The organism is Desulfosporosinus metallidurans (assembly GCF_001936615.1).
Lineage (GTDB): Bacteria > Bacillota > Desulfitobacteriia > Desulfitobacteriales > Desulfitobacteriaceae > Desulfosporosinus > Desulfosporosinus metallidurans.
Map to the genome: position 1 here is coordinate 1 of NZ_MLBF01000023.1, position 57671 is coordinate 57671.

Below are 57671 nucleotides of genomic sequence, written 5' to 3' on the forward strand. Positions count from 1 at the left end.
TGATAAATAAATATTTGTTTTACTTTAACTATATATCAAATACCGAAATTCAGAAATTACTCCTCATCTCCATCATTCTGATTAATATCCGCCAAACTTTTAAAGCTTTTGGCATTCAAAGGTGTTACTGCTTTTTTCCCTGTCTGTTTTTCATACTGCACACGCTACCTTTGCAACTGAGCCGCCGCGCTGTGCGACTTTTTTATGCTGTTCCATTGTTTCCGGCTCGTCCTGACGGGAAATATCGGTAGTTGTAACCTCAGCGAGCATATTCAGCACTAATTCAACATTAGTCATATTGTCCCGAAGATTTTCTTTTTTAAGTCCTTTAATTTTTTTGTATTGCCTTGTTGTTTTACCTGACCATGTCTGCGTTATCTCATCGGTCAAAATAGCAAAATCACGTTTATCAGTGACGCCGCGTTTTTCCCATTCATCGGTCAATTCTTTGCGGACTTCAATTGTTTTTAGACGCTGGTTGATCCAATTGCGCGAATATCCTTTTTTAAGATAGGTTTCCAAGGCGCGGTCAATAGCAAGTTCAGGATCCGCTGTTTCATCAATTCTTTCGCTGCCAACACGCGCCAGCCATGACTTAAATGGTTCAGCTTTTGGTGATGGAATCGACTGAATTAGCCGCAAAAGTTGTTCTGTATCGGCTATATCGGTCATGCGTTTTTTTCCATCCTCAGAAACCATTTTCAACTGTTGACAATTTGTCAACAGTTCAGACCCTTCCTCTTTTAGCCGCTGTTTTAACTTACTCCAATAAAAAGTTGCGCCGCGCTTCGTGGATTGATCAGTTAAGACACCAATTACGTCTACAATTGAAAAATACCATTTCTCGTGTTTTTCATCCCATAAAACACGAACTCTATTATCTTCGAATAGTTTGATTGTGTTTTCTTTATCCATTGCAAATCTCCACCGCCCTTGTATTTAACCCTATCGAATTCGATAGGGTTAAATTAATCATGCACTATTATTCCAAACATATGTTCTTGTTTCAATATAATCTGCGTATTATACTTACAAAAAAGACGGTTCATAGCATAAAACAAGCCTCTCAGCTTGTTTCTTCTGCGTTGGGTTTTGCCCCAATCAACCTTGCCGGAGGTCTCACCCTCCATTCCTATTGGCAATTATTAGTATATCACAGCTTCAGTCGTTCTGGAATGGCCTTTTATCCTGTGCCCCATCTGTGCGGAAAATCAAAATAAAGGCATCAAAAACTTGGATTTTATCAACTTCATTCCTGATTATAACATCATCATAGTCACTATTCTGGCAAATCGCTTGACCCAGAACATCCTGTAGCCATCCTTCATCCAGAGTGGGGGAGTGATGGCATGCCTCCTTGCCTTTTTCAATCCGTGTCGCACAGCGCCAAACAACCTTACCACGTTCAGTTCTTCTCCGATAAGATGCGCCGCAGTCGCCACATACAAGTAAATTCCCTAAAATGTATTTGCTGTTATATTTGCTTCCGCTGATCTCTACAGAGCCATCCTTTTTACTGACAAACCTTGAACGCTTGACCATTTCTTCCTGAACCTTGTCGAACACTTCTGAGGAGATAATTGCCGGGTGGCTGTTTTTCACATAATACTTGTTTCGCTGCCCGATATTCTTGCTTTTCTTACCGGTCATAAAATCCTCGGTTAAGGTCTTTTGCAGTATTGTATCGCCTTTATATTTCTCATTGCTCAGCATCTTATCGATGACGCCGGGACACCACTTTGTCAGACCTGTGACGGTGGTGATCCCTTCTGATTCTAAAATCTTAGTGATCTGTATGATACTGCTCCCTTCAAGGTAAAGGCGGAAAATGCGTCTGACCAGCTCCGCTTCCTCCGGTACGATGACCAACTCACCGTTTTTATCCTTGGTGTAGCCTAAAAACTTATTGTGGTTGACCGAGACGATGCCGTTCTCAAACCGTCTGACCAATCCCCACCGGGTGTTCTCACTTAAGTTCCGGCTTTCCTCCTGCGCCTGGCTGCTCAGGATGGTTATTAAAAGCTCGCCGGTTCCCTCCAGCGTATTCACGCCTTCTTTTTCGAAGAACACAGCGACGTTCTTTTCCTTGAGCTTACGGATGTTCTGCAGGCTGTCCACCGTATTTCTGGCGAACCGGCTGACCGACTTGGTGATGACCATGTCGATTTTTCCTGCCATGCAGTCCTCAATCATGGCGTTGAAGTCATCGCGCTTTTTGGTGTTTGTGGCGCTTTTACCGTCATCTGCGTAGATACCAGCGAGTTTCCAGTTGGGATTGCTCTTTATTTTTTCGGTATAATAGGAAACCTGGGCTTCGTAGCTGGTTTCCTGCTGTTCCAGCGTGGTGCTGACGCGGCAGTATGCCGCAACCCGCAGGGCTTTAAACTGAGGCTTTATACTCCTGTCATACTCCGGCTTGGAGGGTATAAGAGATATGCTTTTCTTTTTTGCTGTCGCTGTCTGCATCATGATTTCTCCTTCCTTGGTTTAGTATCCGGCTTCCATGGTTAATCCGTTTATAAATTCAAACACCAGCCGATGGTCAGCGTATACAGTGATTTGCTTTATCACTGCCAGAAACAGTTCCTCATCGAATTCTGTGAGAAGCTGTCTGCCTGAAAACGCCTGCTTCATCTTTTCGGTGTTATATTCGGCGTCATCTATTTTTGCCGTTTTGTAAAGGGCTTGTGCCCGCTTAAAAATAAGAGCCGGAAGTTCATTGGACGAATACCGCCCTTCTGCTTCCAGCTCCTTAATGCGCTGATCCAACATATTAAATTCAGGGTTATTGGGAATTGGCTCTTTCTTAGACTTCCGGTCGAGAATTTCTATCCGTGCCAGAATCCTATTGACTGCCTCGAGGAAGGCTTTTTCAATCTGTTCATCCGTGAGGAAACCGCATCGGCAGTACACTCGGTTCTTGTAAATATACCTCTTGCACTTCCAGAAGGATTTCTCAGACGTTCTGCCGCAGTGCTCGATGTATTTTCGGTAAACCTCGCCGCATTCTCCGCATCGGAGCTTTCCGGTGAATAGATACTGGCTGCTTGCACTGTTTGGCTGGATGCTTCGCCCCAGATGATCACAGCGTTCTTTGCGGCGTTTCTGCACCTGCTCAAACATCTCGGCGTCAATCATCGGCGGATAGAATTCATCCCCAAGGTATTTGACATTCTCCAGTATCTTGCCGATTGAGCCGTGATTCCAGGAGACTTTATTGTTGGCATTCGGAAATCCCATTTCGGTCAGCCGCTTGGCAAGAGCAGAGGTGGAGGTACCGGATAGATAATCTGCAAATATCTTTTTCACAACAGCGGTTTTGGGTTCATCAAGCTGTATTTTTCCTTCTGCCAGCTTATATCCGATGGGCATGTGCCTTTGCATCATCCTCTATCGCCTCCTTCCTGCAGGGTTCGGACAGCTCCAGCCTGTTGATGAGTCGGAAGGTAATTTGTCCGTTTTCCTGTACGATTACCTTGTCTATAGACTGTAAAAATAAATCCTCACGGTATTCTTCAATAACGTGAGGATTGTTTCTGATAAGCTCCAGCATTTGTTCTGTTCCCGCAATCTCTATATCGAAGCCGTTATTGTCCAGAAGCTGGCTCCTTTTCTTTTTCACAGCGGCAAGCTCTATAGTCAGGGCATTTTGCCGCTCTATAAATACCGCAGGGTCGATATACCCTTTCGATACAACTCTGCTGAGTATATGACCCTGCTCTGTCAGCTCCATGATTCTATTGCTGCATTCCCCGATTTCCTGCTCCTGATGTTCATCCATTCGGAGCTTTTTAAGCGTATCCAGCAGGGGAGTGAGGATTTCGTCATAATTGCTTACGAGCTTATTCCACATCACGGTGAAAGCCCATTGAACGTCATCCTCCCGGATTGCCTTCTGGCTGCATTTGCTGTTGTCCAAAATATGCTGGCGACAGCACCATTGGACCTTCTCATAGGGCTTGCCGATGTAGATTTTCTGCCTCCGCAGAATACCCCTGCATTCGCCGCAGAGGATTCTGCTGCTGAAGGCATATCGGCTTTGGTATTTCTGCAAATCGTCCATCCCCATCTGCATTCTACGGTATACAAAGATTTCCTTTACTGCCTCCGCCTGTTCATGTGAGATAATGGGTTCATGGTTGTCCTCAACCAGATACTGAGGAAGCTGACCTTTGTTCCTCTTTTTCTTAAAGGGCAGCACCTCTGTGGTCATGGTTTTCTGATATAGTAGATTTCCTATGTATATGGGGTTTAAAAGCATTTCCTTTATCACGCCATCGTTCCACTTTTCAGCCGAGCGTATTGTGGGGATTCCTTCCTCGGACAAATCCTTGGCGATTGCATAAGTGCCCTTTCCATTTAAGTACTCACGGAAAATGCGTCGGACTATAGCAGCTTCTTCCTCCTGAATTATCAGCTCGCCCTTATCATCCTTGGTATAGCCGTAGGCTGGAGTGCCGAGGATGAATGTGCCGTCTTGAAAACGTTTAACTGCTGCCCATTTATTGTTGGTGGAAATGCTTTCGGATTCGCCCTGCGCCAAAGAGCTTAAAATGGTCAGCATCAGCTCGCTTTTCTCTGACAGACTGTTGATATGCTCCTTTTCAAAATAGACGGCGACGCCAAGTCCCTTCAAACGGCGAATCGCCTCAATGCTGTCCACCGTGTTTCTGGCAAAGCGAGTTAAGGATTTCGTGATGATCATATCAATTTTGCCGTCCTCGCAGTCCTTCAGCATCCTCAAGAAGTCATCTCTTTTTGCAAGCTTTGTTCCGCTTCTTGCTTCATCAGCGTAAATTCCGGCAAACTGCCAGTTCTCTTGATTTTCAATCAAGGCGGTGTAGTATTCAAGCTGTGCGGTAAAGGAATTCTGCTGCTCACGGGAGTCAGTGCTTACCCGGCAATAGGCGCAAACCCGCTTTTTCGGCTGTAATTGCCGGGCGACCTGCTGCTTGACAGGGTCAATTTTTGTTATCTTTTTTGCCATGGCTTTCTCTCCTTTCTCTCGTTTTTGGCCTCCTGTCAGCAACACACAATACCACACAAGCTTTGAGATATCCAGGTGTTTTTACGCATATACCTTGGAAAGCTCCGGCGTGAAGGTTTGACGGTTCAATTCATCGATTTTTTTGTACTCGGCAGGGGAGATAAGGCCATTTCGGAGCATGATATCCAACAGCTTTATCGCTACCTTATACTTCACTTCGTTGGCTGCCTGATTTTTTGACATATTGCTCGCCCTCCTTTCACTGCAGAGAAAGGAAAGGGCTTTGACAATCCAACTGGATTTGACCCTCCAACGGCGAATAAAGCTCCACGCCCAGCTGTTCCAGCCCTCGTAAAAACTCCAGCAATTTTGCCGTATCCCGCCCCAGGCGGTCAACCTTCTTTACCAGCAATACATCCATTCTGCCATCACCGGCAGCCTTCATGATCTCTGCAAGGCCGTGGCGGTCAGAATCCAGACCGCTTCCTATATCCTCAGATTCGCCAACGATCACAAATCCTATCTGCTCGGCGTAATCCATGAGCTCCCTTTTCTGCCCTTTCAATACACCGTGGGTATCCTCCGGTGCATCGATTCTGCAGTAAATCCATGCTCTTTTCTGGCTTTCCCGGCTCAAAAAATCAAGAGCTTCATCAATACTCACAATCGGAATACTGAGAGGTTCCTTTTCGCCCAGCTGCATGGGTACCAGCTCTTTCGTGATCTCCTGCAGAAGCTTCTGATCCGGGCAGCGGTTAATGAATTCGCCGAAGGTATCCAGAACTAGCCTATCCATCGTATCTGTTAAAACCATCTTGTCAGCATGCTCTTTTTTCAGCATGATAAAGCTTGCAATGCTGGACGGGGATTTCTCAAAATAGAATTCCTGATATTCTCCGTCAAGCCCATACACATATCCGATAATTAGATCCTTCTTCAGTAATTGAGACAATGCTTCCTTTTCCATTTCGTTTTCCTCCCTGATATTTTGAATTTAATCTCAGAAGGATACGGCAGGACGAAAAAAAGACCGCCCTGCCGCATAGTTTCCGAGATCAAAAATGATCTGCTTGTTCTTCATTACGAATTGCCGCTTCTATTCGACACTACTTCCCGAAGCGAAAAAGCCTTACGGCTTTTAGGGCGACAGCATAGACGGTTTGCCGGTTGAGCAAACACCATAGGATTCTCACCTCTCCCAGGATCTCTGGAAGCCGCCCCCATTGCTTTAGTCTGTGGCTGGACGGAAGTAGCATTATCACTGTCCATTTCATTGCGAAACAGTCCACCACGGACTGTTTTATGACCGGGCGTTCCCGCTCGTCACCTTCGATGCCATCGGTTCGACGGATAAAATTCATCCGCAGGCAGTCTTGGCGCGCCCGTCAACGTCGCTGCCGCTTTTCACACGGCTGGACAGCTCATGTATTTATGCTGCCGGATATGATATTCTCAAAGAGCAACAAGGGAATAAAAAAATCCCCTCACTTCTTTAGGGAAAAAAGTGAGGGGTTGCACGGAAAAACTTTTTACTTTTCCATCATTTTTTTTAACTTTTTAAGTATCTTGGTTTTGCGGTCGTGTATTGTCATCGATGGAATACCGGTTTCCTTGGACAGCTGACGCTCGCTTTTACCCTGAAGATAAAGCTCTGCAATGACCATTCTTTCAGACTCATCTAGCATTTTGATGCATTGGCGCAGTTTTACGATCAACATCTCGGTTATGATCCTCTCCTCCATAGAATCCGTTGCGGCAAAGATTATGTATTCTACAGAGATGCCTTTCTCGTTGCATCCTTCAAGCGAGATATTGTTTTCCTCCGCAAGCTTGTCCAGGTACTTTTCCCTATCCCGGCATTGGTAATAGGCTTTATAGACCTCTTTGGTTACTGGGATGTGCTTGCCCCTAACGAGCAAGCAATAATTTTCAACATGGTTTTCCATATAGCTTGTCCTCCATTTCGTGAATTTGAAAATCCGGAAATGAAGAACAAGCGGAGGAGATCGGCAGCAAGCTGCTGTTTTGTTATTGCATAAAATAAAAGCCACTGGTTTTGCTCCTTTCTGGGGAGCCAAACGAGCAGCTTCTTCTGAATGCAGAACCGGCCGGGCCTGACGCATAGCAATAAAGCTACTCGTCAGGCTCGGCCGGCAGATTTATAATCACTCCGCTTTTATAAGGGGAGGATAGCGTCAAGCGCTGGAATCGAATATCGAATGTTCATCTATTTGGTTGTGGAGTTTAGCCTATATCAAAGAGTCGGAGATCTGCTTGCTCATATAAACTTCGCTATTGTCCAACATAATTGAAACCTGAGACTTGCACAGGTGACATTTTACTTTTACAACATCACTTTCAGCCTCACTCGTTTCAGCTAACATCGCCAGCGCTTCAGAATTTCCGCTGTAATCAGCAATTCGACGACCGCAATTCGGACATTTCAGTTTTATCTTTTTCACCATCTCGTACCCTCCTGCATCTTTTTCACCATCTCGTACCCTCCTGCATCTTTTTCTCTATCAACACGAACGCCTGCTCTTGAAAAGGGCAGGCGTTCGCAATGATCGGCAACCAGGCTGTCATAGCGTGACATACGCCTTAGACCCTCGGCTTTGCGTCCCTGCCTTTTGGCAGGTTTGCCCTGAACTTCGTTATATTTAGACGTCATAGTAAGTAAAGCCGTCTTACTTCTTTGCAGACGGTCGTTTTAGGCAATTCTGTTGATTTCAAGTCAGGCTTAACGTTAGTAAAAAAATACCTCTTGACACTATGTGCAACATGGATTATTATGAATGTGCAAGTTATCTGCATATTTGAATTATAGGAAATTAACTTGCACTTGTCAATAGGTAATATGCAAATTATCTGCTTAAACATAGGAGGGCGGTCTGCATGAAATTCGGAGAAAAAATAAAAAATGCCCGCGTCGCTAAGGACATGACGCAGGCGGAACTGGCACAGGCGGTTGGAGTATCCCTCCGCACGATGGTCAGCTATGAAAACGGAGATTGCTATCCTAAGAAACGCGGGGTTTACGGGGAGCTGGCGACGGCCTTAAGCCTGGATGTGAATTATCTGCTGACCGAAAACGAGGAGTTTATTAGCGAGGCCGGTGAAAAATACGGCAGCAGAGGTAAGAAATACGCCCAACAGCTCGTTACGGAGGTCAGTGGCTTATTTGCCGGTGGTGATATGGACGACGAGGATTTGGACGCCGTTATGAGAGCAATCACCGACGCTTACTGGATAGCCAAGGAGAAAAACAAAAAGTTTACACCGAAAAAGTACCGCAAGGCAGACAAGGTATAGTCCGTTATTTTAGACTGCTGCTGTGATAGAATTAGCATGGGGGTGAATTCATTGAACAAGGCGCATATTTATGAATCAGCTGAAAAATATGTCCGGCGCTTCGGAACGCGTGATCCTTTTGCCATAGCAGACGGGCTGGGCATCGAGGTTCTGTTCCGCAATGACTTCGCCAAGCTGAAAGGGCTTTACCGCGTGATTCAGCGCAACCGCTTCATTTTTTTGAATAATAATCTGCCGGAGCAGGTGCAGACCCTGGTTTGCGCCCATGAGCTCGGACATGACGCTCATCATCGGGATCTTGCCGATGATAGTCCGTTCCGTGAATATGTTCTTTATTCCATGAATACACGTCCTGAGTATGAAGCCAATCTGTTTGCGGCTTCACTGCTTCTTCCCGATAATGAGGTTCATGAATATGCCCGTGAGGGCTATGATGTTGTCCAGATCTCAGCCATGATGAACACGGATATTAATCTCATGCTGATAAAGATGGGAGATATGAACTCCAGAGGCTATTCGTTCAATACAGCTTATACCCCACTGTCAGATTTCTTAGGCCGATAACCGTTCTTTTTGAGGAGGATTACAAACATGGCTGATACCAAGGTTTATGTGCCTGTCATAGCCGCCTTTGGCAAGGACGGTTTATTATTACCGCTCGAACTGACCTGGGAGGACGGCTGTACATATATCATTGACCGGATTTTTGACATCCGGCCTGCGTCGGCAATGAAAGCCGGAGGACAGGGTGATCGGTATACAATCAGCGTCAATGGACAACAAAGCTTTCTGTTTTTTTGAGAGAAACGCCTCGATTACCGGAAATAATATCGGACGCTGGTTAGTTGAACGGCGATAAAGATAATATTTACGAAAGCCCTTCTTACACTATGTGAGAGGGGCTTTTATTTGAACGGTATTGTTATGTGCTTTCATTCGGATATCTCAACGATAGTATATCTGAACGCACATGCATTTAGATTTATTCATTTAATGAAATAATCTTTTTTTGTGTATATTTCCCCTTATTTTGGCTTAAAGTACTAGCAATATCTTAGCCTATAAGGGGGATGGATTCTATTGTCTAACGCGCGTGATCAACTTACTTTAGACGGTCTGAACTGTGCTAGCTGTGCCATCAAAATAGAAGATAGCATTAAAAGCATTACAGGAGTACGCGAAGCATCCCTAAACTTCGTGACCAAAACTCTCAAAATTGAAGCCGCGGATTCAGACCAGTTAGATCATGTTTTAACTGAAGCCCAAAAAGTGATTCGAAAACTCGAACCCAAAGTCATCATTAAAAACAAGGAAATCGAAAAAGCCACCCAAACCTTGATTTTGGTTGGGCTCACCTGCGCTAACTGTGTCTCCAAAATAGAAAAGGAAATTAAAAACATTGCAGGAGTCAAAAATTCAACACTGGATTTTGCTACTCAACGACTTACGATCGAAGCAGATAAACATGAACTCAACCGAATAACCGCCGAAGCAGCCCAAGTGGTTCAACGGATTGAGCCCGGGGTAAGAATTAAAGAGAGTCAAGACGCTGTAAAAGTCTCAAGTTTCAAAAATAAAGAGGATGAAGAAAAATCTGATCATCGCAATGAGTTAATCCGGCTGACTCTCGGTGCCGCCATTTTTGCCATTGGTTTAATCTTCCGGTTTACATACTGGGTGGAATTCGCTCTTTATTTTATAAGCTATTTACTGGTCGGATCTGAGGTCTTAACGAATGCTATCCGCAACATTCGTCGAGGTCAAGTTTTTGATGAAAACTTCTTAATGAGTCTAGCCACAGTGGGGGCCTTTGCCATCGGTGAATTCCCAGAAGGTGTAGCCGTGATGCTCTTTTATCAGGTTGGAGAATACTTTCAAGATTTGGCGGTAAACCGTTCAAGAAAATCGATCACTGCCCTCATGGATATCCGACCAGATTATGCCAACCTCAAGGTCAATGAGGAAATTACGAAAGTTTCACCAGAGCAAGTCACTAAGGGACAGACCATCATCGTCAAACCCGGTGAACGTGTTCCCTTGGACGGTAAAGTGATTGATGGAATGTCTATGATCGATACCTCCGCACTTACCGGGGAATCCGTTCCCCGGGAGATTGAGCCCGGTATGGATGTATTAAGCGGCTTCATCAATAAAAACGGATTATTAACAATCGAGGTAACCAAAGAATTTGCAGAATCAACTGTCGCAAAAATCCTGGATTTGGTCGAAAACGCCAGTAGCCGTAAAGCCCCAACGGAAAACTTTATTACCAAATTTGCTCGGTATTATACTCCGGTTGTCGTTATCATCGCTTTACTTATAGCAATTATTCCTCCCCTCGTCTTCCCGGGTGCGACTTTTTACCAATGGCTCTACCGGGCCTTAGTATTTCTAGTTATCTCTTGCCCATGTGCTTTAGTTATTTCGATTCCTTTAGGTTTCTTTGGTGGGATAGGCGGATCATCCAAACAAGGAGTCTTGGTTAAAGGAAGCAATTATCTAGAAGCCCTCAAAAACGCGGAAATTGTAGTTTTTGATAAGACGGGGACTTTAACTAAAGGAGTCTTCAAAGTCACTCAAATAAAACCTTCCCAAGATTTCACTGAAGAAAAGCTCTTAGAATTAGCGGCCAAAGCTGAGATTTATTCAAATCATCCGATAGCTGAGTCAATTTTAAAAGCCTATAGTAAACCAGTAAATAAAGAAGACGTACAAAGCTATAACGAAATACCCGGTCATGGTCTAAAAATTCAGAGTAAAGGTGAAGAAATACTTGCTGGCAATGCTAAATTAATGATCAAGGAGAATATCCCCTATGATGATCCGATCAACGTGCCAGGTACTATCGTCCATGTAGCAACAAACAAGAACTATGCCGGTTATCTAGTAATCTCAGATGAGATTAAAGAGGATTCCCCTACCGCGATCCGATCTCTTAAAGAACTCGGGATTAAAAAAACGGTTATGCTCACTGGCGATGCCCGTTCAGTAGCAGAAAATGTTGGTCAAGAGCTTAATCTTGATGAAGTTCATGCAGAGCTACTTCCTGATCAAAAGATAGAGCGGGTGGAAAGCCTAGAAAAACAAAAATCTCCTCAGGGAAAACTCGTATTTGTAGGGGATGGAGTAAATGATGCACCTGTTCTGGCCCGGGCTGATGTAGGTATTGCGATGGGTGGATTAGGATCTGATGCAGCCATCGAAGCGGCTGATGTGGTAATTATGACCGACGAACCTTCCAAAATAGCTACAGCCGTAAGAATTTCCAGAAAGACCTATAGGATTGTTTGGCAAAATATTATTTTTGCCTTTGGTGTTAAAGTTGTCGTCTTAATTTTAGGAGCGGGTGGACTTGCCACAATGTGGGAGGCCGTTTTCGCCGATGTAGGGGTCTCTCTAATCGCGGTCTTAAATGCCATGCGAGTGATGAAATAGACACTGCTTCTGCTCTACTGCTAATCCCATCAGGGTTGAAAATAGTTGACTACAAACAAACGTTAAGCCAGTCTAAGATTTAAATTGGGATAAACCTTGTGCTTTTGTCATCTCTAAATGTCTTTTCGTGAATTAACCGATTTAGCAAATAAGACAAAATAGGCAAGGAATATAGAGCCTGATACGACGAAAATATCTGCCGTATTGAAAATTGGATAGTTAACCAAAGTAAAATCCAAAAAGTCAACTACATAATTTAGTCGCACCCTGTCAGTAAGGTTCCCCAAAGCCCCGGATATAAAAAGGGTGAGGGATATAAGCAATAAATGGTTTTGTGTTTTATAATTCTTAATTAAGTAAACTACTAGAGCTATAGTAACAATAGACGTAATAATGATGAGGAATGCTTGCTTACCTTGTAAAATACTAAATGCCGCTCCAGTATTTTGCCCATAGGTTAAGTGAAATACATTCTTAACGATTGGCAATGTACCTACGGGTTTGAGAAAAGTTTGTGCCAAGTACTTGAACACCTGGTCTACAGTTACTAGCACAGCTATAATAATAAAATAATTCATTTCATACCTCCGATACTACTTGGATAATCGATATCACAAAGGCATAAACCACGAGTCCCAGTAAGGTATTCGTGGTTCATATTTTTATACGTTAACTGAAATAACCGATGCAATGGACCGATCCACAGCAACTTGTGTATATCCAACTTGAAAAACGTACGATAGGAATTTTTGAATGTCCCGGTAGAATTCCCATCGACATATGTCAAAGGAATTATTCTTTTTACAAGATCTTTGCAGTTATCATGATAAAAACTGAATTTTTAAGTCAGATCAATAACTTGGCCGGATAAGAATCGAATGGACCAGAACAATAGCAGCAGGAACAAGGCTACAAACACCGGGAGTAGTCCCATTATCGCTCGCTTTTTACTAGGAGCCCGATGTAACAAGATCGATGTTCCAAGTACCAAGCTCCAGATGAAGCCAATTCCTAGAAGGATAGCTGAGGCCGGCACAACGATATTAAAGAATTCCAGAGAATCGTCTCCCATAGTAATAATAGCCGTGGCCCATTCCATAGGTAGAAAACTATAACCAATGGTAGTGACGACTTCTCTCCAAGAGATACGTGCCAACGCTGAAACCAAATAACTCAAACCGGCATAAACTACCGCCGATAAACCCATAAACAAGGCGAGTGTCAGGAGAAACGGGTTCTGTGGCCATACAATTCCTTGCATTGTCACTGCCATATACATTCCTAACAACGCGGAGATATAAACCGCTTCTCCGAGATCCGGAGCGTAGGGTTTAAAGAGTTCGGCACCGGGAAAACGCAGGCCAACCCGCATCCCGCTCCGTTCCTTAGGGCAGTTCTTTACGCAGTTCCAGCACTGGAGACAGTGTTGACTAGATTCTAAACGGTTTGGCGCTAAGAAGACAGGGCATCTCTCTGCGCGTACCACTGGTGCAAGTGGAATTCCCCCCATAGCAGTGGCCGCTACTTCTTGGCTCACATCGCTTGGGACAGTTAGCGCCCTTCCTTGTAAGCAAGTTCGTTCAACGCAAGTCTCACAAGCGGATGTACGAGGGCGAACACCGAGAACACTTAAACGGGCAATACGAGCCAACCATCCTCCAATCGGACAAACGTATCTGCACCATGTACCCTTCCGGAAAAAGAGACCGATGATCAAAGCGGCAAATACGATTCCCAGGAAGAGATAGGCACCGTAGCGAGCTTCACTCTGAAAATCAAAAACACGCACAAGGATCGTAATCAAAACAAAGGTGCTTGGCAATATCCAGCCCGCCCGCAAATACGGAGTACTGGATGAAGGCCGCCCCCTGAGCCACTCGCCTATTTTACTTGCTCCTTCAGTGAGCAGACGGAGCGGACAAAGATTGCCACACCAGAAGCGCCCAAGAATAACGGCTGAAATCGAGATTAGAGGTAACCAAATTACCCATACTAAGAAGATAAACAGGTTGTTTTCTGCCTTAGCTCTGAACCACCCCCACTGAAGGTCCCCCTGTCCGGAAAAAGGCCCTACCGGTATCTTCCATAGTGCGATTACGAGCAGCGCTACAAAAACAAATGTTAAAAGGAGCATTGGCAGCTTAGGTATCCACCGGCTGCGTAAGAGACGGTACACCGGGTGATTGTAATCAGCGCCGATTGCCCGGAAAGGGTGGCCGTATTCCGAAATTGTGCTGGTCTCTTGTTGCCCTGATGCCCGAAAAAGATACAGGGCAGTAATTAAGTACCCCAGGTAAACGAAGACTTGTAAGAGAGTAGGACTGGAACTGTACCCTAGAACTCCGCTAAGAAGCGCCCCAATAGGTGATGATTCACTTACAATTCGACTGGTATCCCAAGCAGAAATTGTGCCGGGCAACCATCCTGCAGCCTGTAAGTCTGCCGTTGCCTTGCCCAGTATTCCGGACCCAAATGCAATCAACAAATAGGCTGTCCAAGTAAAGAATTTATGGAGATTCACTCTTAAAAGGCCCCGGAAAAGCAGTGCAGCTAAAAGCAAGGCCATCAAGATACCCAAAGCCGCGCCTGTAATGACTTGGGCCAACGGTGTTGTGTCAGCCGTTGAGACTAAGAACAAAACCGTTTCAATGCCCTCCCGTAATACGGAAAGAAAAGCCAATATGCCAAGACTCCATGACTGTCCGCTCGAAAGTGCGCTTCCAGCCTTTTCACGCAGTTGATGCTGTAAATCTTTGGCCTGTTCCCCCATCCAAAACACCATGTAAGTTAATAAGGCTACCGCCAGTAAGCCAGATATGCCTTCCACCGAAGTTCCGAAAGTTTTATACGCCTCCCCGAAAATCTGGGCGACTGCCACACTGACTAAGACGGCAACTATTGCGCCACCATAAACCATACTTGCTCCATACTTAGGTCGCGTCTTGTTTACCAATGAGATCAAAATGCCAATAATTAGGACGGCCTCAACTGCTTCGCGCAGTGTCAAGACTAACGCTGTAATCACCACTATTCTCCTCTCTTACTTTGATATTGATAATCATTATCATCATTCTACAATAAAAATACTTCCGTTGCCATCGATTGTCAAGGAAGGATTTATTTTTTTGTCTTGAATTAGCTAGCTACCCCATAACACACAAAAAAAAGTAGGACAGGCACCCACATTGTAAGCTGCCGGTCCTACTTCAGGCTCATTTTATTACCAGCCCATGTTACTAGACCAGTTACCGGACATCCGGTTCCCACCCCAGCTATTTCCATTATATCCACTGTTGTTGACACTTCCAGATTTTTGTACATTTTGGCGTTGTTGCATGGCGTTTTGCCATTGTTGCTGCATTGCCGCTTGATTCTGTGGATTCACTCCATATTGCTGCATCATTTGTTGATCCCACTGGATACAGTTGTTGACCATTTGGTTATAAAGAGCGTTTTGGTTTGGAGCAGGGGTTTGGGGAACGGGTTGCTGACTAGCGGGTTGTTGAGGTAGCGGCTGTTGGGGAGCGGGTTGACTTGGTGCTGGTTGCTGAGGAGCAGTTTGTTGTGTACTGCTCTGCGGCGTTTGATTTTGGTTGCCGCTATTTTGGGCCGCGTTTGTGTCAGCAGCCGTTGCAACTGGTGTACTGACTGTCGATGCAGAAGTGGCAGTTGCAGTAGTGTTCGTACTGGTGGTAGCTCCCGTATTAGATCCGGTATTCATGTTCATGACCATCGGATTAGGGTCATTTGTGACCCAGTTAGCGATTTTTTGCTGATAGTCCGTGGAAGTGGCAGCACTGACAACCCCCACTGCCCCGACCACTAAACCAAGTGATAAGGCACTTACCAAGAGCGTGTTTTTAATGTTTTTCAATGTAAAATCATCCTTCCCTTTTTAAACCTGTGATTACGACAATGTTTTAGATCAGTACCATCGCTTAACTTGCAAGCTTGTGTTAACCACTCTCTTCTTTCTTTTGACCACCCCCCGTTTTCATCCAGTTATTCGTTAAGGGTGAATCTTTTTTGAGGGGTAGGTGATATTTTTTTACATTTCCGGCTTTACAAGCATACCGTTATTAAAATGATTCATGGCACCAACAAAATCAACGACCGCCAAGATTTCAATCATCTGTTGTTCCGTAAATCCTGCATCGCGAAGTTGTTTAGCATACATACTGATGCAAAAGGCACAGTTATTAAGTGTTGAAACCGTAAAAGCAATGGCTAACTTTGTTCTCAAATCCAGAACATCGGAGCCCATCACAGCTTCCATCTTACTCAAAACAAGCTTCAGGTACTTAGGATGGTGAGCCATTGCTCGATATGGTGCAGGTATTTCACCAAACTTTTCCCTCAACTGGCGGAAAATTTCCTGAACTTCCGGGTTAACATTTTCTTCCGATAACAATTCTACATTTGGCATTTAAATATTCCCTCCTTAACCTATTTGAATTAAAATCATCTAAGCCTATGAAGCCTATTTTAACCTGAAATAATCACAAGAAGATTACGGGTTTTTAACAATTTTGTTAAATAGTAAAAAACAATCCCCCTGTGCTTAACCTTTAATTAATAAAAACGGCTATCCATTATCGGACAGCCGCCCTATTTGAATAAAATATAGTTACCGTAGCAATTCTTTCTTACGCTTTTGATATTCTTCCAAATCAATCTCACCACGGGCATAACGTTCATGTAAAATATCCAAGGCCTCATCTTGTCCGATGAACCCACGTATCGGAATCCGAGAACCTATCCGCCGAAATAAATATACCAAAAATCCAATTAATACTATCCAAAAAAGCAATTGGATTCCCATCCCAAGTATCCCCATCCCCCAAAATCCGCTGCCAAAAAATGGGCCACAGCCCCAACCGCCAAACATAAATCACTCCTCCTTTCCGTGAACTTTCCATTAAAAAACAATAATAAAGCAAGCTGGAGACATCGACATTCTGCACAAAAGTCTAGCGAACAGGTGTTGAAAAGGATTACGATGAAAATAAGACTCCATTTTAGGGAGTCTTATTGAGGCAAGTAAGTTTTACCAGCACCCCCAGCCGGACTGCCACATGTTCCCACCGTTCCAGCGGTTATTTCCCGGATAGTTGTACCAATCGTAATCCCGCCAATAATTGGGGTTCGTCGGTCCATACCAGTATCCATAACCGGGGGCATAAGAAGGACCTTGCTGCCCAGGTTGCTGTGTGTTCGGCCCAGGCTGCTGTGTATTCGGCACAGGTTGATTTGGGTCTGCTTGTTGTGTCGTCCAGTATATTTGCGGAGAAACTGGCGATGCCAAGACTTTGGCAATAGGTACCCCTACGGTAAGTAATGCAACAACTCCCAGAAGTACTAGGACTATTTTGGATAACTTCACTCTGTTCCCTCCTTTCAACATTGTTAAGCAAAGAATAAACTTGTCATTTTACGCCCACGTCACAGATTCTTAACATTTTTGTTAAAGTAGGCTGCAGGGCCGTACGTCTGGGAGAAAATCCTACTTTAAGTTGATAATTGCTGGTTATTGACTAGCCCCAATGACCATGATTTGAGTTCACTAGCTAGAATTTCCTCTATCTCGTCATCAACATCCATGAGCATGGTCAACAATTTTACTCGATTCTTGTTCTCTTTCCCTAATGTCTTAATGATTCTTTCTCTTTCCACACGTAAAATCTCTAACCTGTTCATGGTTAGATACCTCCTTGACTGTAACGAATGTTTGATTCATCCTTTTATTTTCTTTGTAACTGGTCGCAAAGAGAGCGTGCGCGGCAAAATCGACCCACACCATGATTACCACATAATGGACACTGCTTCATGAGAATCGTACCTCAGCGTTTATCGAATCTTTTGTGAGGCTTCTTTTCCAACGGTTAAAAATCTTCTGTCAAGTTGCTTAAGCCCGCTCAAAAAAGAGTGGGCATAAGAATAGTAAAATCCTTTGCTCAAGTCGACTGAACGAACTTTTCCATCCTCACGTTTACGAAATAGGACTACTCCACCTGCACACATTTTTACAACCTCCTATTATCAGAAAATAAAAACTGAAGCGTCTGAATCCGAGACCACAGAACAACAGTTATTCCTGACTCATTGAATAGATTCTATTCACTAAGCCATTCGTTTAAGTTTGATTATTTTTAGGGGTATGCCACCTTGCTCAAGCTAAAACTTTTTTCTTCCGTAAGGAAATAGTTCTTAAAATTACTTTGTCGTCCAATAGCGTCGTGTCCCTGCGCGGCAGCGGCACACACACCAACGATTGATTTAAATCCATCAGCATCTTAATTGCTTCATTGACCTCTTGCCCATTATCCATACTTGTTTGCGCATAGCGCTGGGCTTCCAAAACTATAACTTGATGGATTGCCGAGCGCACTGCCGTCAGTTGCAATAAAATCTCTTTAAAGGGTTGTTCTTCCTCAATCATTCTTTCTACTGCAGCAAAGTGCCCGCGTATGATCTTTACCCGTTTTAGAATTTGTTCTTGGTCTGTTGATTTAACTTTTTCCATAGGCTCTATCCTCCCATCTTATAATTAAAAACTCAAGGTACTGTTCAAAACCTACACCGCGATCGGCGGTTGAGTTATGCCTTATGCTTATACTATTTGCTATTTTAAAGAAAGAGTTTCACGGCAAAGTTACAGGTTTTTAAATTATTTGTTATAAATCTCTTAGTTTAAAGTTATTGTGATCATTCTAATCATTAATAGAAACCTGCGTAACTTCTGTACTTGCTGATCTTTTTGCTTATGTAACACAAAAGAAACAATAATGTGACAATGTTGTAACATTCTATACCTATAATGGGTATCGAATGTTTTTTTCTACCCCTCAAATATGCTTCAGTGTTACGAATGACTATTAAGCGGAGTGATTAAGGTGCAGGAACAGGTTTTGAGAGATACCTTAATATCAGCCAAGAGCGGGGATGCTCTCGCACGAGAGGAACTTATAAAATCTCATAAAATATTTATAATTAGGGTAAGCTCCAAGGTCTGCAACCGCTATTTAACCTGGAATAACGATGATGAGCTAAGTATTGCCCTTATAGCCTTTAATGAAGCGATCGACAACTTCGACCTGCATGGAGGAGCTTCTTTTTACAGTTTTGTTCAAATGGTGATCCGAAGAAGATTAGTGGATTACTTCCGCAAAGAAGGCAAACATCAGCATCTTGCCCTCTCGCCCATGAATCCCGAGGATGAAGAATTGAGTCGCTATGATATGAATATCTCCCAAGAGCAATATCAAGAGGAACAAAATAATACTCAATTTGCTGAAGTTATCGAGAATTATGTCCGGGTTCTCAGTGAATATGGGGTAAACTTAGATGACTTGGTTAAGGTTTCTCCCAAGCATCGGGACAGTAAACAAACTCTCATTCGTGTGTCTCTGACTCTGGTTCACTACCCTCACTTACTGTCCCATCTAAAAAAACAAAAGCTCCTCCCGATTAAGGAGCTTGAACTCTTGACAGGGATCAAACGCAAGGTCTTAGAAAAGGGAAGAAAATATATCATCGCTCTCGTTTTAATCCTTTCGGAACCTGAATTTTATGCCCTCAAAACCTTCTTACAAATCAGTTCAGAACTTACGGAATAAGGTGGTCGCGAGATGAAAAAGAGTCAAGGAATCGTTATGAGGACATCCAAAAAAACGACGGTTATCTTAACGGAAAAAGGAGACTTTCTGGAAGTTCCTACACCCAAAGCTCTCCCGAAGGTAGGGGATACGATTCAAGTCGATCTCAAACCTAAACAAACCCCGCTTCACTATCGATCTTGGTCCAAGTACACTGCATCAGCAGCCGCCTTGTTGCTTGTCATCAGTCTCACGGCGTTCTATGTTTTTGCCCTTCCCAACATGGCCGTCGCATCGGTTGCACTTGATATGGATCAAAGTAATGTGGATAAGAGCATAGAACTTCTTGTGAATAAAGACGGAAAAGTCATCGAAGTACGCGATATGAACGGTAGGACTTACACGCTTGATAAACGAACTCTCACAGGTCAAGATGCTTACCAAGCTATCGATCTCATCATTGAAAGTGCTGCAAAAGAGGGCAACTTAAAGGAATCTGACAACCTTGTTTTCGCTCGAATTATTCCATTGTCTAAATGGATGGATAGTAATCTCGATCGCGAAACCTTAAAGAATTCGATCCAAAATGAAATGTCGCGACTCAATCTCCACGGGAACTTGGTTGTTGGGGAATCTGATGAAAAAGTTCGTCAAGAAGCCCTCAATCATGGTATGTCTGTGAATAACCATTTGATTTATGAGCGTTGCCAAGAAAAAGGTATTGATCTTCCTCCTGAAGCGATCCAGGGCGGTAACCTTCAAAAAGCGCTCTCTAATGCCCAAACCAATGTAATGAGTCTTTTTCCAGAAGAGAGTATTGAAATCAAGTCACCTCAAAAACCGGGAGGAAATGAAACCCATGATCAAGAACACTCCGAACCTTGGAAGCCGGATTCGAATTCACCTGAGGAGAATCATATAAATCCATCGATGATGGGGCCAAGCAAACAAAACACTTCACCCATGAATGTGAACGGACAATCGAGTAATACAAACAATTCAGTAAATCCTCCCTCTATGAACATGAACGCACCCCCATCCATGCCTGAAAATCCCTCTCAACAAGAGAACCCAATGACTAATTCGCATTCTACAGACGATAACCAAAGCAGAGACTGGAATTCCGAGACAGGACATGATCGTGAGTATCAATCTTCCAAGCCTATGAACTCCTGGCAAGATTCTCCCTCCACTCAGGAATCGAATCAGGGCAGCTATCGTTCCTGGTAAACACGTAAAGGAGAAGGCGAGCATCATCTCGACCTTCTCCTTTACTTTGAATTAGCTATTTCCACCTAAACCAGCTATTCCGCTAACGGTAAATAGACGCTAAACATTGCCCCCTTTCCTAATTCACTTTCTGCTACAACCTTCCCATGATGCATTTCAATTATCTTCTTCACAATCGAAAGTCCTAAGCCGGTCCCGGTTCCTCGCCTAGATCTGGACTTGTCGACTTTGTAAAATCTTTCCCAGATATTTTCGAGCTCTTCGTGAGGGATCCCCGGACCCGAGTCCTTTACCGCGATGAAGGCCCCGTCTTTTTCTAGCCCAAGTTGAATTCTCACCTTCCCGCCGGATTCAGAGTGCTTTATCGCATTATCCACTAAATTCGTAAGAACTTGTTTCAGTCGATCACTATTGCCCCAAATCGTAACCTGTTGCTCCGGTATAATAACCTCTAATTGAATCTCTCTCGATTCAGCCAATTGCTTTAATCGCTCGATTGAAATCTGAACGAGCTTATTCAAAACAACATAATCCATCTCATCAAAGGTTTCGACAGCTTCTAATCCTTTGAGATCGAGCAAATCATCAACGAGGCGTCTAAGCCTTTCCGTTTCATCGATGATCAGTTTTAAGTAGTGCTGCTCTTGTTCTTTAGACTTCACTAATCCGTCTAAAACTGCCTCTGAAAACCCTTGGATCACGGTTAATGGAGTACGCAATTCATGAGAAACATCCGATAGGAGTTCCTGACGCAAGCGGTCATAACGCTCAATCTCTTCAATTTTTTCCTTAAGTTCGGCGGACATGACGTTAAAGGAATGTGCTAGACGTCCGACCTCATCTTCCGAGGTGACTTCAATTTGTCGGCCAAAATCCCCTTCCGCGATATGTTTCGCTGTATCCTCCATTTTAATGAGAGGCCGAATGAGCTTTCTGGAAATGAACATACTGAGTATGGTTGCTAATATAATTCCAATCAGTGCTCCAATGAATGCAATCCATAATAAGCTTTGAACATGTTGCCTAATCGATGATAACGGGCTACTGATAATTACTGTTCCTATAACTTGGTTTTGGCCTTTTAATGGAACGCCAACGAGAAAGGTTTCATCCGTTACTCCCGGAAGCTTTCCGGAGTAAACCACATTATTTCCGCTTAGGATTTTTCCTTTAAAAGCTGGCTCCAGAAGAATCCGTTTTAGGGGTACGCTTATTGGCTGACCCAATAACTGCCCTCCGTCAAGATTCACTATGGCGATATCCGCATTTAAGAATTTTCCAAGAATCTGAAACCTTTCATTGATAAGCGTACTCTCATCCGCTTTATAAGTATTGTATATTGTAACAACTTCTTCAGCCTCATAGATATAAAACTTGGCCTGCTGATTATAAATTAAGGTCCTAATCTGTTGAGCTTGAATTAGAATTGAAAATAAAAAGACACCCAAAACTAAACCAACAATCGTCAGCCAAAGTTTAAGGATAAGGCTTTTTTTTAATGACCATTGAATTCGAATCTGTACCCCACTCCTCTAACGGTTTGAATAAAATCACTGAAACCCACTTGACTTTCAAATTTCGAGCGTAAACGGTTGATATGTGTATCGACTGTCCTCGAATCTCCGCAATAGTCGTACTCCCAGACCGTGTTAAGTAACTGGTCCCGGGTAAATATCCGATTTGGATTCTTGGCTAAAACTAAGAGTAAATCAAACTCTTTCGTTGTCAGTTTCGCCTCTGTTCCCTCCACGATCACCTCGCGGGTGATCTGATTGATCGTAAAACCAGGGTATGTAATAAGATGTTCTTTCGTCTGTTCTCCTTCTAGTCTTCGTAGAACTGCTTTTACTCGTGCACTGAGTTCCCTTGGACTGAACGGTTTTACTACATAGTCATCGGCTCCTAAATCAAACCCGAGTACCCGATCATTTTCTTCTCCTTTAGCAGTTAACATGATAATTGGAATTTGAGTCTCTTTCCTCAAGATTTTGCATACGGTCCACCCATCTAAACCCGGCATCATCAAATCTAAGATAACAAGGTCGAATGCGCCATTGCGAACCTTCTCTAAAGCACGATTTCCATTTTCAGACTCTTCAATTTCATAACCCTCGGCTTCAAGGTATAGGCGAACAATCTCTCGTATCCGTTCATCATCATCTGCCACCAAAATTCTCATATCCAACCACTTCCTCCTCAGAAAAATAATCGAGTGTTAACTAAATATTGGGTTCAAACCTCTTCAATCTTCTGCTTCAAGTTGCAACGTCACGTGGTTAATTACGAAACGTTCCTGAAGGTTAATGCATTAAAAAAGCGGCTTTAGGCACAGTATTTATCATCAAATCCGAGATTATACCATTTAACTAGCTTCTACCAACACCAATCATCGTTTCTGTCATTCTCACATTGATCCTTAGGGAGAGTATACCAATCAAATTGAGGATTGTAATTCGGTTTCATTGGACTATACCACATCCCCCCTCCCCCAGCTCCATTTTCCACATTGGAGGATGGTTGAGAATTATTTTTAGTGACGGGTTCACTGGGCTGGGCAGCGGGTAGACTTTGAGTCCAAACCGAGGGGCGTAGCATCGCTATGGCCTTAGGGATGAACATCCCACTCAAAAAGGCCATGACTACGACTAAGATGACAATGATTTTACTTTTCATCCGGCTCCCCTCCGACTAACCCAGTTCTCTTTTCCTATACATTTTCCCATAACTCTCTTTACTGCTCCATCTGGGAAAATCGTGAATATTTGTACTCCCCTTTCTCCATCTGTCCACTCATGGTAGCACTCTGAGCAGTAATATCGATCACGCCCAATCTTTCCGATTTGACGCCCCTTGCATAATACACAACTTCTCATAAAACTTCGACCCCTCGTCTATTGGACATTACTTATGCCATCTTATCAAAAACATATTTCCCTCTCTTTGTATAGTCCCTCTAATGGAATATGTTAATTATAGGTTTTTTTTATTACAATAATCTAACATGAATTTAACAAATTTGTTAAAAACCCCGTACCACTCAATCGTGATACGGGGTGACTATTTTAGAGTTATTGATACTCATTCGTCGATATGCTCTAGCCCCTGGCGGTAAAGCTCTTGCACGTGATTATCCTGGAGGGAATAATACACCATTTTCCCATCCCGCCGGTATTTCACAAGATTACTATTACGAAGAACTCTCAGTTGATGAGAGGTAGCAGACTGACTTAAGTCTAGAAGCTCAGCTAAATCACAAACACAGAATTCCGACTTAGCGAGTGCGTCCATTATTCGTATACGTGTAGGATCTCCAAGCGTCTTAAATAAATCGGCAAGTTCAGTTGCTCGATCTAGACTTAAGATTTGATCAGAATACGTGCGAACCACATCCGGATGAACACAGACAATATCACAGATTAGGTTTTCACTATCATTATTATGCTTATTAGGCATCATAGTACGATTCACCTCATAATGCTAATACCTGCTGATTAGTAATATAACAGTAAATCTCTATTCTTACAAGCGGATTACAGACCAAGAAAAAATCCGACACAAACATGGCCTAAAATTAGTTTTTAACGTGCTGTTATTTCTTTCATCTGAGTGTTAGTATGAGCTTCTCCCTTTTCCGGGTTAGAATAGCGCCTTACGCGTGTTGCGTTTAATATAGCGAGCAAGGCTACTCCAACATCTGCAAACACAGCTTCCCACATATTGGCTACACCAAACATCCCTAACACGATGAATCCCAGTTTAATCACTAATGCAAAACCGATATTCTGCCAAATAATTTTCTTCGTGAAACGGGCAATATCGATTGCACTAACCAGTTTACTCGGTTGATCTTCCATGAGAACAACGTCTGCTGCTTCAATCGCCGCATCTGATCCTAAGCCTCCCATAGCGACTCCAATATCGGCTCGGGTTAATACCGGTGCATCGTTAATTCCATCTCCAACAAAGACAACCTTACCTTTTCCATTTTCTTTCTGCAAATATTTTTCAAGCCAAGTGACCTTATCTTCCGGAAGTAAATCGGCATGATACTCTTTAATTCCTAACTGCTCAGATACAGCCTTCGCAACGGTACTATGGTCACCTGTCAGCATCACTGTGGTAATTCCTACTTGATTTAAGTTGGCAACTGCTTCTTTGGCTCCCTCTTTTGCCCGATCCGAAATAAGGAGATTACCTGTATATTTGCCATCGACCGCGATATAAACTTGAGTACCCACTTCATTCATTTTCAATTCCGGAACCGAAATTGAATTCTGAAGCAAGAGGTCTTTCTTCCCTGCGAAAACTGCTTTTCCATTCAATACGGCACGGATTCCTTTTCCACTGATTTCTTCATAACTTGCGATAGAAGCCGTGTCAATCTCTTTACCCCATCGATCCCGAATCGATTTTGCAATGGGATGACTGGAGTGGGCTTCAACGGTGGCAGCTATTTCGAGAAGTTGCTCTTCTGTGTATTCATTCATCGCTTCAATCTTATTGACTTCAAACACCCCTTGAGTGAGTGTACCTGTCTTATCAAATATCACAGTACGAACATCAGTTAAAGCTTCTAAATAATTAGCTCCCTTCACTAAAATCCCGTGACGCGATGCGCCACCGATTCCCCCAAAATAACCGAGAGGTACAGATATCACCAGTGCACAAGGACAAGAGATAACCAGGATCGTCATGGCACGATAGAGCCACTCCCTAAAATCGCCTCCCATAAAGAACGGCGGAATCAGTGCAATCCCTAAGGCAACAACAACAATGGCCGGCGTGTAGTACCGAGCAAACGTCGTAATGAACTTCTCCGTCTTTGCCTTACGTGTACTAGCGTTCTCCACAAGGTCAAGGATTTTCTGAACCGAGGAGTCTGCGAACTCCCGGGTGACTCTAACAGTAAGAACACCCGAATTGTTTATCATACCCGCGAGAACTGTATCTCCAACTTCGACTTTTCGAGGTACGGATTCACCCGTTAAAGCCGAAGTATCTACGAATGAGGTTCCATGAACAATTTCACCATCCAACGGAACCTTTTCTCCAGGTCGAATTAAAATCTGTTGCCCGATATGAACCTCTTCAGGGTCAACTTTTTTTACATCTAATTGATTCACTAGGTTAGCGTAGTCTGGACGAATATTCAGCACCGCTTGAATCGAACGGCGTGAACGATTCACGGCACGATCTTCGAAATACTCTCCTACGGAATAGAAGAGCATGACACCTACAGCTTCAGGAAGCTCGTGAATGGCAATGGCTCCAATCGTAGCTAGGGCCATTAAGAAGTTTTCATCGAAAATTGATCCACGAATAATATTTCGGAATGCTTTCTCTAAAACTTCACGTCCGACCAATAAATAGGCCGCTAAATATACAAGATACTCAAGAATTTCGAACGAAGTATTGTGCCATTTTGATCCGAATATCAATCCTATAGCAAAGAGAATACCTGCAATCAAAATTGTTGTTAATTTTTGACGCGTTTCTTTTGCTTCCTTTTCTTCGTTCTCAACAGGACTCTTCGATTTACTTCTTTCAATCGGAACGAGTTTAACCCCTGGCTCAATCCTCTCCATGATCTCTTGCGCCTGACTCATCATCGAAGGAGGCAAGTAAACGGTTTTCGTCGCATAGTTAATCGCTGTTTCTCCGATTCCTTCCGTAGCACTGAGCGCCCGCTCCATTTTCGCAGAGCAGTTTGCGCAAAACTCCCCTTCAATACGGTATTGAAGTTTGTCTGAGGAACTAGCAGACTTTTTCTCATTCGCTTCGACAAGTTTAACTCCCGGTTCGATTTTCTCAATGATAGTTTGGGCCTGGTTAACCATTGAAGGAGGTAAGAAAACCGTTTTCATCGCATAATTGATGCTCGTCTCCCCAATTCCTTCGGTTGAACTCAATGCTCTTTCCATCTTTGCCGAACAATTCGCACAGAATTCGCCTTCGATTCTGAATTTCACACGTTCCTCAGATCGATTAAAATTTTTATCTACCATTTCTTTCCCTCCAAACATCTTTTGTATTTCTCTTATCTATTGCGGCCTCAATTCGATATATGAATATCTGTTCATATGTAGTATATCAAAAGAATTCAGTTTCTACAAGATTGTTTTTAGTATCACTCGCAGCTTATCCTGTAAATTTATCACCGTCTATCAATCAGTAGTTTAACCAATCATTCGCTAATGCTTAATTCAGTAAACTGTTATCATGAGAAGCTTAATTGCTTCATTTAAGTTTGCTGACATATCTACTTTTTATAGCCTATTCTCTTTGTTTTTTCTTCCTTCAAACCCCTCAGAAACCCTCCTCACGAATAAGCCTTGTCTCCTTGGCTAATGCTTCCGTGTTGTTACGGCACGAGGACATTAACCTTTGCAGATAAAACTGCCTGACACACAAAAACGGCTCTAATGAGCCGTTTTTTCCAACGAGATATATATTCTTTACCAGCAACCACCGTAATAACCACCAGCATTTGCTCCCCAGCCTCCGTAGTAGCCCGGTCCATATCCTAAACCTGGGCCATAACCTTGAGCAGGCGCTGCAGAACCAAACTGCTGGGCATATTGTTGCCTATACTGCTCTGAGAGGTCGATGTTAGCCTTAGTTGAATCCGCTTGAGCCTTAGTAATTTCTCCAGCCTCAGCGTATTTATCAACGATCTGTTTCTGCAACTCTGCGATCTGCTTGTTCAAAGCATCAATTTCTGTTTTCTGCTGATCTGTTACTGCAGCATATGTAGGAACTGCAACCATAGCTAGGATAAAGACAGACGCAAGAATTAGAATGAATTTTTTCCTTTTCATAAGAAGTGCCCCCTTTATATTTGTTAGCTACAGTTTACATGAAGAATTTTACAGATTGGTGACGGGATTTTAACATTTTTGTAACATTGAGAGCACCGATAATAGCACTTTTATATATGGCACTCATTCAGCCAGCGGTAGGTAAACTGTAAAAATTGACCCCAACCCCAATCGGCTGTCAGCCGAAACCTTCCCGCCATGCTTCTCCACAATCTGCTTGACAATTGACAGCCCCAACCCAGTTCCGGTCCCACGCCGGGATCTGGACTTGTCCACTTTATAAAAACGCTCCCAGATATTATCCAACTCTTCCGGAGGAATTCCGGGTCCATCATCTTTAATGGCTATATAGGCTTGAGCATCCTTGACCCCCAATTCAACAATAACCTTACCACCGGAATGATTTAAGGCATTATCGAGCAGGTTTGTGAGGACTTGTTTCAAGCGGTCGATATGCCCCCACACCGTAATTGTATTTTCGGGTACAAGAATATCGATATTTATTCCTTTGTCAGCAGCGAGTGGTTTAAGTCGTTCCACCGAGACACTAACTAATTTGTTCAAGACAACGTATTCCATGTTGACAAAGGCTTTGTCCGTATCCATAGTTTGCAGCTCTAGCCAATCGTCTACTAAACGCTTCAAACGGGCTGATTCATCTGATATATTTTGTAAGTATAATTTCTGTTGCTCCTCAGAGTGGACTAGCCCATCCAGAATCGCTTCGGAATATCCCTTGATAACTGTTAGTGGAGTACGGAGTTCGTGCGAAACGTCGGACAGTAATTCCTGTCGCTGCTTGCTTAGCTGTCCGATAGCTTGGATTTTCTGGCCCAATTGTTTAGACATGCTGTTGAAACTGCTTGCTAAGCGTCCTACTTCATCCTCTGACTCAACATGTATTTCACGTCCAAATTCACCGGCAGCGATATGCTGGACGTTTTCCTCCATTTTTACTAGTGGCCGTACTAATTTCCGCGAAATAAATACACTGATTACCGTGGCCAAGGCAATACCGAGCAATGCACCGCTGAGAGTAATTAATAGCATGCTGTTGATATGTTGACTGATTGAGGTGAGCGGACTACAAATCACCACAGCTCCCGTAGTTTTGCCATCTTTGACCATCGGGACTGCAGCCAGAAAAACATCCTGATTAAAACCGTTGACCTTTCCCGCAAAGACTACGTTGCTGCCGCCTAATACTTTTTTCTGAAAATCGGATTGATCGAACAATGTAGATTGAATCTCACAGGTATTTCCTTCGTATAATTTGTTGCCGTTGGCATCAATAACCAAAATGTCGGCATTGAGAAAATTACTAAGAACAGCCAATCTGTCTTTAAATGATGTATCGTCAGTTGATTGGCGACTATTAAAGATCGTTACGACCTCTTCCGCCTCATAGATAAAAAAACGGGCTTGCTGGTCATAAATATCTAAACGAATTTGGCGGGCCTGAATGGCTACGGATACCAAAAATACCCCTAAAACCAAAAAAACCATCGCCAACCACAGTTTCGTGATTAGACTTTTACGGAGCGACCATTTAACTCGAATTTGTACCCCACCCCTCTAACTGTTTGAATAAAATCACTGGAACCAGCTTGTTCGTCCAGCTTAGACCGCAGCCGGTTAACATGAGTATCCACTGTACGGGAATCACCGCAGTAATCGTACTCCCATACAAGATTTAGCAGTTGATCCCTGCTGTAGATGCGACCAGGGTCTTGCACCAGACAGAGCAACAGTTCAAACTCCTTGGTTGTTAGTTGTACACTTGTACCGTTTACTTCTACTTCTCTCCTGATTCGGTCAATCCTTAGTCCCTGATAAGTAATCGTATGTTCAGAGGATTGTTCAACATCAAGCCGCCGTAGAACAGCTTTAACCCGGGCTGCCAACTCACGGGCACTAAACGGCTTCACAACGTAATCATCCGCCCCTAAGTCAAAGCCCAATACCCGATCGTTTTCCTCACCTTTAGCAGTTAACATAATGATGGGGATCTGTGTTTCCTTCCTAATTATCTTACAGACGGTCCACCCGTCAATTTCCGGCATCAATAAATCTAAAAGAATTAAGTCAATGGAATGGTTACGAACCAAATCGAGTACCTGTTTTCCATCAGCGGCTTCAGATACTACAAAACCGTCTGCCTCCAAATAGAGCCTCACAATTTCCCGAATTCGTTCGTCATCGTCCGCGATCAACACGTTATTCCGCATATGAGTTCCCCCACTCGTCCAGGTCTGGTTAAAAACAACTCCGCTCAGATTAATCGTGCCAGTAAGTTCCAGACCCACTGTTCCCGCCGCTCATACCATTTGCAGGATACCAACTATAGGACGGGCGAAAGTCTGGACCCATCGGTCTGCACCAATAACCCGGACCGCTCGGGTTCCCTGGGGTAGCCGTACCCGGTGTTGGTGTTACCACTTTAGGAGAAACCGACTGAATAGAGGCAGCCTGATTAGTTGTAGCAGGAGGAGCAGTTGAAGAAACATCTGGCTTAACTGGAGTGATTGACTGAGACGGAGTAGATGGAGAAACTGAAGCAGGTGAAGTCGAGGCGGGTTCAGAACCAGGAGAGTTTGATGGTGCTGGTGTCGAAGATACGAGAGCAGCCGGGGATTTTTTCGATGTCAAAGCCTGATCCTGTGCTGTGTTGGCTGGCCAAGATTGTTCCCATGGGGCCGGTGCGGCAATAGCCCTTACAATGGAAATACCAACAACCGCAAATACGGCAAGGCCGCAGATAACAAGCACATTTTTTAGTTTTCTCACAAATTCTCAACTCCTAGACTAAAATGCAATTATTCTTGACTGTTTTCTAACACCTATTATACCCCTAAGCTAAAGTTGTGGCTGCATGAGGATTCTAACATTTTTGTTACATAAGAAAATCAGACAATACCGGTAAGACATGCAAGCTAGTTATTTCAGAAAAAAGACAAAGGTGATTTTTTCAGTAAACACCTTTGTCAATTATTTTCTTTATCGACAAGTTACTTTTGTATTACTACAAATAACTTTACTCTTGCTGAATACCACAATTGGAGCAAAACTTTGCTCCGACCGGTACAGCGCTTTGGCACTTGACACAGCGCCTTTCCCTTCCCATTGCCGTTCCACACTGGATACAGAAAAGCGCTTCGGGCTTGCCCGGACTACCACAGTTCGGGCAATATTTGGCTAATGTATTATAACCTTCTTCACCAACGTTCAAGCTATCATTAGAATAGTGGTTGTACCGATCCTCTCTTTTATGGTGTGAGTCGTGATGACCACCGTGATGTCCACCGTGATGTCCACCGTGATGTCCACCCTGACGGCGGAAAAGTCCCTCCAACAAATGATCAAAGCCCAATTTATTTCCTCCCTCAATAAATTAAGATTTTCTCGCTAATTCTTGCATTTTTTGACTTTCGCCTTACAAATTTCAGCTCATATATTATGGTTATCCACTGCGTCCAAAAGTACATATGAGTTGCCTAAAAATGAAGACACGTCACCGTGAAAATACCCCCCTTCCCTAGTAAAGGTTGCTGACCGCTCCTTGTTTGGTCGCCTTTGAGCCGCTTACTTAGCTGAACTTCCACTCAAAACATTGATTATTTTTTTCTCACTAACATTGCCCGTTTGAGGTGCCAAATAGGTTCTGACCCTGGTTGCATTGAGGATAGCCAGTAAAGCCACACCTACATCGGCAAAAACTGCCTCCCACATATTTGCCACACCGAAAGCCCCCAGGATTATAAATCCAAACTTAATAACCATAGCAATAACGATATTTTGCCAAATAATCGCTTTTGTGTAGCGGGCAATGCTTATAGCGCTTAACAGTTTTTCAGGTTGATCCTCCATGAGTACGACATCGGCAGCTTCAATCGCGGCATCCGAACCTAAACCTCCCATAGCTACCCCGATATCGGCCTGTGTCAATACCGGCGCATCGTTTATACCGTCGCCTACAAAGACTACCTTGCCTTCACCTTGTCCCTTTGATTCCTCAATAAGTTTCTCCAACCAAGTTACTTTATCTTCTGGCAACAAGTCAGCGTGATACTCCGCAACACCTAATTCCTCAGAAACGGCTTTAGCTACGGACTGATGGTCACCAGTTAACATTACTGTTCTTACCCCGGACTTGTTTAGAGCTTGAACTGTCGCTTGGGCACCGGCTTTCGGTTTATCTGATATCAGTAAATATCCCGCGTACCTGCCGTTGACAGCGAGGTGAACCGTCGTACCAGCTCTATTATCAGCCTCGGTTAGAACATCTACCCCTGCCTGTTCGAGTAACACGGCCTTGCCAACCAGAACTTCTTGCCCACGCAGGCGCACTTGTATCCCTTTGCCGCTTATTTCTTGATAACCCTCAATTACTCCAGAATCGATGTCCTTGCCGAATTTATCCCGAATCGACTTGGCGATAGGGTGGCTGGAGTGAATCTCTGCGGTTGCAGCAATCTCCAAAAGTTCGTTCTCAGTAAAACCATGCGCCGGATTAATTTTCACGACCTGAAATACCCCTTGTGTCAAGGTGCCTGTCTTGTCAAAAACTACGGTGCGTACTTTGGTCAACGCTTCTAGGAAGTTCGCTCCTTTAACCAAAATCCCATGCTTGGAAGCGCCGCCAATACCCCCGAAATATCCTAAAGGAATAGAAACTACCAGGGCACAAGGGCAGGATATTACCAAAATGGTTAAGGCACGGTACAGCCATACTTTTAATGCCCCGCCAAAAAATAACGGAGGTAAGAAAGCAATCGCTAACGCCACGATTACGACCAAAGGAGTATAGTATCTGGCAAATGTCGTAATAAATTTTTCGGTGTTCGCTTTACGGGTACCGGCGTTTTCGACCAGGTCTAATATCTTTTGTACAGAGGATTCGGCAAACTTACGGGTAACACGGACAGTAAGGACACCAGATTGATTGATTGTACCCGCCAAAACCGTATCTCCGGTATTAACTCGCCGGGGTACCGATTCTCCAGTCAAGGCGGAAGTATCAAGGAATGAACTGCCGTTCAGAATTTCTCCGTCCAGCGGAACTTTTTCACCAGGGCGCACCATGATATGTTGGCCAATTTCCACATCTTCCGGATCGACCTTGACCACATCCAACTGGTTAATCAGGTTCGCATAATCCGGCCTGATATCCATTAAATCTTGAATGGAACGGCGGGAACGGTCAATTGCCCGCGCCTGAATATATTCACCGACAGAATAAAACAACATAACGCCAACGGCTTCGGATAACTGGTGAATCGTGATAGCGCCAATTGTTGCAATAGCCATCAAGAAGTTTTCATCAAACACCGAACCTCTGAGAATATTTCTAAAAGCCGTGCTCAGCACTTCATAACCGACCAACACATAAGCCGACAGGTAAACAACGTACTCAATCGGTTCTAATGAGGTGCCATGCCACTTAGAACCGAAAAGCAAGCCAATAGCCAAAAGGATGCCGGCAATGATAATGCCCGTTAGCTTTCCGCCAAGCAGAGACTTCTCAGGTTGCTGGTTGCTGCTCTTGTCTCTTTGGTTTTCCACGGCTACCAGTTTTACTCCGTGTTCGATGTTTTCCATAATACGCTGGGCTTCTTGGACCATACCAGGTGGCAAAAATACGGTTTTCGCGGCGTAATTGATACTGGTGGGTCCAATCCCATCCGTTTCACTCAAAGCCCTCTCCATCTTTGCAGAACAATTTGCACAGAACTCGCCCTCGATGCAGTATTTAACCCGCCCATCAGACCCTGCTAACTGTTTCTTTGCTTCCACCCGAACAAGCTTTACCCCAGGCTCAATCTTTTCCATGATTTCTTGGGCCTGTTCTTCAGCGGAAGGGGGAAGAAAGACTGTCTTCGCGGCATAATTAATCACGGTTTCCCCGATTCCAGCGGTTGCACTCAATGTCCTTTCCATTTTAGCCGCGCAATTAACACAGAACTCGCCTTCAATTCGATATTTTACACGTTCTTCAGCTTGGTTTATATCTGACATTTTCTTTTTCCTCCAAACATTTGTTGTAAACATTTCTATCTTTGACCAACTTCTAATCATTACTTTTCATTGATATGCTCTAATCCTTGGCTATAAAGTCTTAACACATGGTCGTCATCTAAAGAATAATAAACCATTTTGCCTTCGCGACGGTACTTAACTAAGTTACTATTCCGCAGAACTCGAAGCTGATGAGAGATTGCCGATTGGCTCATATCTAACAGTTCCGCTAAGTCACAGACGCAGAACTCGGCTTTGGATAGGGCATCCATAATTCGGATTCTTGTCGAATCCCCCAGGGTTTTGAAGAGATCGGCGAGATGATTGGCTTGAGCAGAAGTTATAATCTGATTGACGTAAGTTCTGATTAGATCAGAGTGAACACATTGCACTTCGCAAACTGGGTTTTGCTCTATGTCTTTAGGATTTTCTACTTCCATAAGTTCCACCTCAATTTTATATATGAATATTTGTTCATATGTAGTATATCAAATAAGATTATTCTTGACAACATTTTTTCCTTCTCCAACTTTAAGATTTGCATAAAGGAATAAAGGTTAAATATTTCTTTTTTATGTAATGCTTGTTAATGCTTGAACTTTTTCTCCATCCAAGATACGAAAACCGTATAAAATGTCGATTCAAACTGACACTATATCTATGCATAAATAGGAAATCTTCTAAAGAAAAAACTAACAGCAAATAAAAGCCCCCCGGCGCACAAACACAATCACGTTTGTGCCGCACCGGTGGGGCTAAATGGAGGTTAAAATGAATGGAAATTGGTTATCAATTATTCCTGCCTTAATAACGTTAGGAACCGCTATCCTAACTAAACGGATCATCCCTTCTCTTTCACTTGGGCTCATAGCCGGAGGAATCCTGGTTACGGGCAACCTATTTTCAGGTATATTCAAAACATCCGACTACATCATAGCAGCATTTTCAAGCCCTGAAAACGCTTACATCATCTTGTTTCTCTTTTTATTAGGTGCACTTACTGAAATCTTTAAAGTTGCAGGCGGGATTAAAGGTTTTTCTTCTCTGGCAAGTCGTTGGGTGAAAAATGAGAGAGGTGCCCTCCTCTCCGTCTGGGCTGTTACCCCTGTTACTTTTTTGGACTGTTGTTTCCACGTCATCGCAACAGGAACCGTCTCTAATCCTCTGATTGAAAAAGCTAACGGGTCCAAAGAAAAGCTTGCTTTAGTAATTAACGTGACTTCCTCTCAACTCATTGTTTTAATCCCCGTAGCAACCACCTATGTCGGTTATATTCTTGGCGTTATTGCCTCAGCCATAAAAAAGGCCGGAATATCTGGCTCACCCTATACACTCTATCTTAAAAGTATTCCATATAACTTTTTTTCCATAGGCATGATTATCATCAGTTTTTTAATAATCTTCCTTGGGCTTGGATTTGGTCGCTGGCGCTTCAAAGGAGATGGAAAATTAGCGGACGGAGTTCATAATAGTCATGAAGCCCACGAAGAATCAGAATTTGAGCAGAAGTTTCCCCCGAGAGCAAGCAATCTCTTCATCCCTTTAGTCCTTTTAATCAGCCTGATTATTTTTCTTTTTTGGTACACCGGACAAGGCAAAGGAAGAAGCTTCCTCGAAGCGCTTATAAACGCCCAAGTTGAAAAATCTATTTTTATCGCAACTTTGGTAACGCTTCTTTTGACGACTCTTTTATATGTCCTGCAAAAAGTTCCGCTGTCTGAGATCGAAAGTTTCTTTTTAGCCGGTGGAACAGAACTCCTTCCTCCAATCGTCATTCTCATTTTGAGTTGGTCTCTATCCAGTGCTACTCAAGATTTGGGATTTATTGAATTTATCTCACGTACAGTAGGAACAACAGTCCCAAAACTCTTCATCCCGGCGATTGTATTTCTTGTCGGCACTTTTACTTCTTACTTCATTGGATCCTCGTGGGCTACATGGTCTTTAATCATGCCGATTGGTCTACAACTGGCCATAAGCTCCGGGGCAAATATTCCTCTCATTGTAGGTGCAGTGTTAGCCGGAGGTTCTGTAGGAGACAACGTCTCCCCTCTTGGCGAGACCCCGGTTTTAACAGCTTCTGTTACTGAAGTGAGCATTATCGATCACGTTCAGACCACTTTACCTTATGCTTTAGTGGTAATCGGACTTTCGACTATACTTTTTATAGTTACTCAAGCTTTGTTAGGATAATATAGCCAAAGTACGGATAACTCACGGTAACAAGGAATTGTTACCTATCAATGTGGATGGGGATGGTCTTCAATGGCGTGGTGCCCACAACATTATCGACACACCAACTAAACAAATAGCAGTTCCTATCCAATCGTATGTATCAGGTACTTTCTTATCAATTCCCCAGCCCCATAAGACTGCAAGAAAAACGAAAACTCCTCCATAGGCTGCATAAACTCTGCCAAAGTTCGGGAATTTCTGCAAGGTGGGTATGACGCCGTAAAGAATGAGGATTAGTCCTCCTAGAATCCCATACCAAAATGGCTTTGCTTCCCTCAGCCAAAGCCAGATTAAGTAACCTCCCCCTATTTCGGCTAAACCAGCGAGAATAAATAGTATAATTGCGTTAAACACGAATTAACCCTCCTTAGTAATTGACTCTAAAAGGCGTTTTATGTTACCGATGCAACAAGAACCCTCTGGGTTATTTACCTCACAGCCACAACGACCTGCCTTTGTATGTACGATTATCTCCTCTAAGGCAGTAGTTCTGCCCGTTTCCTCAAATTCTTGTATCACTCTTTTCTTAGTCCATCCGAAACAGTAACAAACTGGGCAGTCTTCGTCATCACTTTTTGTGTATACTTCAACTTTCATGTCTTTCGTTTCAAATACATCCTGTTTTTCGCTAAAATAAACAACGGAACATGCTTTGTTGGTACACATTTTGTAAGAAACTGAAGGTTCTAGTTTGGCTAATGCACTTGGCACTAACAGGCTTTTTAAAGTAATTATTTTCATCGGTCTGCCCTTATCGCCGCACTCCGGGCAACTATACCCAAAGTCAAATTTTATTGGTTCAATTTGAATAGCACAACAGCCCTCCATTTTTTCTCACCATCTTCCCAAATAATTGTATTTATTATATCACATCTGGTAGGCGTGAGTTTTAGAGCCTCATTAGAATAATAACCTACGGCTCCACATGCCGGTTCCAGGCAAACATATTACCCAAAAAATAAATTTACAATGAAGTAACGCCAACGTGCCCGGACCCTGCACAATGTCGTAAAGTGTCTCGACAGAAAACACAGCGAGACTGTTAAAATGTCGGTTTTGAAAACTCTTGACAAATTGACGGCTAGCCGTATAGAGCGAAAAACCCTCGGGCTAAATGTTTACCCGAGGGTTAACTTATAAATACTGTTGAAAACTTTGATAGAAGGCACCCAGTTCACCCTTATAGTTATCCTTCCATGGCTTATTCTTTCCGCAATAGTGAATAATCACTGTGTTTCGACGAATCCAATCTAAATCTATTTTACATTCCCTGTTTTTAGGGTGGAGGTTATGGATAATAAAATAACGTTCACTAAGATTGTAGACCTTAGGATCAACGATAATTGTTCGGCCACCGTACAGACCATTAATAACATCTTGGTCTGGGAAAATCAAACGATTCTTATACTCTTGAATATAATCAAAGACCTCGTCAATATTTTGCTGCTCCCGCAGCAGGGACAAATTCAGCATCATGACACCTGAGTTCACATATGTGCTGTTCTTTGGCATTTTGAGACGAACCCTATTGAGCCTTTCGAGAGGTTCATAAACATCAGTCGCAGCGGCAAAAAGATTTTCCTGAAAATCAATGTTATAAAGTTCATTAAGAGAATTGATTGCCACTACGTCGGGATCGAGATATAGAATGCGATCCAGTTTCTTAGGTAGAAACTGGGCAGCGAAGATACGGTAGTACATTTCTTTGGGATATCGCCTGGTAATCGGCGCATCACTGAGCAAATCATTTGGTATTTTAATTTCCGCAATTGTACAGTTTAAGGTATCTACGTGTTGGTTAATAAACTCAAAATCCCGACCGGTCATTGAGGTATGGGCGATATAAACGATGAAGTGTATCCCTGGGTTCGACTGTATTAAGGATGTAAGCATAACTGCCAACTGTTTTAAGTAGTTAGAATTTAAGGTCACGAGAACATTCATCTGCTGCCCTCCCCGTAGTGTTAAAAAATCCCCATAACTTTTCCTCCGATAATTGTCTCCATTCTAATACAGTAATTATGCATTTTCAGATAATAGTTTGTTCCACTTAAAAGCACGTCAGTATAAACGATTGAGATTATTCATTGGAATATTGACCAAATTCGTATACAAAAAGACACATTAAAGCCAAAAGTCCACTCACTGTCAAGCTCATAACCATGGTGCTCGGGGGATGAATTCGCAGATAAACCGGGCTTAAAGCTAAGAAAAGCAAGAGGAAAAAGTCGGCAATGACAATTAGAAGTTGAGTAATCCAAGTTCTGTGTCGCCCCAAAAGATAACCAAGCACAGCGTAAAAGGCTAGAGCCGCGAGGAGAAATCCCTGGCTTGGGGCCTGAAATGGTGTGAGATTTTCAAAAATACTTAAGCTATAGCCTTTAAAAATGAAACGAAACAGGTAATCGATGAGAGTACCACCAACCCAAGCAAGGGCCAGAGGAAGTACATGTGTCCAGTGTTTTGTCGAGAGCCGGAGTATCACCACAGCGATTACAAAAACAACCAGAATAAACAGTTGAGTCCCTATGGCATTAATCTTTTGCATTAGCAAAACAAGGAAAAGAGGTGTAGAACCTGCTAACCAATCAACCACAAGGCCGTCAAATTGGCCAACTTCCTGGGCCACAAAATCTTGGATTAAGCCCATTAAGACAATAAACAGTGTCAAAAAGAGCAACCCGGCAACAGTCACGAAAAGACGCCGCTTGCCCAGGGACATGTAGCGTTCTGGCAATCGCTGCAATTGACTATACAGCCAAGGCCCCAATCGTTCATGATTTTTATAGAATAGATAGATAGCCAGAAGCAGTACTGCTGCCGTTACTCCCAAAATCAAGGCATACCGGTGAATGATTGGGAGAATAGCTTCCCAACGGCTCCCTAATAACCGTCCTAGAATAACCCATAGAGTAACCCATATAATTGCTCCGAGATAAGCAAAGAAGGCGAAACTTCTGTACCTTAAACGGCTCATTCCGGCAATGTAACCCGATAAGTGGCGGACTCCTGGGATGAAGTATCCAATCGTTAATAATTTCCCGCCATGCCGTTGATACCAATTAATTACTTTCCCCAGACGAGCGCTTCCCGCATGTTTTTCCAGATGGGTCAATACCTTTTGCTCGAAAAATCTTCCCAATAAATAGGCAATGGTAATCCCGCTTATGCTTCCACTTGCTGCTGCTAAGACAGCTAAAAAAGGGTTAAGTTTTCCTTCGAAAGTCATGTAACCGATGAATACCATTAAAGTCTCATCGGGAATGGGCAGTCCTAAAATGGATATTCCCAAAATTACATATAAGCCCAAATATCCATATTGGGTGACATAGGCAATAAGATGTGCTGTGGTCATAGAATCTCCTTTCGGTCGGATGTTATTTAATGTTTGGCGTTCGACGCTTACGCTCTTTGAGATACATCCAGAAAGTGGTTAAGGCTACTCCTAAACCTGTGAAAGCTACACCAAGAAGAACAATTACGCCGATAAGAGGAAGATTAGAAACCGAAACCAAAAGTAGGGCTAAGATAAACCATTTGCTTAAGGCCGGATATTCCAGTAAACGTGGAGATAGGGTTTCTTTTCCGATGTACTCCATAACTGGTAGGATTCCTAAGAAAATGGCTGCTATTCCTACAATGAAAATCAAAATAGCCAAGGGAATACCAACTACTGTCAAAGAAAGCAGAATCATTAAACCAGTTATCATCAACGATGCTGCTAGACCGATTGCAAACAGGCGTAAAAAAGAGGTCGATAGCAGATTTTCTCCTTGTTGCAAACGTTTACGCAGAACAAAACCTAAACCGGTAAGTAATACGATACCGAAAACACTGATAATTAATCTGGCCAGCCATAGACCTAAAATCATAGCTAACCCAATAAATAATTGATTAACAAACTGCGGGGTCAAACTTAAGCGGAAAACGCCGGTTTTCACGGTTACATTTGCGGGGTTAAAAACCTGCCCGCCTAAATCAATCACCAGATCAGTCTGAGCCGTCGGCTCAAGATAAACATCACCATTGATCACTAAAACGACCTCTCTGACCGATCCTGCAATATGGGCATCCGTACTCAGGGCAAAGACGGATTCCACTGAATGTCCAACCGGGACCACCAAGGGGTTCCCGCCAAATTGAGCTGATAATTCATCGGCTAGCGCTTGACCGGGGGAAAGAAGAAGCAAGGCTATGACTAAAAGTATACTAAGTTTCACCTGTGGCTTCATAGGACCACCTCGTTAACTTCAAATTTGGTCAATAGCGTTTTAATAATATAAAGGCCCATGACCATCAGAAATAAGGATATAATTCCCATTGTCACCGTAACCCAAGGAGAAAAAAGCGTAACAAGGGTCATGAGTGAGCGCCAGAAAGCAGACCCTGTGGCATAAACTAAGTGGAACACACTGGAGAAAGTGCGCGAGAAAATGAGTAAAACTGGGCTGGCGAAAACTGCCAAGAGAATGCTTGTCAGCCATATGTCTTTAGCAGTATTATGCTGCTCCTTCTCAATAGCGGAAAAAATCCGTACCGTTAAATTAGTAGGAATTGGGATGCTGGCGATACTCAGGTTAATTTCTTTGCTTAGAGCCGCTAAGTCGTCCATAACCTTACGGCAATCAGGACAACACTGTAAATGCACTTCTATATCTCGGTATTTGTTAGCATCCAGTTCCCCGTCAAGATATTCTGATAGCCGTTCCATACATTGCAGGCACTCCATAATGGTCCCTCCTCCTTGGCCTAATCTGAAAGTATTGTTCTTAAATGCATTCTAGCGGTATGGAGCCGTGATTTGACCGTTCCCAGCGGAATTTCTAAGAGTGTGGCAATTTCCTGGTAGCTATAACCTTGCCAATCATAAAGAACAACTATTTCCCGTTCCTCCTGGCTAAGCTTACCGAGAGCTTCCCGGAGTTCAATCTGGCGATCCCAATGGTCAGGTGTAGTGGTCGAAACAGATTCAATGTTACTGTCAGGAACGAGATCTAGTTGTTTACCTTTCATCCGGTCCAAGCAGACCGTAGTAATGACTTTTTTCAACCAAGCCGGAAACGCATGGATATCATTAAGTCGATGGATTGATCGATAAACTTTTAAGAAGATTTCCTGAGAAGCGTCTTCTGCCTCTGACTCATTGTGAAGAAAGGCAAATGCCGTACGGTAAACGTAACCACTATAATTCAAGACGAGTTGTGTAAAAGCCTTTTGGTCCCCCGCCTGAGCTTGCTCAATAAGTCTAAGATCTATCTCCATCACAGCATTTGCCCCCCTCCTTTCCTTAAAAATCTTGTAATGCTTTTCCAGGTATCAACTTGTAATTATTTTTTCAAGGAAGATCGGTTTTTCACGTTATGAATATAAACAAGAATGAGAACTGCACCCAAAAATATGCCCCCAGGAATAAGCAGATGCCTGATCTTCGTTACGGTACTCTCCCAGTATATACCCAAAAACATTCCCATCGTAATAAAGGTAGCGGTCCAGAGGATGGCACCCACTCCGGAGAATGTTGCATACCGCATGTAGTTTATCTTACTTATTCCCCCAAAGTAAGCTATTAAATGGCGCAAACCCGGAAAAAAGTATCCTACGACAACCATTTTACTGCCAAACCGCCTGAACCAAGCCTCTACCCCGGATAGTTTGTTTTCTGTAAGGTGCAGATATGGGGCAATGCGGTCTAATAAAGGCTTTCCTACCCGTCTACCGATCCAATAGCTTAGATTCGTACCAATAAAACTGCCGAGAGCTGCTATAAGTAGTGTTTTGCTGAAACCCATGCGCCCAAGGCTAACTTGGAAACCGCTAAATGCCATCACAAATTCATCCGGCACAGGTAGCCCAATCATTCCCAAAGAAAGCAGCAGAAGAAGCGCAAAATACCGGTATTCAAAAACAACACGAAGCAACAGACCTTGTATATCGTCCATCTTCTATACCTTTACCATATTAATAACGCTTTAATATCAAATGTTGTTTTGCTTTTAGGAAATTAAGAATTCCAGGTAAAATCGAGATGAAAATTATAGCCAGGATTACTGTGGTGAAATTGTTTCTGACTATCGGCAGGTTACCAAACAGATAACCACCAAAGAGCAAGATCGTCACCCAAGCGATTCCTCCAATGAGGTTATACGACAGGAAGCGCAGGTAAGTCATCTCCCCTATTCCGGCTACAAAAGGAGCAAACGTACGGATTACCGGAATAAACCTCGCGATAATTATCGTTTTGCCCCCATGTTTTTCATAAAACAGTTGAGTTCGCTCTAAATGTTCCTTTTTAAAAAGGCGAGTATTACTTTTGGTAAATACTTTGGGACCGACAAAATGACCAATTTGATAGTTGGCTGTATCTCCTAGGATAGCAGCGATGCCAAGCGTAATAAAGAGCAAGACTACATTTAACGAACCGCTGGCGGAGAATGCACCGGCAACAAAAAGGAGTGAGTCCCCCGGTAGAAATGGAGTAACGACCAATCCTGTTTCGAGAAAAACAAGGATAAAGAGAATTAGATATGTCCACATGCCATAACCTTGAATTACCAATTCTAAATTCTTATCTAGGTGAAGAAAAAGATCAACTAGCGTTTTAATGAAATCCATCAATATTTCCTCCTTAAGGTGCTTCCATATTAAACTCTCTAAACATAAAGACGACGTACTTGGAGTAAAAGTTCATGGGTTTATAAAATATTTCCCGTTTGTTAATATTTTTTAAACGGTCGAACTTTTACCAACATTCTCTCGTCCTAATAATTGAGTATTGTTTTTGGGAGAAACAGTTTTTGTTACTTTTTGAAAAAGGACAGGAGGAAAGGACAGAATGAATTCATTTGATCTTTTTGGGTACCATTTCATCAATCAATGGGCTGGGCATCATCCCGTGCTCGACAAACTAATGGCATTCTTTGCCCAATATGCTCTAGAGTTATATGCGGTGTTGTTTTTATTGGCTTGGTTTACCTTACCCAAATCCGATTCCGATAAGCGTCATGCAATGGTTGTGGCCGGATTTTCGGGTGTACTGGCATTAGTCTTTAACGCTATTATCGGGCAGTTCTTCTTCCGTCCACGACCCTTTGTGACTCTTCCGAAAGGGACATTTACCCAGCTCATTCCCCATTCGTTTGATACGTCATTTCCCAGTGACCACACCTCAGGAAGCTTTGGTTTTGCTGCAGGGTCCTGGAAGAAAGCTTCATTTTGGGTCAGATGGAGCTTTACAATTTTAGCTGTTCTCGTAGCATTTGCCCGTGTTTATACAGGAGTGCATTGGCCAACTGATGTACTTGCAAGTGTTATCATAGGTTTCGTCAGTGCTAAAATTGTATGGCTGATTAACCCCTTATTTAAGCCTTTGACAAACCTAGGGCTGCGGCTATTCCATTATGGGAAATACTCAAAGGAGACTTCAAAGTTAGTCATCAAAAAATACGCAAAGTAATAAACAGGTGTTGAGTACTCAGTCGGTTGGATATTGAGGAGTGTGCGTTTTATGTTTAACGTAATGCTTTTTGGCATTGTCAGCTTGTTAACAGACATAAGCAGTGAAATGGTTTATCCCTTACTCCCAATATTCCTCTCTACTGCGTTAGGAGCAAGTCCGGCTATTATTGGCATCATTGAAGGGATAGCTGAAAGTTTAGCCAGCTTACTTAAAGTTTTTTCCGGATACTTAGCCGATAAAACGCAAAAGAAAAAGGAACTCACAATCACAGGTTATAGTGGTTCCTTGTTAGGTAAGTTAATCCTCGTTTTGGCCGGGTCTTGGGGAGGGGTATTGTTTTCCCGGATTATCGACCGTTTCGGCAAAGGAATACGCACCGCCCCTCGTGATGCTCTTATTGCCGACTCAACGCAAAAAAGCACCCGTGGTCATGCTTTTGGTCTGCACCGGGCCATGGATACTATGGGAGCGGTTATCGGGGTAATTATAGCTTATATACTAATTAGAGGAAACATTACCGATTTTAAGCGTATTTTCTGGTTTTCGACGATACCGGCCCTATTGGGAATAATAGCCCTTCTCTTTGTTAAAAGGCCAAGTAGGGATAAATCTGTAAAGAAAGAATTTTCTTTTGCCTGGTCAAAACTGGACACAAAGTTAAAGCAGTTTTTAGTATTGGCTTTTATTTTTGCACTTGGTAATTCGTCTAACCAATTCCTGCTCTTAAGAGCAAGCAAATTGGGCCTTTCAACTCCTAATGTTTTACTCCTTTATTTGGCCTTCAATATTAGCTATGCTTTGGTATCTTTACCTGCCGGAAAATTATCGGATTTGATTGGTAGGAAACGTGTTTTGGTGACGGGTTATTTTATTTACGCTGCCGTCTATTTCGGATTCGCTCGGGTTACACACACTTCAAGCTTATGGCTGTTATTTATTGTTTACGGTCTATATTCCGCCTTCACAGATGGCGTGGAAAAAGCCCTCCTGTCCGATATTGCACCCTCGGCCTTAAGAGGTACGGTAATCGGTATGCATGCAGCTTTAGTTGGAGTTGCTCTCCTTCCAGCTTCCTTTATTGCCGGAATCCTTTGGGACAAATTTGGTGCCCAAGCCCCGTTTTATTTTGGAGCCGGGATGGGGTTATTAGCTGTTATAGGTCTATTGTTTATATTTAAAGATAAAAAGACAGGTTCTAAATAAAGAATACCTAATCGCAGGAGGTAATTTGTGCTTGCATAACCCACTTCTATTATCAGCTTTGCTTTCTACAATAGCCGCTCAAATCCTGAAAATCCCGGTATACTACTGGGTTCATCGTTCGTGGAATTGGCGGGCTGCCTTAAAACCGGGAGGAATGCCTAGCTCCCATACAGCCCTTATGATTGGCTTAACCACAGCAACGCTGCTTAAATACGGTTGGAATAATCCCTATTTTGCTATTACAACATCGGTTAGTATGATTGTGATTTATGATGCGGCAGGTGTACGTAGGCAAGCAGGGCAACATGCGATAGTCCTTAATGAATTAACGGCAACTATTGAGACTCTAAATAGAAAATTAAGCACGGAAATTTTTATTAAGCCGACACGCCTCAAAGAGGTCATTGGGCATTCTCCGATTGAAGTTCTGGGTGGAATAGTTGTCGGAATTGTCGTCGGATTATTCATTGTTCGCTGAGTATAATAGGTAATTTTTCCTACATTGGTTATACTAGGTAAATGAGGTATAATATTTTAGGTATCCATTTAAGAAACAGCCAGTTCAACGATGGATCGAAAGGTTGAGGTAGATGCGGAAAAAAGGGTTGGTTCTAATTTTGCTTGTTGTAGGATTGCTGGTTACAAGCGCCTTTATCTTACATAGCTACAAGAATTTCAAGATCCAACAAGGTTTTGTGCCCCTGCCGTTATCTTTTGACCCTTACACTTCGATTTCCTCCTATGACTTGAACGGAAATACTGTAAGCATTCAAGGCGGATTTGCAAAAGGAAAAATAGCAGAAAACAGTAATCAAGAGAGTTTACTGCTTCATTCTCTTTCTCCAACGCCGGTAATAACCCTCAAAAGCACGACTGAGAAATCATATAGGCTAAGGTTGGAAAACATAAGTCCATCCAAAATCACTACCAGTGACGGAATCGCTAATCTTAAGGTTATTGACCCGCACACGATTTCATTTACGGTTGACTTAAAGGCAAACCAAATTAAGGCTATTCAATTCACTTTAAAACCCAGCGAGAATCCGGAAGTCGTGATGTTGGGAGATAATAGAAACGGTTATGGCACGTTTGCTCAAATCATTAGCCAAGTTAACGGAATTAACCCTGCCTTTGTCGTTGACAACGGTGATCTCGTGTACGGAGGAGAACCGAACAGATATAGGCTTTTTTATGAGACCGTTTCCAAGCTTCAAGTTCCGCTTTACACCACTTTGGGAAATCATGACATCCGGGAAAATGGCCGTAAGATATATACGGAGCTTTTCGGGCCTCCCTACTATTCTTTCGACTATTTAAACAATCATTTTATCTTCCTGGACAGTTCAAGAGGTTGGACAGAGAAGACAGCTATTCCTGAAGAAGAGTATAAGTGGCTGGAAGCTGACCTACAAAAAGCTCAAGGGAAACGCATCTTTGTTGTTTCCCATATTCCTCCTACTGACCCCAGAGCTAATCTGACCCCCAATACATATCCTGAATTAGCTCAATCACAAAAGAACAGCTTATTGCAAAATGAAATGAATAAGCTTAGTGGTACCAGCAATATCGACCATGCCTTCCATGATAAACAAGAAGCTGCGAGATTTGAAAATCTTATGACTAAATATAAGGTAGATACTGTTTTCTTATCTCACATCCACAGCTTTTTCAGTTTTGTTAAAAATAACGTAAGATATATCATTACTGGAGGAGCAGGTGCCGAACTTCTTACGGAGGGAAGCTATTATCATTACATTCGTGTTCATATTACTAATTGGGAAAATTACCTTGAGATTGTACAATTACCATCCCCACCGAATCAGATCGTCGATAGATATTTAGCCGCAGGGCAGATGTTTGCTAGCTCTATTTATAAGGAATATACAACTTTAGTTTTAGCCATCGCTGTTTTTCTAGCTTTAATTATTGGCTGGATACTCTGGATATTCCGCCAAGGATGGTGGTCATATCTCAAACGGTTAGGGCTTTGGTTTTATGAGGTTGCCAAACTTTCCATCCTCAAATATAAAGAAATCGTTCGAAAAAGTTAGTGTCCTTAAAAAATTGAACTCTCGGAAAAATGAGTTCGACCAAAGCTTTAAACTTGTACGCTTTAATAAAGCCAGTTAAAGTCATCTTAACCTCGACCGGCATTTTACTGATGATACTTATAAACCCAAAAAACTATTTCTCATAGCCATACCTTTGGCAATCACCGATTGCACTACGGATGAACATCAGCCACCGGCAGGGTTTTTCGTGAGGCATTCACATCCAGTATTGGCCCCTGTATGTCTCTTTATATCGTCTAAGGTAGAGCAACATTGTGCTACTGCTACATGCTGTAAAGCCTGTATAGAAAGCGGTTATAATGACATGCCTCTGGAAAGCCGTATTTATACATCAAATCATCTCGTGCCTAGCAATATCCTGCGTGGTCATAACATACTCCTGTTTTACATATATAAAATTCACTGGTGTGTATATGATATTGTTCATGTTCTTTTTCTGGCGTTATATATTCTTAGAGTGATAGGTTCGCCTTCTCAGTTCATCATGAACCCTTCCATAGTCCATTGATAGGGCTGACCTTCCCCTTGGCGGGGAAGGTCATTTTTTTAACCAATTAGCTGGAATTAGGTTGCGCTAAATAATACAGATTGCTGCTCTTGCCGCCGTTCTCGCGCCACCTTTGCTCCTTACGCAGACGGCCGCTTTTTTCAAGGTCAGCTATGGCGCGTTTCACGGTGCTTCGGGACAGCTTCAGTTCCTTGGCGATGGTACCAATCGCTGGGTAGCATTTGCCTTCCTTATCTGCGCGGTCATGTAAGTACATAAATACAGCCCTCGCGCGATGCGGAAGCTCCGAGGAATAAAGAGAAGAAAAGTAACCCACAGCTTCACCTCCTATTCAATCCGAACAGGTGCTTTTGTCCTGGTCGGCGCTTCCGGCTCCTGATTCGGCGTATGGAGTAATCCTCTTGATGCGGCAGCTTCAGCTTCATCTTCCTCCGGCACATCCACACAGGCAGAGTGACGGCGGATGATTTCTTCCTCCACTCTGCGCCTGTCGGCATACTCCACTTCTCTGGCTGATTGTTCGGCAATCTCATAAGGCTTGCCGAAGGTAATGCCCCATTCCGTGAATAGCTTCAGCCAGGTGCGCATTGGGTATTCTCCGGTCTTGGTAACGATAAAATGGCCCTTTGGCATGGACTTTAACTCGTCGGGAGTCATCAATGGCCGCTCGATCATCTGCAGACTCTGCGACGGGTCGTTTTTACCCCGGCTGATCGAACCGCTCATGACGGTCTTGCTGCCCATGGCTTTTGACAAAATCTGTGCCGATTCACTGTTGGGAGCAAAACCGCCGAACACAGTATCCTGACAGTTGTCTATAATGATGGCCGAACCCTCTCGGCCATAGTTTTTCTCCAGCTGTGCAAAGCTCTGTATGATGGCAACGATAGACACGCGTCGGGAGCGGGAAGCGGAAAACATCATCTCTGCCGACTCAATTTTAGGGATGGTACCGATCTCGTCGAGGAACATCATTACACGATTGGGGAGCTTGCCGCCATGCTCGTCGGCCACCGACAGGATCTCGCGATAGAGCTGCTGTACGATCAGGCTGATGATGAAATACTTTGTGTTATCTTCTTCCGGCATCACCAGGAAGATTGCGCTTTTTTTGGTGCAGAACCTTTCCGCATCGATTGCCGTGTCAAAGCATAGAATTTGCTCCAGCTCGGAATCCAGGAAAGCGTTCAATCTGGATAGGGCAGTTGAGAGGACACTCTGCATGGCCTGCTCCGCCGAATTGAGTGCCGCCCCGGCGAACCACTTGGTCTTGTGCTCATCCGGCAGATGAGCAAGAAGCAGCTGAAACAAAGTCCTACCCTTGACGCCGCTGGGCGCCAGCAGATCCTGTATGAGCTTGAATACCGACACGATGTGCCTCTGCCTCGGCTCACAGTATTCCGCAATAAGCAGAATCACGGAAGTCAGCAGCCCTTCCGCCGCGTCATAGAAGAAGGCGTTTTGTCCAGCCATCGCTGTATCGAAGCCACCGGAGGAGATGATGGTCTTGGCGGTGATCTTGGCATATTTCTCCGCTCTGGCTTTAAACGCAAGGTTCTGAGGATTATTAAGATATGCGTCCATATACCGGTTGACCAGATGGAGCAGATTGTTTCCGTCCGAGCGGGTGGGGTTTCTCAGGTCAATGACAGCAACATCGTATCCGTATTTGTCTTTTGCGATCCCGGCATAATTGCGGTAGAGGTCGCCCTTGGTGTCGGTGGTCACAAAGCTCATGCCGCAGGCACAGGCGTATTCCAGATTCGGATAAAGAAAGTTAGCGGTCTTGCCAACACCTGCGGCTCCGATCATCAAGCAGTGGATATCGTCATCGTCCACCAGCGCATATCCGTTCGGAGCGGTATTGTCAAACAGCGATGCCTTCCTCCAACCGACTATCAGTCCCTGCGCTTTCGGAAGGCTTTCGCCCTTTCGCCACTTCTCCGGCTCGTAGGGAACCTCGGTATATGTCTTTTTTATCTCCCGTTTTGTTGCCCAGCGAGCTGTACCGTGCTGACCGTCGCCGACTGTTTTGGACTTGATGCCGTTTAAAGTGTAGTAATGCGCTATGAGAGATAACAAACCGATAACGCCAAACATGGTCAGGCCGGCAGCAGTTAAGATTATGATTTGGGATGTCTTCAATTCGATCCCTCCTTTACATGGTCATAGAAAAATTTACTGCTTGCTCCTGCACCGGAAGCATCGACGGCAGCTCCTGCTCAACAAACATCATGATTTTGACGCAGTCCAGCGCAAGGCGTTGATAGGAGGTCAGGAGCTTATTCATATCCTCCAGTGTGCGGATACCCGATGCCTGAAGCTGACGGCTGATATCCGAAACATCCTGGCGCAGCTGTTCAGCTTTGGTACGCAGCCAGCCCCTATCCCCATGGGGACGGTAGCTGTCCTGCAGCTTTTGAATAAGCTGCTCTATTGTCACAGGCTGTTCTATCTGGCGGAGCTGCCTTTGCATGGCAGCAAGCGAGCCAGCCGCCATGCACTGCAGGCATTCACGAACAGCTTCCGTATTCAGTGCTGCTGTTTTGCCGGAGGCAAGAAGCGGCTCTACCACCTCGGCGCACTCCACGAGGAAGGCGTCAATATCTTTATGTGTTGCAAGGGCTTTGCACAAATCGTGCAGCTCACCAACAACCTTCGGCAGAAGCTCCAGCTTCGGATGTTCCCGCGCCGGGATGGGACTGACGCCGTTTCTGGCTTTAAGATCCTCATTCCAGTCCTTGTACTGCGGCTGCATTACGGAAAAATCCGCATAGCACTTTCCCGACAGGATATCCTTCAGGCGACCGACAGCTTCAATGCCTGCCTCGTCATGATCCAAGCACAGCACGATGCTTTTCAGATGAGGATTCAGCTCCAGCTGACGAAGCAAGGCGTGTTCCGATACTCCGTCCAATGTGACATAGCTGTGCCGTTTCCATCCATCCTGATGCAGTGTGGTGAAGGACAGCATATCCACCGGCGCCTCGAACACATAAAGAGTGTCGCTCTCTCCAATCCAGTGAAAGCTGTATTTCGGATCGCTGCCCTCCGCGTTTCCTTTGTAGGGTTCGCCCTGGGTGTATGTTCCGCGCTTATGAGCATGGCGGGGGACGCCTTTTTCATCCAGCCCAACAAATACCGCATTGTGATATTCCTTGTCTTCGTATATCAGCTTTTCATGAGCGAAGTGAGACAGCACCTCACGGTCTATGAACCTTTGCTTTATCAGATATGCGAATACCCGGCGCATGTCAGGATTAGCCTCCGGAAGAGCGAACTCCTTGCGTGGAGCAGGGGCACTCTTGACCGTCTGATTCCACTCCACGCCGGAGTCCTCTCCGAGCAGATAGCTCACAGCTTCAGGAAAGCTCATGTCATAAAACTGCTGAACAAAATCAATAGCGTGACCGCCTTCCTTCCGGCTGTGGCGAAACCACTGATTGCCGCGCACAGTAACGCTGTCATGACGCTTCCAGCGCCACTCTCGGCCTGAGCGCACAAGCTGCTCTCCTTGACGATGAAGGAAATCAACCAGGTCGACAGAGTTTGCCTGCCGCTTTTGCTCGTCTGTAAAATGAATATATGCCATACCATAGAACCTCCTTAGTCAGTGTTTACGCTTACCGCACCGGCGAAAAAAAGCCACCCGCCGATGAGCGGATGGTTTGAGAGACGCCGTATTGAGTTTGCTGGGAAGCGGTTCTTTTTTCTGTTGATATTTTGGTTGAGGCTTTTGCATGGAAACCCTCCCTTTGCATTAATAGGTTGTATGCCTGAGCTCATGATCGTCCGGAGCATGACCTTGGGCAATTTTCTTTTCGCGTATCTTACGTCGGAGCTTGCTGTCTGTCTGCATGCCTGGAGCGCCGGAAAGCCTTTTCTGCTCGTCCCGAAAAATCCGGCTCAAGTGGTGCAGGAGCCTTGTAACTGCAAGAGTCAGAAAGGGTTTGCTTAAAAAGTTCATATGGTCGAGGAAATACCGCGCATAGACATTACCCTGTTCAGCAGACAAGGTGAACCAGCGCACTGCGGCTTCCCGGTCACTGGGGACTTCTTCTCCAATAAGAAACAGCTTGCCGAGAGCATATTGCGCATATTGATTGCCTTGCTCAGCAGATGCAGTCAGCCATTCGACAGCTGTTTTCACATCCTTTTGAATACCCTCTCCTATCAGATAGAGCTTACCGAGCTGATACTGAGCGAATGAATTGTTCTGCTCTGCTGCTTTCGTGAACAGCTCTACCGCTTTCACCGAATCCTTCTCCACATGACTTCCGTCACGGTAGAGCTTGCCCAAGGTATACTGTGCCATGCTGTTACCGCTATCCGAAGCCTTAGTCAGCCACAGGACAGCCTCCTCCGAATTTTTGTGACCACTGTCCGAATCGAGGTAAATCTTACCCAGCATGTACTGTGCATGGACGTTACCGAGCCGGGCAGCCTTTTCAAAATATCCGATGGCCGCTTCCACATCCTTTTCTGTTCCGGTTCCGGTGTAGATCATCTGCCCGAGGCGGTATTGGAGCTTATCGTCATGGCTTTTTTCTTCCAGTCGCTTAAAGCCGTAAAAGGCTTCTTCAAAATTCAGCTCCGCTTCTTCGGCACCCTTCTCCGTACCGATACCGTCCCGATACATCTTCGCCAGCTCGTAACAGGCATACGGAACACGCTTTGCTGCAGATTTACTGTAGAGCCGGAATGCCATTTCGTAGTCCTGCTCTACGCCCTGCCCCCGGTAGTACAAACCGGCAAGAGAATATTGGGCATACTTGTAATTTCGTGAAGCCGCCATTTCAAACCATCCGGCCGCTTCCTCATAGACCTGATCTGTGCCAAGCCCCGCCGTATGCATTTTACCGATGCGGTATTCCACATACTGGCTTTTCTTGTTTGCCTCAATGTCCATGAATGCGGTGAAGGCTTTATCGTACCAAGTAAATGCGATATCTGCGTCCATACTGACGCCAAGCCCGTCAGCGTACATCCTGCCGAGGTCATGCATGGCGAGAGCGTTGCCGCATTCGGCTTCCTCCAAAAACAAACGGAGGGCCTGCTCAAAGTCAGGCTCCATTTCATCGCTGCCGTAAAGGAAGGCACGAGCCCTCCAGTAGCGATCACTCCATTCGATATGCGGATTGATGTTATCAGCCTCATCGTTATCCGGCGCTTCATCCATGACCGGCAGATATTCATCCTCCAACAACAGGGGTTCGTATTCTACTACTTCTTGTAAATCCTCTGCTAACTCATCGCCCTCGAAGGTGAAATGATGACCGCCGATATTCACGGTTTCCGCGATCACCATATTTCTAATGTGCTTAAACTCTTTTTGCTGAGAGAGAGGAAGGGGATCAGGGAGCTTATCCTTATATGTGCGCAGCACTTCGTTGCGAAGCTCCTGCCATTTTGCATAGGCTTCCGCTACCCGCACATCCTTCGCCAGTTCATCCACAATCTGATCCACGACTGCTTTCAAGGGCGACTTGAGATAGCCGTATTGCTTTTTCCCGGATGTGTGCCTGAGACGCTCTGCCAGATGCGAGAGCAAAGACTCAATGGTTTCGTTATCACACATGCCGCCGCTCATTCTGCCAATGATTTCTTTCAGGGCTTCACGGCTCTGTTCGGCAAGCGTATTTCTCTGTGCGGTCTGCTCGGAATATATCTGAATGAGATCCTGCTGAAAGATTTCCTTTGCCAGACTACTCCGCATCTTTTCTAAGGCTGGCTTGGTGACATACCCCTCACGTGGATTCACCGAGTAAACCAGCATATGACAGTGAGGATGATGCCCTTCGTTATGAAAGGCTGCATACCAGCGCAGGTTTTCCGGAGCGATCTTCATCTGCTCGGCAAAGATATTCCGCTGTTTGCGGATGAGTGCCATCCACGCAGCGGCATTGTCATATCCCAATCGGGCGGCGTCCTCCCGCCGCAGAGAAATGATGGGCGTCCACACATTACCTGTGTGTTCCCCGACTTCCTCCATCACCTTTGACAACATCAACGGCGTTTCCTCATCAGAGAACAACCCGTGGGTTCCCAGCTTTTCAGCGCGTGGACGGGTAGCGATGTAATTGGCATAGACTTGGCTGTATGACAGCTGATCCATGTTCTGATCCAGCGCGGCACTGATGAATTCCGAAGCGTTTTTGACGGTGGACTGTTTGATATAGTCCTCGTACTCAAACAGATCCGCCGCATCCGGAAACTGAGCGAGGATGTCTGAGATGAGCATCTCCTGTTTCTGCGTGGCGGGATTGTCACGGGAGGCGGGAGAGATTTTCTCCACGCCATCCCGCGTCGCCACATACTCCACGAGATTCTCCAGATGCACCGCTGAGTTTTTTAAATACCGACATTTGAAAACAATCCTCGGCATGACTATTCACCCTTTTGGAATTTAGTTACATCCTCGAAGGTCACAGAGCCGATGGATTTCTTAACATCGGCAACGCACTTTCCGCGCAATCGGTGCAGTGTGTTTTCATCCACCTCCGCAGTGGACGCCAGGATGTTCATCATCATGGACATCTCCACAGCCAGCTTGAAGATAAGACGCGCCATGCGGTTTTCCAAGGTGTTGACAATACCGGACATTGCCGATGTGATAGCAGTCGGTAAAAACATCACGCCCTTCTCAGCTGCAATGTACCCGCTATAAAACCGGACAGCCTTTTCAATGAATTCGCTCCTGCTTTTGCAGTTATCCATTTCTAAGAGTGCATCCATACATTCAATCGTGCTGGGGTAAAGCCAGAGCGGGATGCGGTCTTTGGTTTCTTCAGTCATAGTGAGTCCTCCTTGTCTGAAATTCTCCGGAACCACCTGTCGGGTGTACCCCGGAAAAGCCTTTATTTACTTTGCTTACATCAATTTTTAAGAAGATTCCGACCACCTGAAAGGTGACCAAACCTCTTTTCAGGTGTACCTACCCGAACCTCTCCGACCCGCGTTGCGGGGCGGTGTCAGGTGGCAGGAGGTCGCAAAGCGACCACCTGCCTTTAACCTGCATGGTTTTCAACCCCATGGTTCACCCCTCAAATCCGCTTTTATGAGGCTCTGTCCGGAGGATGGTTTTTTCCTCTCAAGCTCCGCCACAAAGCCCCAATAAAGGGCGTTATCCTACACACAGGTGTTGCGATGCCACCACCTGCTGTTAAAACGCGACCAGGGGCACACAGGCGGTAACATGCCCGTTTGCAGGTTGTTATTCGTCGTTGTCCGCAGCTGGGCGACTTTGTTTTGCAGGAACTGCCGGTCGTGTGCTGCGTTTAGGGGCGTCCATCCCGCCAGTATCCCGGCTTTCGATGTACTCCCGGACAGGAGCGGGAACGTGCTTCTCATACAGCGCTTGCAGCACAGTGTCCAGTTCAGTTTGCAGCTCTGTTTCATCCTTCATGTACTGGTTGATAGCGCGAAGCTTTTCAGCTTCAAAGCTGATCTGTACAGTAGCTTTATTCATGCAGCTTTACTCCTTTCATTTGCTAAAATCTAATGAAAATATAACGGAAGCATCCTCCACCTGTTCCTGGGTAAAGATTTCCGTCTTTTGAAATCGATCACTGTACTGCCGGATTTTATCCTCAGTCAGCGACACAAAATCCCCATCATCATTGCTGCCAACCACAAAAAATGTACCGGCAATGATGTCGTTTCCAAGAGAACGGTTGCCAGGAAGCCCGATCAGCTTTCCCTCTTCATTGCAAACCAGAACAACATAATCATCCAAATATACCGTTTCAATATATCCTCCAACCGCCTTCTGCAATCCTTCCAAAGTGTTTTCAACTTCAGCAGGATAGGGTTCCTTCATCGGGTCCACCATTATCACTTTAATCGTTTTCTCCATGTTCGCCTCCTAAATACTCATTGTCATGCTCCGGGTTCCCTCCAAATTTCCTGGCTGATCCTGCTTCGCAGGCTGTTGTTTGAGGAAATAGTGAGCCATGATGGTGTACTTTTCAGCCATCCGGTATAAGGGCGGCAGGAAAGTGAGCCAACATGGTTACAATTCCTCCAGCGCATGAATCAGACTGCCGGGCAGATCGGACAGCTGAACATCGGCGTCCGTTTCCTCCGGCAGTGTGGCTTGAAGCTGCGGCGCAGCATTTCTCAGTTCGTCCCTGATTGCTTGCCGTACAACCTGCTCCAGAATTTCCGCCTGATGTGCCTTCAGGATGCTGTTGACCACGTACTCGGTGCGCTGCCGGCTGGCCTGCCGCGCAAACAGCGCTTCGGCCTCCCGATGCCTGGGGTTGTCCAGATCGAAGGAAAGATAATATCGTTTTCGCTCGGACATAGGCTCACCTCATCAGAAGCTTGTAGCCGTCCGCGTTGGCAAACCGGTTCAGCACCGCCACTGTATTGAGGCTGTTTTCGTGCAGCCTGGGTTCCAGCAGCTCGGCGCCGCCGCCTGCAAATACCGTCGGGAGTCTCAGATCAAGTCCTCGTTCACGGAGCGCATTGAACAGCTCCTTGCAGTAAGCGGTCACGGCCTGCTCAACTACAGACGCAATCAATTTGCTGTCGGCATGCTGGATCTCCCCACGGATAGCGTCCGTGATGAGTTCGTCCGACAGAAGAATGTCACTGCGCTGGAGCGTATCCTGAATCCGACTGTACAGGGTGATGGTGCCCATGCGGAGACTGGCACAGCTCGATCTGTCAAGGTGGAAGTCATGAAGCGTGAGAATATCCACCGTATACCCGCCGATATCAACCATTGTGATACTTCTGTAATCCTTAAGCTGCGGGTAATACCGGCACAGCGCCGCATGACCTTGTGCGAACACCTTGCATTCTGCTATACGGCAGCGGTAGAAAGCTCCCTCGAACCGGAACGAGATATTGTCGCGCAGGAAGTATCGCCTGAAGGCTTCCTTCTGTGTGCCATAGCTGTCGATGGGCAGCCCCACGCCAAGGACGATTTCCGCATTGGTTGTCCCTGCCTTTTTCATTGCGTCCGCAATGGCAGGCAAGGTCAGAATGAAGGCATCCTGTTCTTTGGCTTTATCCTGCTGAAAGCGCAGACGCAGCTCGCCGATGGCGTAATACCTGCCCTCAAAATAGAGCTGCATTTCAGGCACAATAAATTCTTTGTCGCTTGCAGTGTAGCCAGAAGCATAAAGCATCCCCTCCGAGGATTTGGTGTTGTAGTTTCCGTTGTCCACACCAAGCTTTATCATAATCAGCACCTCCTTGTTTTTTATCTGCGGTTTACATGCTCATAGTCATGCCAGGGGTTTCTTCCTCGGCGGGGCCTTCTGCCTCTGACTGAGCCTCCTGAGAGAGAGGTGCTTCAGTCGCAGCCTGTTCCCGCTGTCGGCGGGAGGTACGAGGCTGACGCTCCCTTGGAGCAGGAGGCTGTTGGGGTTCTGTCGCCTGTTCCTGAGAAGGTTCCTGCTCCAAACGGCTTTCCACATATTCGCGGACATTGGCAGGAACCAGCCGCTCATAGGTCTTATTGAGGTAATCCATCAGCTCCTGTTCGACGGTCTGCTCCTTCTTTTCCATAAAAAAACGGAGGGCGTCCAGCCTCTCCGAAGGGAAGGGGATCTTTACTTCGGTTGTACTCATCTTCATTTTCCTCCTTATAAATTCATTTGCATTTCGGGTGATAGCCTCTCTTTTTCATCTAGATTCGGGCAGTAATCCTGGCAGAACACCATGTCGAAGCTGTTCTCCATCGCTTCGACTTCCGCCAGTTCCGGCCTCGCTGCGAGGATGTTCAGGAGCATTTTCCCGATTCCGTTGTTAGTCGAAACGGGAACATGATACCGATCCTGTATCTCGTCAAAGCAAATTGCCCATGTTCCGTTTGAAGTGCTTTGTGTTGCTTCCTGAACGAGTTGCTCGGCCAGCTGGTTCAAACGCGCGGTCAAAAATTCCCGTGCTCCGGGCATGAAGCTGGAATATCTGGCGTAGTTATATCCCTCTGATTCAACCAAGACGCCGTCAGAGGATTCCTCACCCAGCACCAGCAGACAGTGGCACACACCGTTCCCATCCCGGTGCATGAGGTCGGTGTTCTCGAAAATGAAGGGCATATCCCGGAGAGGTGCCGTCTTAAAGTACTTGTATTCGGCTTCGGGAAGCTCGACGATTTTTTCGATTACGCAATCCCATACAGGGAAATCCTCCGCCTTTCTTCTAAAGATTGCTTGCAGATTAAGCATAATTTTCACTCTCCTATGTTGTATTTAATGTAGGGAATTTCAAGCCACGCCGTCCATGAACGTTCATTTAGATTTGTCTTGACGACGCCATATTTTGTGCCCATGGCTTCGATGACCTTGCCGTTTCCGATATAGATTCCGATATGTCCGGACTTCCAAACAGCAAGACCGGGGACGTCGGGCATGGCATCCATGGAGCCTGAAACCACAGCGTTCTTATACATGCTGTCCGCGCTGATATCTGGCATGCCGTTGCTTCCGTACTCGTATTTCAGTGTGCTTGGATCAAGCCAGCCGTAGCCTTTTATCAGGCCTACGCAGTCCGTCGTCCTGCCGCCGAGCCAGTTGCTGCGGATGAAGATCTCGTAATTACCTACGCCGTCAGGGTACTGTTCCAGCTTGGAGCTGAACAGAGATTCTGTGAGGACGTCGCCGTATGTACCCCAGACATAGCCCCATCCGGAGTCAAAGGCTTGCTCGACATAAGCGACCAGATCCAGATTGTTTTTCGTTGCCGGATCTTTAAATGACGAGATATCCAGCGCAGTACTTCCTGTACCTCCGCGTTCAATCTCTCCGGTGAACAGTGCTGCACCGCCAGAAGCTAGCAGCTCATAGATTTTC

Annotated in this window: 61 protein-coding genes, 2 pseudogenes and 1 riboswitch (1 of these 64 running past the window's edge); of the genes and pseudogenes, 11 read left to right on the forward strand and 52 right to left on the reverse strand. The window is 44.6% G+C overall.

Annotated elements, in window-relative coordinates:
* Positions 1 to 56 precede the first annotated feature (56 nt).
* The 8 genes and pseudogenes from DSOL_RS14220 to DSOL_RS14250 form a co-directional block, all read right to left on the reverse strand.
* A pseudogene (locus DSOL_RS14220) lies at positions 57 to 915 on the reverse strand (BRO family protein).
* Between the two features lie 246 nt (positions 916 to 1161).
* Positions 1162 to 2469 (reverse strand): recombinase family protein, encoded by a 1308-nt coding sequence (locus DSOL_RS14225; RefSeq protein WP_427854410.1) that lies wholly within the window; start codon positions 2467 to 2469, stop codon positions 1162 to 1164.
* Between the two features lie 18 nt (positions 2470 to 2487).
* On the reverse strand, positions 2488 to 3387 hold the full coding sequence (locus tag DSOL_RS14230) for a recombinase family protein (RefSeq protein WP_075365494.1): 900 nt from the start codon (positions 3385 to 3387) through the stop codon (positions 2488 to 2490).
* Positions 3356 to 4987 carry a recombinase family protein gene (locus tag DSOL_RS14235; protein WP_075365495.1) on the reverse strand — a complete coding sequence of 544 codons (1632 nt, stop codon included), beginning with the start codon at positions 4985 to 4987 and terminating at the stop codon, positions 3356 to 3358. The genes DSOL_RS14230 and DSOL_RS14235 overlap by 32 nt, the downstream gene beginning before the upstream one ends.
* A gap of 81 nt (positions 4988 to 5068) precedes the next feature.
* The gene (locus DSOL_RS27975) at positions 5069 to 5230 is read right to left on the reverse strand and encodes an SHOCT domain-containing protein (protein WP_170871510.1); all 162 of its coding nucleotides are present in this window, start codon (positions 5228 to 5230) and stop codon (positions 5069 to 5071) included.
* A gap of 16 nt (positions 5231 to 5246) precedes the next feature.
* Entirely contained in the window at positions 5247 to 5954 is a 708-nt protein-coding gene (locus tag DSOL_RS14240) for a recombinase family protein (protein ID WP_075365496.1), read from the reverse strand.
* A 562-nt stretch (positions 5955 to 6516) separates the two neighbouring features.
* The gene (locus DSOL_RS14245; protein WP_139314481.1) at positions 6517 to 7110 is read right to left on the reverse strand and encodes a sigma-70 family RNA polymerase sigma factor; all 594 of its coding nucleotides are present in this window, start codon (positions 7108 to 7110) and stop codon (positions 6517 to 6519) included.
* 126 nt (positions 7111 to 7236) lie between these two features.
* Positions 7237 to 7452 (reverse strand): hypothetical protein, encoded by a 216-nt coding sequence (locus DSOL_RS14250; protein WP_075365498.1) that lies wholly within the window; start codon positions 7450 to 7452, stop codon positions 7237 to 7239.
* 101 nt (positions 7453 to 7553) lie between these two features.
* Positions 7554 to 7641: riboswitch (cyclic di-GMP riboswitch) on the reverse strand.
* A gap of 241 nt (positions 7642 to 7882) precedes the next feature.
* Between DSOL_RS14250 and DSOL_RS14255 the strand changes: the two genes are divergently transcribed.
* The 4 genes from DSOL_RS14255 (at position 7883) to DSOL_RS14270 (ending at position 11734) form a co-directional block, all read left to right on the forward strand.
* Positions 7883 to 8299: a helix-turn-helix domain-containing protein gene (locus DSOL_RS14255; protein ID WP_075365499.1), complete on the forward strand. Its 417-nt coding sequence runs from the start codon at positions 7883 to 7885 to the stop codon at positions 8297 to 8299.
* A 42-nt stretch (positions 8300 to 8341) separates the two neighbouring features.
* A complete protein-coding gene (locus tag DSOL_RS14260) occupies positions 8342 to 8863 on the forward strand; it encodes an ImmA/IrrE family metallo-endopeptidase (protein ID WP_235838835.1) in 522 nt (173 codons plus the stop codon).
* Positions 8864 to 8890: 27 nt separating this feature from the next.
* The gene (locus DSOL_RS14265) at positions 8891 to 9100 is read left to right on the forward strand and encodes a hypothetical protein (protein ID WP_075365501.1); all 210 of its coding nucleotides are present in this window, start codon (positions 8891 to 8893) and stop codon (positions 9098 to 9100) included.
* Between the two features lie 279 nt (positions 9101 to 9379).
* Positions 9380 to 11734, forward strand: a complete 2355-nt coding sequence (locus DSOL_RS14270) for a heavy metal translocating P-type ATPase (protein WP_088225795.1) — start codon at positions 9380 to 9382, stop codon at positions 11732 to 11734.
* Positions 11735 to 11847: 113 nt separating this feature from the next.
* On the opposite strand, the gene lspA is transcribed toward DSOL_RS14270, so the two are convergent.
* From lspA to DSOL_RS14310, 9 genes are all read right to left on the reverse strand, one after another.
* Positions 11848 to 12312 (reverse strand): signal peptidase II, encoded by a 465-nt coding sequence (lspA, locus tag DSOL_RS14275; RefSeq protein WP_075365503.1) that lies wholly within the window; start codon positions 12310 to 12312, stop codon positions 11848 to 11850.
* 263 nt (positions 12313 to 12575) lie between these two features.
* The gene (locus DSOL_RS14280) at positions 12576 to 14759 is read right to left on the reverse strand and encodes an FTR1 family protein (protein ID WP_075365504.1); all 2184 of its coding nucleotides are present in this window, start codon (positions 14757 to 14759) and stop codon (positions 12576 to 12578) included.
* Between the two features lie 195 nt (positions 14760 to 14954).
* Entirely contained in the window at positions 14955 to 15608 is a 654-nt protein-coding gene (locus DSOL_RS14285) for a hypothetical protein (protein WP_075365505.1), read from the reverse strand.
* Positions 15609 to 15782: 174 nt separating this feature from the next.
* Positions 15783 to 16160: a carboxymuconolactone decarboxylase family protein gene (locus DSOL_RS14290; protein ID WP_075365506.1), complete on the reverse strand. Its 378-nt coding sequence runs from the start codon at positions 16158 to 16160 to the stop codon at positions 15783 to 15785.
* 201 nt (positions 16161 to 16361) lie between these two features.
* A complete protein-coding gene (locus tag DSOL_RS14295; protein WP_075365507.1) occupies positions 16362 to 16622 on the reverse strand; it encodes an SHOCT domain-containing protein in 261 nt (86 codons plus the stop codon).
* A 159-nt stretch (positions 16623 to 16781) separates the two neighbouring features.
* Positions 16782 to 17117: a hypothetical protein gene (locus DSOL_RS14300; RefSeq protein WP_088225796.1), complete on the reverse strand. Its 336-nt coding sequence runs from the start codon at positions 17115 to 17117 to the stop codon at positions 16782 to 16784.
* Between the two features lie 125 nt (positions 17118 to 17242).
* Positions 17243 to 17431 (reverse strand): hypothetical protein, encoded by a 189-nt coding sequence (locus tag DSOL_RS14305; RefSeq protein WP_075365509.1) that lies wholly within the window; start codon positions 17429 to 17431, stop codon positions 17243 to 17245.
* 150 nt (positions 17432 to 17581) lie between these two features.
* Entirely contained in the window at positions 17582 to 17755 is a 174-nt protein-coding gene (locus DSOL_RS27980) for a hypothetical protein (RefSeq protein ID WP_170871512.1), read from the reverse strand.
* Positions 17756 to 17903: 148 nt separating this feature from the next.
* Positions 17904 to 18257: a metal-sensitive transcriptional regulator gene (locus DSOL_RS14310; RefSeq protein WP_075365510.1), complete on the reverse strand. Its 354-nt coding sequence runs from the start codon at positions 18255 to 18257 to the stop codon at positions 17904 to 17906.
* Positions 18258 to 18627: 370 nt separating this feature from the next.
* On the opposite strand from DSOL_RS14310, the gene sigI reads away from it, so the two are divergent.
* Together sigI and DSOL_RS14320 are read left to right on the forward strand one after the other, a co-directional pair.
* Positions 18628 to 19350: an RNA polymerase sigma-I factor gene (gene sigI / locus DSOL_RS14315; protein ID WP_075365511.1), complete on the forward strand. Its 723-nt coding sequence runs from the start codon at positions 18628 to 18630 to the stop codon at positions 19348 to 19350.
* Between the two features lie 12 nt (positions 19351 to 19362).
* Complete coding sequence (locus DSOL_RS14320; protein WP_075365512.1) at positions 19363 to 20559, forward strand: anti-sigma factor domain-containing protein; 1197 nt, start codon at positions 19363 to 19365, stop codon at positions 20557 to 20559.
* A 74-nt stretch (positions 20560 to 20633) separates the two neighbouring features.
* Here the strand turns inward: DSOL_RS14320 and DSOL_RS14325 are convergent, their stop codons facing one another.
* The 12 genes from DSOL_RS14325 to DSOL_RS14385 all read right to left on the reverse strand — a co-directional run bounded on the left by DSOL_RS14325 (position 20634) and on the right by DSOL_RS14385 (position 33832).
* Positions 20634 to 22007, reverse strand: coding sequence for a sensor histidine kinase (locus DSOL_RS14325; RefSeq protein WP_486598768.1), 1374 nt, complete (start codon positions 22005 to 22007; stop codon positions 20634 to 20636).
* Between the two features lie 47 nt (positions 22008 to 22054).
* Complete coding sequence (locus DSOL_RS14330) at positions 22055 to 22738, reverse strand: response regulator transcription factor (protein ID WP_075365552.1); 684 nt, start codon at positions 22736 to 22738, stop codon at positions 22055 to 22057.
* Between the two features lie 194 nt (positions 22739 to 22932).
* Positions 22933 to 23232, reverse strand: coding sequence for a hypothetical protein (locus tag DSOL_RS14335; protein ID WP_075365514.1), 300 nt, complete (start codon positions 23230 to 23232; stop codon positions 22933 to 22935).
* Between the two features lie 405 nt (positions 23233 to 23637).
* Positions 23638 to 24015 (reverse strand): ArsR/SmtB family transcription factor, encoded by a 378-nt coding sequence (locus DSOL_RS14345; RefSeq protein ID WP_075365516.1) that lies wholly within the window; start codon positions 24013 to 24015, stop codon positions 23638 to 23640.
* Positions 24016 to 24137: 122 nt separating this feature from the next.
* A complete protein-coding gene (locus tag DSOL_RS14350; RefSeq protein WP_075365517.1) occupies positions 24138 to 26564 on the reverse strand; it encodes a heavy metal translocating P-type ATPase in 2427 nt (808 codons plus the stop codon).
* Positions 26565 to 27014: 450 nt separating this feature from the next.
* Positions 27015 to 27377: a YckD family protein gene (locus DSOL_RS14355; protein ID WP_235838833.1), complete on the reverse strand. Its 363-nt coding sequence runs from the start codon at positions 27375 to 27377 to the stop codon at positions 27015 to 27017.
* A gap of 123 nt (positions 27378 to 27500) precedes the next feature.
* A complete protein-coding gene (locus DSOL_RS14360; RefSeq protein WP_170871513.1) occupies positions 27501 to 28883 on the reverse strand; it encodes a sensor histidine kinase in 1383 nt (460 codons plus the stop codon).
* Between the two features lie 20 nt (positions 28884 to 28903).
* Positions 28904 to 29605: a response regulator transcription factor gene (locus DSOL_RS14365; RefSeq protein WP_075365519.1), complete on the reverse strand. Its 702-nt coding sequence runs from the start codon at positions 29603 to 29605 to the stop codon at positions 28904 to 28906.
* 49 nt (positions 29606 to 29654) lie between these two features.
* Positions 29655 to 30164, reverse strand: a complete 510-nt coding sequence (locus DSOL_RS14370) for a RodZ family helix-turn-helix domain-containing protein (RefSeq protein WP_075365520.1) — start codon at positions 30162 to 30164, stop codon at positions 29655 to 29657.
* Positions 30165 to 30411: 247 nt separating this feature from the next.
* Positions 30412 to 30747 (reverse strand): zinc ribbon domain-containing protein, encoded by a 336-nt coding sequence (locus DSOL_RS14375; RefSeq protein ID WP_075365521.1) that lies wholly within the window; start codon positions 30745 to 30747, stop codon positions 30412 to 30414.
* Positions 30748 to 30959: 212 nt separating this feature from the next.
* Positions 30960 to 33392 (reverse strand): heavy metal translocating P-type ATPase, encoded by a 2433-nt coding sequence (locus DSOL_RS14380; RefSeq protein WP_075365522.1) that lies wholly within the window; start codon positions 33390 to 33392, stop codon positions 30960 to 30962.
* A 59-nt stretch (positions 33393 to 33451) separates the two neighbouring features.
* Positions 33452 to 33832, reverse strand: a complete 381-nt coding sequence (locus DSOL_RS14385; RefSeq protein ID WP_075365523.1) for an ArsR/SmtB family transcription factor — start codon at positions 33830 to 33832, stop codon at positions 33452 to 33454.
* A 331-nt stretch (positions 33833 to 34163) separates the two neighbouring features.
* Between DSOL_RS14385 and DSOL_RS14390 the strand changes: the two genes are divergently transcribed.
* Positions 34164 to 35585: a Na+/H+ antiporter NhaC family protein gene (locus DSOL_RS14390; RefSeq protein ID WP_075365524.1), complete on the forward strand. Its 1422-nt coding sequence runs from the start codon at positions 34164 to 34166 to the stop codon at positions 35583 to 35585.
* Between the two features lie 69 nt (positions 35586 to 35654).
* Here the strand turns inward: DSOL_RS14390 and DSOL_RS14395 are convergent, their stop codons facing one another.
* From DSOL_RS14395 to DSOL_RS14435, 9 genes are all read right to left on the reverse strand, one after another.
* Complete coding sequence (locus DSOL_RS14395; RefSeq protein WP_075365525.1) at positions 35655 to 35981, reverse strand: YnfA family protein; 327 nt, start codon at positions 35979 to 35981, stop codon at positions 35655 to 35657.
* A 3-nt stretch (positions 35982 to 35984) separates the two neighbouring features.
* Complete coding sequence (locus DSOL_RS14400; RefSeq protein ID WP_075365526.1) at positions 35985 to 36455, reverse strand: putative iron-sulfur cluster-binding metallochaperone; 471 nt, start codon at positions 36453 to 36455, stop codon at positions 35985 to 35987.
* 306 nt (positions 36456 to 36761) lie between these two features.
* Positions 36762 to 37571 (reverse strand): glycosyltransferase family 8 protein, encoded by an 810-nt coding sequence (locus DSOL_RS14405; RefSeq protein ID WP_075365527.1) that lies wholly within the window; start codon positions 37569 to 37571, stop codon positions 36762 to 36764.
* Between the two features lie 136 nt (positions 37572 to 37707).
* Positions 37708 to 38982, reverse strand: coding sequence for a DedA family protein (locus tag DSOL_RS14410; protein WP_075365528.1), 1275 nt, complete (start codon positions 38980 to 38982; stop codon positions 37708 to 37710).
* 22 nt (positions 38983 to 39004) lie between these two features.
* Positions 39005 to 39859, reverse strand: coding sequence for a hypothetical protein (locus DSOL_RS14415; RefSeq protein WP_075365529.1), 855 nt, complete (start codon positions 39857 to 39859; stop codon positions 39005 to 39007).
* Positions 39856 to 40356 carry an anti-sigma factor family protein gene (locus DSOL_RS14420; protein WP_075365530.1) on the reverse strand — a complete coding sequence of 167 codons (501 nt, stop codon included), beginning with the start codon at positions 40354 to 40356 and terminating at the stop codon, positions 39856 to 39858. The genes DSOL_RS14415 and DSOL_RS14420 overlap by 4 nt, the downstream gene beginning before the upstream one ends.
* Positions 40357 to 40376: 20 nt before the next feature.
* Positions 40377 to 40889: an RNA polymerase sigma factor gene (locus DSOL_RS14425; RefSeq protein WP_235838837.1), complete on the reverse strand. Its 513-nt coding sequence runs from the start codon at positions 40887 to 40889 to the stop codon at positions 40377 to 40379.
* A gap of 65 nt (positions 40890 to 40954) precedes the next feature.
* Positions 40955 to 41566 carry a DedA family protein gene (locus tag DSOL_RS14430; protein WP_083642605.1) on the reverse strand — a complete coding sequence of 204 codons (612 nt, stop codon included), beginning with the start codon at positions 41564 to 41566 and terminating at the stop codon, positions 40955 to 40957.
* 19 nt (positions 41567 to 41585) lie between these two features.
* The gene (locus tag DSOL_RS14435) at positions 41586 to 42239 is read right to left on the reverse strand and encodes a DedA family protein (RefSeq protein ID WP_075365532.1); all 654 of its coding nucleotides are present in this window, start codon (positions 42237 to 42239) and stop codon (positions 41586 to 41588) included.
* 220 nt (positions 42240 to 42459) lie between these two features.
* Here DSOL_RS14435 and DSOL_RS14440 point away from each other — a divergent pair, with 220 nt between their 5' ends.
* From DSOL_RS14440 to DSOL_RS14455, 4 genes are all read left to right on the forward strand, one after another.
* The gene (locus DSOL_RS14440; protein WP_075365533.1) at positions 42460 to 43080 is read left to right on the forward strand and encodes a phosphatase PAP2 family protein; all 621 of its coding nucleotides are present in this window, start codon (positions 42460 to 42462) and stop codon (positions 43078 to 43080) included.
* 51 nt (positions 43081 to 43131) lie between these two features.
* On the forward strand, positions 43132 to 44286 hold the full coding sequence (locus tag DSOL_RS14445; RefSeq protein ID WP_075365534.1) for an MFS transporter: 1155 nt from the start codon (positions 43132 to 43134) through the stop codon (positions 44284 to 44286).
* 31 nt (positions 44287 to 44317) lie between these two features.
* A complete protein-coding gene (locus DSOL_RS14450) occupies positions 44318 to 44764 on the forward strand; it encodes a divergent PAP2 family protein (RefSeq protein ID WP_170871514.1) in 447 nt (148 codons plus the stop codon).
* A 112-nt stretch (positions 44765 to 44876) separates the two neighbouring features.
* On the forward strand, positions 44877 to 46337 hold the full coding sequence (locus tag DSOL_RS14455; RefSeq protein ID WP_075365536.1) for a metallophosphoesterase: 1461 nt from the start codon (positions 44877 to 44879) through the stop codon (positions 46335 to 46337).
* A gap of 189 nt (positions 46338 to 46526) precedes the next feature.
* Here DSOL_RS14455 and DSOL_RS29390 read toward each other — a convergent pair.
* The 14 genes and pseudogenes from DSOL_RS29390 to DSOL_RS14520 form a co-directional block, all read right to left on the reverse strand.
* Positions 46527 to 46640: pseudogene (locus DSOL_RS29390) on the reverse strand ((2Fe-2S)-binding protein); the annotation flags it as partial.
* 272 nt (positions 46641 to 46912) lie between these two features.
* A complete protein-coding gene (locus tag DSOL_RS14465; protein ID WP_075365537.1) occupies positions 46913 to 47182 on the reverse strand; it encodes a helix-turn-helix domain-containing protein in 270 nt (89 codons plus the stop codon).
* 11 nt (positions 47183 to 47193) lie between these two features.
* A complete protein-coding gene (locus tag DSOL_RS14470) occupies positions 47194 to 49011 on the reverse strand; it encodes a VirD4-like conjugal transfer protein, CD1115 family (protein WP_075365538.1) in 1818 nt (605 codons plus the stop codon).
* 13 nt (positions 49012 to 49024) lie between these two features.
* Positions 49025 to 50458 (reverse strand): DUF3991 domain-containing protein, encoded by a 1434-nt coding sequence (locus DSOL_RS14475; RefSeq protein ID WP_075365539.1) that lies wholly within the window; start codon positions 50456 to 50458, stop codon positions 49025 to 49027.
* Positions 50459 to 50476: 18 nt separating this feature from the next.
* On the reverse strand, positions 50477 to 50608 hold the full coding sequence (locus tag DSOL_RS29565; RefSeq protein ID WP_282432764.1) for a hypothetical protein: 132 nt from the start codon (positions 50606 to 50608) through the stop codon (positions 50477 to 50479).
* An 18-nt stretch (positions 50609 to 50626) separates the two neighbouring features.
* Positions 50627 to 53251 carry a MobP3 family relaxase gene (gene mobP3, locus DSOL_RS14480; protein WP_075365540.1) on the reverse strand — a complete coding sequence of 875 codons (2625 nt, stop codon included), beginning with the start codon at positions 53249 to 53251 and terminating at the stop codon, positions 50627 to 50629.
* A gap of 2 nt (positions 53252 to 53253) precedes the next feature.
* Positions 53254 to 53661, reverse strand: coding sequence for a hypothetical protein (locus DSOL_RS14485; protein WP_075365541.1), 408 nt, complete (start codon positions 53659 to 53661; stop codon positions 53254 to 53256).
* Between the two features lie 418 nt (positions 53662 to 54079).
* On the reverse strand, positions 54080 to 54334 hold the full coding sequence (locus tag DSOL_RS14490; RefSeq protein WP_075365542.1) for a DUF6103 family protein: 255 nt from the start codon (positions 54332 to 54334) through the stop codon (positions 54080 to 54082).
* A 15-nt stretch (positions 54335 to 54349) separates the two neighbouring features.
* The gene (locus tag DSOL_RS14495; protein WP_075365543.1) at positions 54350 to 54721 is read right to left on the reverse strand and encodes a DUF3846 domain-containing protein; all 372 of its coding nucleotides are present in this window, start codon (positions 54719 to 54721) and stop codon (positions 54350 to 54352) included.
* 156 nt (positions 54722 to 54877) lie between these two features.
* Positions 54878 to 55171, reverse strand: coding sequence for a plasmid segregation centromere-binding protein ParR (locus DSOL_RS14500; RefSeq protein WP_075365544.1), 294 nt, complete (start codon positions 55169 to 55171; stop codon positions 54878 to 54880).
* Between the two features lie 4 nt (positions 55172 to 55175).
* Positions 55176 to 56057, reverse strand: coding sequence for a ParM/StbA family protein (locus DSOL_RS14505; RefSeq protein WP_075365545.1), 882 nt, complete (start codon positions 56055 to 56057; stop codon positions 55176 to 55178).
* A gap of 31 nt (positions 56058 to 56088) precedes the next feature.
* Positions 56089 to 56448, reverse strand: a complete 360-nt coding sequence (locus DSOL_RS14510) for a DUF6103 family protein (protein ID WP_075365546.1) — start codon at positions 56446 to 56448, stop codon at positions 56089 to 56091.
* A gap of 14 nt (positions 56449 to 56462) precedes the next feature.
* Positions 56463 to 57047, reverse strand: coding sequence for a DUF6329 domain-containing protein (locus DSOL_RS14515; protein WP_075365547.1), 585 nt, complete (start codon positions 57045 to 57047; stop codon positions 56463 to 56465).
* 5 nt (positions 57048 to 57052) lie between these two features.
* Positions 57053 to 57671, reverse strand: the 3' portion of a protein-coding gene (locus tag DSOL_RS14520; protein WP_075365548.1) for an NlpC/P60 family protein. 527 nt of this gene lie beyond the right edge of the window; the window shows 619 of its 1146 coding nt (coding positions 528–1146); the start codon falls outside the window, past its right edge — the gene reads right to left on this strand; it ends in the stop codon at positions 57053 to 57055.

What these genes read in the sequence shown, in the direction of transcription:
- DSOL_RS14225 (WP_427854410.1), bottom strand. Translation starts at nt 2,469, where the DNA reads ATGATGCAGACAGCGACAGCAAAAAAGAAAAGCATATCTCTTATACCC.
- DSOL_RS14230 (WP_075365494.1), bottom strand. Translation starts at nt 3,387, where the DNA reads ATGATGCAAAGGCACATGCCCATCGGATATAAGCTGGCAGAAGGAAAA.
- DSOL_RS14235 (WP_075365495.1), bottom strand. Translation starts at nt 4,987, where the DNA reads ATGGCAAAAAAGATAACAAAAATTGACCCTGTCAAGCAGCAGGTCGCC.
- DSOL_RS27975 (WP_170871510.1), bottom strand. Translation starts at nt 5,230, where the DNA reads ATGTCAAAAAATCAGGCAGCCAACGAAGTGAAGTATAAGGTAGCGATA.
- DSOL_RS14240 (WP_075365496.1), bottom strand. Translation starts at nt 5,954, where the DNA reads ATGGAAAAGGAAGCATTGTCTCAATTACTGAAGAAGGATCTAATTATC.
- DSOL_RS14245 (WP_139314481.1), bottom strand. Translation starts at nt 7,110, where the DNA reads ATGCGTCAGGCCCGGCCGGTTCTGCATTCAGAAGAAGCTGCTCGTTTG.
- DSOL_RS14250 (WP_075365498.1), bottom strand. Translation starts at nt 7,452, where the DNA reads ATGGTGAAAAAGATAAAACTGAAATGTCCGAATTGCGGTCGTCGAATT.
- DSOL_RS14255 (WP_075365499.1), top strand. Translation starts at nt 7,883, where the DNA reads ATGAAATTCGGAGAAAAAATAAAAAATGCCCGCGTCGCTAAGGACATG.
- DSOL_RS14265 (WP_075365501.1), top strand. Translation starts at nt 8,891, where the DNA reads ATGGCTGATACCAAGGTTTATGTGCCTGTCATAGCCGCCTTTGGCAAG.
- lspA (WP_075365503.1), bottom strand. Translation starts at nt 12,312, where the DNA reads ATGAATTATTTTATTATTATAGCTGTGCTAGTAACTGTAGACCAGGTG.
- DSOL_RS14290 (WP_075365506.1), bottom strand. Translation starts at nt 16,160, where the DNA reads ATGCCAAATGTAGAATTGTTATCGGAAGAAAATGTTAACCCGGAAGTT.
- DSOL_RS14295 (WP_075365507.1), bottom strand. Translation starts at nt 16,622, where the DNA reads ATGTTTGGCGGTTGGGGCTGTGGCCCATTTTTTGGCAGCGGATTTTGG.
- DSOL_RS14305 (WP_075365509.1), bottom strand. Translation starts at nt 17,431, where the DNA reads ATGAACAGGTTAGAGATTTTACGTGTGGAAAGAGAAAGAATCATTAAG.
- DSOL_RS27980 (WP_170871512.1), bottom strand. Translation starts at nt 17,755, where the DNA reads ATGTGTGCAGGTGGAGTAGTCCTATTTCGTAAACGTGAGGATGGAAAA.
- DSOL_RS14310 (WP_075365510.1), bottom strand. Translation starts at nt 18,257, where the DNA reads ATGGAAAAAGTTAAATCAACAGACCAAGAACAAATTCTAAAACGGGTA.
- DSOL_RS14320 (WP_075365512.1), top strand. Translation starts at nt 19,363, where the DNA reads ATGAAAAAGAGTCAAGGAATCGTTATGAGGACATCCAAAAAAACGACG.
- DSOL_RS14330 (WP_075365552.1), bottom strand. Translation starts at nt 22,738, where the DNA reads ATGAGAATTTTGGTGGCAGATGATGATGAACGGATACGAGAGATTGTT.
- DSOL_RS14335 (WP_075365514.1), bottom strand. Translation starts at nt 23,232, where the DNA reads ATGAAAAGTAAAATCATTGTCATCTTAGTCGTAGTCATGGCCTTTTTG.
- DSOL_RS14345 (WP_075365516.1), bottom strand. Translation starts at nt 24,015, where the DNA reads ATGATGCCTAATAAGCATAATAATGATAGTGAAAACCTAATCTGTGAT.
- DSOL_RS14350 (WP_075365517.1), bottom strand. Translation starts at nt 26,564, where the DNA reads ATGGTAGATAAAAATTTTAATCGATCTGAGGAACGTGTGAAATTCAGA.
- DSOL_RS14355 (WP_235838833.1), bottom strand. Translation starts at nt 27,377, where the DNA reads ATGAAAAGGAAAAAATTCATTCTAATTCTTGCGTCTGTCTTTATCCTA.
- DSOL_RS14360 (WP_170871513.1), bottom strand. Translation starts at nt 28,883, where the DNA reads ATGGTTTTTTTGGTTTTAGGGGTATTTTTGGTATCCGTAGCCATTCAG.
- DSOL_RS14365 (WP_075365519.1), bottom strand. Translation starts at nt 29,605, where the DNA reads ATGCGGAATAACGTGTTGATCGCGGACGATGACGAACGAATTCGGGAA.
- DSOL_RS14380 (WP_075365522.1), bottom strand. Translation starts at nt 33,392, where the DNA reads ATGTCAGATATAAACCAAGCTGAAGAACGTGTAAAATATCGAATTGAA.
- DSOL_RS14385 (WP_075365523.1), bottom strand. Translation starts at nt 33,832, where the DNA reads ATGGAAGTAGAAAATCCTAAAGACATAGAGCAAAACCCAGTTTGCGAA.
- DSOL_RS14390 (WP_075365524.1), top strand. Translation starts at nt 34,164, where the DNA reads ATGAATGGAAATTGGTTATCAATTATTCCTGCCTTAATAACGTTAGGA.
- DSOL_RS14400 (WP_075365526.1), bottom strand. Translation starts at nt 36,455, where the DNA reads ATGGAGGGCTGTTGTGCTATTCAAATTGAACCAATAAAATTTGACTTT.
- DSOL_RS14405 (WP_075365527.1), bottom strand. Translation starts at nt 37,571, where the DNA reads ATGAATGTTCTCGTGACCTTAAATTCTAACTACTTAAAACAGTTGGCA.
- DSOL_RS14410 (WP_075365528.1), bottom strand. Translation starts at nt 38,982, where the DNA reads ATGACCACAGCACATCTTATTGCCTATGTCACCCAATATGGATATTTG.
- DSOL_RS14415 (WP_075365529.1), bottom strand. Translation starts at nt 39,859, where the DNA reads ATGAAGCCACAGGTGAAACTTAGTATACTTTTAGTCATAGCCTTGCTT.
- DSOL_RS14420 (WP_075365530.1), bottom strand. Translation starts at nt 40,356, where the DNA reads ATGGAGTGCCTGCAATGTATGGAACGGCTATCAGAATATCTTGACGGG.
- DSOL_RS14425 (WP_235838837.1), bottom strand. Translation starts at nt 40,889, where the DNA reads ATGGAGATAGATCTTAGACTTATTGAGCAAGCTCAGGCGGGGGACCAA.
- DSOL_RS14430 (WP_083642605.1), bottom strand. Translation starts at nt 41,566, where the DNA reads ATGGACGATATACAAGGTCTGTTGCTTCGTGTTGTTTTTGAATACCGG.
- DSOL_RS14435 (WP_075365532.1), bottom strand. Translation starts at nt 42,239, where the DNA reads ATGGATTTCATTAAAACGCTAGTTGATCTTTTTCTTCACCTAGATAAG.
- DSOL_RS14440 (WP_075365533.1), top strand. Translation starts at nt 42,460, where the DNA reads ATGAATTCATTTGATCTTTTTGGGTACCATTTCATCAATCAATGGGCT.
- DSOL_RS14445 (WP_075365534.1), top strand. Translation starts at nt 43,132, where the DNA reads ATGTTTAACGTAATGCTTTTTGGCATTGTCAGCTTGTTAACAGACATA.
- DSOL_RS14455 (WP_075365536.1), top strand. Translation starts at nt 44,877, where the DNA reads ATGCGGAAAAAAGGGTTGGTTCTAATTTTGCTTGTTGTAGGATTGCTG.
- DSOL_RS14475 (WP_075365539.1), bottom strand. Translation starts at nt 50,458, where the DNA reads ATGGCATATATTCATTTTACAGACGAGCAAAAGCGGCAGGCAAACTCT.
- DSOL_RS29565 (WP_282432764.1), bottom strand. Translation starts at nt 50,608, where the DNA reads ATGCAAAAGCCTCAACCAAAATATCAACAGAAAAAAGAACCGCTTCCC.
- mobP3 (WP_075365540.1), bottom strand. Translation starts at nt 53,251, where the DNA reads ATGCCGAGGATTGTTTTCAAATGTCGGTATTTAAAAAACTCAGCGGTG.
- DSOL_RS14485 (WP_075365541.1), bottom strand. Translation starts at nt 53,661, where the DNA reads ATGACTGAAGAAACCAAAGACCGCATCCCGCTCTGGCTTTACCCCAGC.
- DSOL_RS14490 (WP_075365542.1), bottom strand. Translation starts at nt 54,334, where the DNA reads ATGAATAAAGCTACTGTACAGATCAGCTTTGAAGCTGAAAAGCTTCGC.
- DSOL_RS14495 (WP_075365543.1), bottom strand. Translation starts at nt 54,721, where the DNA reads ATGGAGAAAACGATTAAAGTGATAATGGTGGACCCGATGAAGGAACCC.
- DSOL_RS14500 (WP_075365544.1), bottom strand. Translation starts at nt 55,171, where the DNA reads ATGTCCGAGCGAAAACGATATTATCTTTCCTTCGATCTGGACAACCCC.
- DSOL_RS14505 (WP_075365545.1), bottom strand. Translation starts at nt 56,057, where the DNA reads ATGATAAAGCTTGGTGTGGACAACGGAAACTACAACACCAAATCCTCG.
- DSOL_RS14510 (WP_075365546.1), bottom strand. Translation starts at nt 56,448, where the DNA reads ATGAGTACAACCGAAGTAAAGATCCCCTTCCCTTCGGAGAGGCTGGAC.
- DSOL_RS14515 (WP_075365547.1), bottom strand. Translation starts at nt 57,047, where the DNA reads ATGCTTAATCTGCAAGCAATCTTTAGAAGAAAGGCGGAGGATTTCCCT.